The sequence below is a fragment of the Blastocatellia bacterium genome (assembly GCA_035573895.1).
In the GTDB taxonomy this organism is placed as follows: domain Bacteria; phylum Acidobacteriota; class Blastocatellia; order HR10; family HR10; genus DATLZR01.
Genome location: DATLZR010000019.1, coordinates 1 through 54,211 on the forward strand (window position 1 = coordinate 1; position 54,211 = coordinate 54,211).

The 54,211-nt window shown below is 60.3% G+C and carries 45 protein-coding genes, 1 tRNA gene and 1 other RNA gene; 32 read left to right on the forward strand and 15 right to left on the reverse strand.

Going from position 1 to position 54,211, the window contains the following annotated elements:
* Positions 1-929, forward strand: a 929-nt coding sequence (locus tag VNM72_02230; GenBank protein HXF04216.1) for a peptidase, incomplete at its 5' end; no start/stop codon positions are given.
* Positions 930-1,404: 475 nt separating this feature from the next.
* Here the strand turns inward: VNM72_02230 and nrdR are convergent.
* Positions 1,405-1,890 carry a transcriptional regulator NrdR gene (gene nrdR, locus VNM72_02235; GenBank protein HXF04217.1) on the reverse strand — a complete coding sequence of 162 codons (486 nt, stop codon included), beginning with the start codon at positions 1,888-1,890 and terminating at the stop codon, positions 1,405-1,407.
* A 28-nt stretch (positions 1,891-1,918) separates the two neighbouring features.
* Entirely contained in the window at positions 1,919-3,010 is a 1,092-nt protein-coding gene (locus VNM72_02240) for a lysylphosphatidylglycerol synthase transmembrane domain-containing protein (GenBank protein ID HXF04218.1), read from the reverse strand.
* 177 nt (positions 3,011-3,187) lie between these two features.
* Here VNM72_02240 and VNM72_02245 point away from each other — a divergent pair, with 177 nt between their 5' ends.
* The 8 genes from VNM72_02245 (at position 3,188) to galT (ending at position 10,741) form a co-directional block, all read left to right on the forward strand.
* Positions 3,188-3,442 (forward strand): HU family DNA-binding protein, encoded by a 255-nt coding sequence (locus VNM72_02245; protein HXF04219.1) that lies wholly within the window; start codon positions 3,188-3,190, stop codon positions 3,440-3,442.
* Between the two features lie 40 nt (positions 3,443-3,482).
* Positions 3,483-3,914 carry a MerR family transcriptional regulator gene (locus tag VNM72_02250; GenBank protein ID HXF04220.1) on the forward strand — a complete coding sequence of 144 codons (432 nt, stop codon included), beginning with the start codon at positions 3,483-3,485 and terminating at the stop codon, positions 3,912-3,914.
* An 8-nt stretch (positions 3,915-3,922) separates the two neighbouring features.
* Positions 3,923-4,000, forward strand: a tRNA-Pro gene (locus tag VNM72_02255).
* Between the two features lie 1,260 nt (positions 4,001-5,260).
* The gene (locus VNM72_02260) at positions 5,261-5,575 is read left to right on the forward strand and encodes a hypothetical protein (GenBank protein ID HXF04221.1); all 315 of its coding nucleotides are present in this window, start codon (positions 5,261-5,263) and stop codon (positions 5,573-5,575) included.
* A 359-nt stretch (positions 5,576-5,934) separates the two neighbouring features.
* The gene (locus tag VNM72_02265; GenBank protein HXF04222.1) at positions 5,935-6,363 is read left to right on the forward strand and encodes a hypothetical protein; all 429 of its coding nucleotides are present in this window, start codon (positions 5,935-5,937) and stop codon (positions 6,361-6,363) included.
* A 233-nt stretch (positions 6,364-6,596) separates the two neighbouring features.
* Complete coding sequence (locus tag VNM72_02270; protein HXF04223.1) at positions 6,597-7,385, forward strand: Uma2 family endonuclease; 789 nt, start codon at positions 6,597-6,599, stop codon at positions 7,383-7,385.
* A gap of 206 nt (positions 7,386-7,591) precedes the next feature.
* Complete coding sequence (locus tag VNM72_02275) at positions 7,592-9,637, forward strand: glycoside hydrolase family 57 protein (GenBank protein HXF04224.1); 2,046 nt, start codon at positions 7,592-7,594, stop codon at positions 9,635-9,637.
* Between the two features lie 36 nt (positions 9,638-9,673).
* Positions 9,674-10,741 carry a galactose-1-phosphate uridylyltransferase gene (gene galT, locus VNM72_02280; protein ID HXF04225.1) on the forward strand — a complete coding sequence of 356 codons (1,068 nt, stop codon included), beginning with the start codon at positions 9,674-9,676 and terminating at the stop codon, positions 10,739-10,741.
* Between the two features lie 32 nt (positions 10,742-10,773).
* On the opposite strand, the gene VNM72_02285 is transcribed toward galT, so the two are convergent.
* Positions 10,774-12,570: a proprotein convertase P-domain-containing protein gene (locus tag VNM72_02285; protein HXF04226.1), complete on the reverse strand. Its 1,797-nt coding sequence runs from the start codon at positions 12,568-12,570 to the stop codon at positions 10,774-10,776.
* Between the two features lie 75 nt (positions 12,571-12,645).
* The gene (locus VNM72_02290) at positions 12,646-13,131 is read right to left on the reverse strand and encodes a VanZ family protein (protein HXF04227.1); all 486 of its coding nucleotides are present in this window, start codon (positions 13,129-13,131) and stop codon (positions 12,646-12,648) included.
* Positions 13,132-13,900: 769 nt separating this feature from the next.
* Between VNM72_02290 and VNM72_02295 the strand changes: the two genes are divergently transcribed.
* From VNM72_02295 to VNM72_02310, 4 genes are all read left to right on the forward strand, one after another.
* The gene (locus VNM72_02295; GenBank protein ID HXF04228.1) at positions 13,901-14,752 is read left to right on the forward strand and encodes a deoxyribonuclease IV; all 852 of its coding nucleotides are present in this window, start codon (positions 13,901-13,903) and stop codon (positions 14,750-14,752) included.
* Positions 14,753-14,967: 215 nt separating this feature from the next.
* Positions 14,968-16,752: a TolC family protein gene (locus tag VNM72_02300; protein ID HXF04229.1), complete on the forward strand. Its 1,785-nt coding sequence runs from the start codon at positions 14,968-14,970 to the stop codon at positions 16,750-16,752.
* A gap of 240 nt (positions 16,753-16,992) precedes the next feature.
* Positions 16,993-17,217, forward strand: coding sequence for a hypothetical protein (locus VNM72_02305; protein ID HXF04230.1), 225 nt, complete (start codon positions 16,993-16,995; stop codon positions 17,215-17,217).
* 57 nt (positions 17,218-17,274) lie between these two features.
* Positions 17,275-17,517, forward strand: a complete 243-nt coding sequence (locus VNM72_02310; GenBank protein HXF04231.1) for a hypothetical protein — start codon at positions 17,275-17,277, stop codon at positions 17,515-17,517.
* A gap of 369 nt (positions 17,518-17,886) precedes the next feature.
* Here VNM72_02310 and VNM72_02315 read toward each other — a convergent pair whose 3' ends face one another.
* From VNM72_02315 to VNM72_02325, 3 genes are all read right to left on the reverse strand, one after another.
* Positions 17,887-20,757 carry a ComEC/Rec2 family competence protein gene (locus tag VNM72_02315; protein ID HXF04232.1) on the reverse strand — a complete coding sequence of 957 codons (2,871 nt, stop codon included), beginning with the start codon at positions 20,755-20,757 and terminating at the stop codon, positions 17,887-17,889.
* Between the two features lie 621 nt (positions 20,758-21,378).
* Positions 21,379-22,242, reverse strand: a complete 864-nt coding sequence (locus tag VNM72_02320; protein HXF04233.1) for a DUF72 domain-containing protein — start codon at positions 22,240-22,242, stop codon at positions 21,379-21,381.
* On the reverse strand, positions 22,239-23,033 hold the full coding sequence (locus tag VNM72_02325; protein HXF04234.1) for an enoyl-ACP reductase: 795 nt from the start codon (positions 23,031-23,033) through the stop codon (positions 22,239-22,241). Before VNM72_02325 ends, VNM72_02320 begins: the two co-directional genes overlap by 4 nt.
* Before the next feature lie 161 nt (positions 23,034-23,194).
* Here VNM72_02325 and VNM72_02330 point away from each other — a divergent pair, with 161 nt between their 5' ends.
* From VNM72_02330 to pyk, 15 genes are all read left to right on the forward strand, one after another.
* Complete coding sequence (locus VNM72_02330; protein ID HXF04235.1) at positions 23,195-23,428, forward strand: zinc ribbon domain-containing protein; 234 nt, start codon at positions 23,195-23,197, stop codon at positions 23,426-23,428.
* 38 nt (positions 23,429-23,466) lie between these two features.
* Entirely contained in the window at positions 23,467-25,017 is a 1,551-nt protein-coding gene (locus VNM72_02335) for an acyl-CoA carboxylase subunit beta (GenBank protein HXF04236.1), read from the forward strand.
* A 92-nt stretch (positions 25,018-25,109) separates the two neighbouring features.
* On the forward strand, positions 25,110-25,616 hold the full coding sequence (locus VNM72_02340; GenBank protein HXF04237.1) for a hypothetical protein: 507 nt from the start codon (positions 25,110-25,112) through the stop codon (positions 25,614-25,616).
* A 151-nt stretch (positions 25,617-25,767) separates the two neighbouring features.
* Positions 25,768-26,745 carry an ABC transporter ATP-binding protein gene (locus tag VNM72_02345; GenBank protein ID HXF04238.1) on the forward strand — a complete coding sequence of 326 codons (978 nt, stop codon included), beginning with the start codon at positions 25,768-25,770 and terminating at the stop codon, positions 26,743-26,745.
* Between the two features lie 46 nt (positions 26,746-26,791).
* The gene (locus tag VNM72_02350) at positions 26,792-27,601 is read left to right on the forward strand and encodes an ABC transporter permease subunit (GenBank protein HXF04239.1); all 810 of its coding nucleotides are present in this window, start codon (positions 26,792-26,794) and stop codon (positions 27,599-27,601) included.
* Positions 27,602-28,110: 509 nt separating this feature from the next.
* Positions 28,111-29,004, forward strand: coding sequence for a farnesyl diphosphate synthase (locus VNM72_02355; protein ID HXF04240.1), 894 nt, complete (start codon positions 28,111-28,113; stop codon positions 29,002-29,004).
* A 129-nt stretch (positions 29,005-29,133) separates the two neighbouring features.
* The gene (locus VNM72_02360) at positions 29,134-29,823 is read left to right on the forward strand and encodes a PASTA domain-containing protein (GenBank protein HXF04241.1); all 690 of its coding nucleotides are present in this window, start codon (positions 29,134-29,136) and stop codon (positions 29,821-29,823) included.
* A complete protein-coding gene (gene rpe, locus VNM72_02365) occupies positions 29,820-30,497 on the forward strand; it encodes a ribulose-phosphate 3-epimerase (GenBank protein ID HXF04242.1) in 678 nt (225 codons plus the stop codon). Before VNM72_02360 ends, rpe begins: the two co-directional genes overlap by 4 nt.
* 19 nt (positions 30,498-30,516) lie before the next feature.
* A complete protein-coding gene (gene bamD, locus VNM72_02370) occupies positions 30,517-31,683 on the forward strand; it encodes an outer membrane protein assembly factor BamD (protein HXF04243.1) in 1,167 nt (388 codons plus the stop codon).
* A gap of 187 nt (positions 31,684-31,870) precedes the next feature.
* The gene (locus VNM72_02375; GenBank protein ID HXF04244.1) at positions 31,871-34,582 is read left to right on the forward strand and encodes a valine--tRNA ligase; all 2,712 of its coding nucleotides are present in this window, start codon (positions 31,871-31,873) and stop codon (positions 34,580-34,582) included.
* Between the two features lie 40 nt (positions 34,583-34,622).
* Positions 34,623-35,480: a carboxylating nicotinate-nucleotide diphosphorylase gene (gene nadC, locus VNM72_02380; protein HXF04245.1), complete on the forward strand. Its 858-nt coding sequence runs from the start codon at positions 34,623-34,625 to the stop codon at positions 35,478-35,480.
* 213 nt (positions 35,481-35,693) lie between these two features.
* Positions 35,694-36,128 (forward strand): hypothetical protein, encoded by a 435-nt coding sequence (locus VNM72_02385; protein HXF04246.1) that lies wholly within the window; start codon positions 35,694-35,696, stop codon positions 36,126-36,128.
* Between the two features lie 393 nt (positions 36,129-36,521).
* Positions 36,522-38,240: a GTPase HflX gene (gene hflX, locus VNM72_02390; GenBank protein ID HXF04247.1), complete on the forward strand. Its 1,719-nt coding sequence runs from the start codon at positions 36,522-36,524 to the stop codon at positions 38,238-38,240.
* Positions 38,237-40,672: an HDIG domain-containing protein gene (locus tag VNM72_02395; protein HXF04248.1), complete on the forward strand. Its 2,436-nt coding sequence runs from the start codon at positions 38,237-38,239 to the stop codon at positions 40,670-40,672. The genes hflX and VNM72_02395 overlap by 4 nt, the downstream gene beginning before the upstream one ends.
* Before the next feature lie 42 nt (positions 40,673-40,714).
* A complete protein-coding gene (gene pyk, locus VNM72_02400) occupies positions 40,715-42,136 on the forward strand; it encodes a pyruvate kinase (GenBank protein HXF04249.1) in 1,422 nt (473 codons plus the stop codon).
* A 422-nt stretch (positions 42,137-42,558) separates the two neighbouring features.
* On the opposite strand, the gene argF is transcribed toward pyk, so the two are convergent.
* From argF to ssrA, 8 genes are all read right to left on the reverse strand, one after another.
* Positions 42,559-43,503 carry an ornithine carbamoyltransferase gene (gene argF / locus VNM72_02405; GenBank protein ID HXF04250.1) on the reverse strand — a complete coding sequence of 315 codons (945 nt, stop codon included), beginning with the start codon at positions 43,501-43,503 and terminating at the stop codon, positions 42,559-42,561.
* Positions 43,504-43,516: 13 nt separating this feature from the next.
* Positions 43,517-44,458: a carbamate kinase gene (arcC, locus tag VNM72_02410; GenBank protein HXF04251.1), complete on the reverse strand. Its 942-nt coding sequence runs from the start codon at positions 44,456-44,458 to the stop codon at positions 43,517-43,519.
* The gene (locus tag VNM72_02415) at positions 44,458-45,786 is read right to left on the reverse strand and encodes a cyclic 2,3-diphosphoglycerate synthase (GenBank protein ID HXF04252.1); all 1,329 of its coding nucleotides are present in this window, start codon (positions 45,784-45,786) and stop codon (positions 44,458-44,460) included. The genes arcC and VNM72_02415 overlap by 1 nt, the downstream gene beginning before the upstream one ends.
* Positions 45,787-46,214: 428 nt before the next feature.
* Complete coding sequence (prmC, locus tag VNM72_02420) at positions 46,215-47,075, reverse strand: peptide chain release factor N(5)-glutamine methyltransferase (GenBank protein ID HXF04253.1); 861 nt, start codon at positions 47,073-47,075, stop codon at positions 46,215-46,217.
* 17 nt (positions 47,076-47,092) lie between these two features.
* Positions 47,093-47,596 carry a hypothetical protein gene (locus tag VNM72_02425; protein ID HXF04254.1) on the reverse strand — a complete coding sequence of 168 codons (504 nt, stop codon included), beginning with the start codon at positions 47,594-47,596 and terminating at the stop codon, positions 47,093-47,095.
* 164 nt (positions 47,597-47,760) lie between these two features.
* Entirely contained in the window at positions 47,761-48,510 is a 750-nt protein-coding gene (gene rph / locus VNM72_02430; GenBank protein ID HXF04255.1) for a ribonuclease PH, read from the reverse strand.
* A complete protein-coding gene (locus VNM72_02435) occupies positions 48,510-48,974 on the reverse strand; it encodes a hypothetical protein (protein HXF04256.1) in 465 nt (154 codons plus the stop codon). The genes rph and VNM72_02435 overlap by 1 nt, the downstream gene beginning before the upstream one ends.
* 22 nt (positions 48,975-48,996) lie before the next feature.
* Positions 48,997-49,350, reverse strand: a transfer-messenger RNA (tmRNA) gene (gene ssrA / locus VNM72_02440).
* 285 nt (positions 49,351-49,635) lie between these two features.
* Here ssrA and bshC point away from each other — a divergent pair.
* The 4 genes from bshC (at position 49,636) to VNM72_02460 (ending at position 53,968) form a co-directional block, all read left to right on the forward strand.
* The gene (bshC, locus tag VNM72_02445; protein ID HXF04257.1) at positions 49,636-51,321 is read left to right on the forward strand and encodes a bacillithiol biosynthesis cysteine-adding enzyme BshC; all 1,686 of its coding nucleotides are present in this window, start codon (positions 49,636-49,638) and stop codon (positions 51,319-51,321) included.
* A gap of 18 nt (positions 51,322-51,339) precedes the next feature.
* Complete coding sequence (locus VNM72_02450) at positions 51,340-51,801, forward strand: M67 family metallopeptidase (protein HXF04258.1); 462 nt, start codon at positions 51,340-51,342, stop codon at positions 51,799-51,801.
* 309 nt (positions 51,802-52,110) lie between these two features.
* Entirely contained in the window at positions 52,111-52,920 is an 810-nt protein-coding gene (cdaA, locus tag VNM72_02455; protein HXF04259.1) for a diadenylate cyclase CdaA, read from the forward strand.
* Positions 52,921-52,990: 70 nt separating this feature from the next.
* Positions 52,991-53,968: a CdaR family protein gene (locus VNM72_02460; protein HXF04260.1), complete on the forward strand. Its 978-nt coding sequence runs from the start codon at positions 52,991-52,993 to the stop codon at positions 53,966-53,968.
* Positions 53,969-54,211 lie beyond the last annotated feature (243 nt).

Genomic DNA, 54,211 nt, shown 5'->3' on the forward strand with positions numbered 1-54,211 from the left:
ACCCGCCGGGAACGATTTATATCCCTGCCACGCCGGCGACACCGGCGAAGCTGGAAAAGCTGGCGCGGGATCTTGGATTGAATTTTGACGCGACGACCGTGCGTCCCTCGGGCGATGCTTTCCGCTTGCGACCGGTACGCATTGGATTGTGGGATCGCTACGGGGGCTCAATGCCCTCGGGCTGGGTGCGCTGGCTCCTCGAACAGTTCGAGTTCCCCTTCACGGTCGTTTATCCGCCGACGCTCGACGCCGGGAATCTGGCGGAGAAATTTGACGTGCTGATCTTCGTCACTGGCGCGATTCCCGCCCGCGATTCCCGTGGAGGTGAAGGGTTCGGCAGCATGCCTGATCCACAAACCATCCCCGAAGAATATCGGGATCGTCTGGGGATGGTGACAGTGGCACAAACGGTCCCTCAGCTTCGCCGATTCCTCTCCGAGGGCGGCACGATTCTCGTCATCGGCAGCTCGACCAGTCTGGGATATCACCTCGGTCTTCCCATCGCTAATGCTCTGGTCGAACGACTGGCTGACGGAACCGAACGGCCCCTGCCGCGAGAGAAGTTTTATATCCCCGGATCGCTGCTCCAGGTTCGCGTGGACACATCTAATCCGCTGGCCTACGGTATGAGCGAACGCCTCGACGTCTTCTTCGACAATAGCCCTGTGTTTCGGTTGAAACCGGAAGCGGCTCTCGGTGGGGTGAAACCCGTCGCCTGGTTTGATACGGGGAGCCCGCTGCGCAGCGGCTGGGCGCTCGGCCAGAAATATCTTCAGGACGGCGTGGCCGTGATTGATGCAACGGTGGGCAAAGGCAAGCTCTTCCTCTTCGGCCCGGAGATCACGTTCCGGGGGCAGCCACACGCGAGTTTCAAATTCTTGTTCAACGGCATTTACTATGGCCGTTCGGAGCGGGTCGCGCTCCCCTGACGCTGTCTTCAGGCTTGCCGATCGGCCGCAGGGAAATGGTCAGAATGCGCTTCGGGGAAATCGGTCATCGGAGCGAAAAAATGGGGCCACAGCCCTCGAAGGGGTGGCCCCAGTAGCCCGGCATTACGCGCCTGGAGGAGCCGCCGACGGCACGATTGGCCTCGAAGGGCGAAATGAAAGGGGCTCATGCCCTTTCAGGGCTTAAGGTCGAGGGCGTTCTCCCGTTCTTAAAGGTCGCCCCAGGCTCTTATATCCTGCCCCCTTCACGTTTTCCCTTCGACGTTCACTTGCGCCGAACGATCACTCGGAGATCACGTTACTCTGGCGAAATTCCATTTCGAGAAGCGGGGAGCGGGCCGACGGCAAGTGGGAGAGACCCTGCGGCGTCAAGACTTCCAGCATGAGTGGATCCCGACAGCCCGTTTGTGTGGGCCGGACGGGCGAGGAGTTTTGGTTCATTCCCGTGGAGGGGGTGTTAGCGTCCGGTGCGACGGGTGGATTTCGGCTCCTTCTTTTTCACCAGCCGTTTCAATTCCTGCATGAATTCCGAGACATCCTGAAATTCGAGGTAAACCGAGGCGAACCGCACATAGGCCACTTTGTCGAGTTCTTTTAATCGGCGCATGATCAGCTCGCCGATCTTTTGCGTTGGGCGTTCTCGGTCGGGCGAGCTGCGCACGTAGGCATCAACGGCGTCAACAATCCCCTCGATCTTGGCCATGGGGATAGGACGTTTCTCACAGGCTTTCATGATGCCGGCCAGGACCTTTTGCCGATCAAAGGGCTCCCGCCGTCCGTCCTTCTTGATGACCATGTAGGGGACCTCGTCAATCCGTTCGTAGCTGGTGAAGCGACGACCGCACTTGAGGCATTCTCGTCGCCGACGGATCGAATCCCCTTCCCGCGATTCGCGGGAATCCACCACCTTATCCTCGAAGTATCCACAGAAGGGGCATTTCATAAGCTTCACTCCACCGTACTACACTCGGCTAAACGCAGGGGGTGACATCCTGATGAGCCGGTTGATCGGCCCTCTTTGCCATCCTCACTGTTCTCCTTGACTCCGGGACGTGGAATTCGCTCTCGACCAGGCGACGGAGTTTCCCCAGCGAGAGTCTATCGCGGATGAGGAAGTAGGGCCCAAAGAGCACGGCCGTTCCAAAACTGACGATATGAAGCATGATGGCCACGCTCGCCGCCAGATTCTTTTCCACTCCGACCAGCATGAGCCCGGCCATCGTCGTGGTATGAAAGGCTCCGGCGGAGCCGCCGGGCGTCGGCACCAGTGATCCGATCATGGCAAATCCCAGGACGAACAGGATGGACCCGAGCGATAGGTTCAGGCCAAACGCCAGACCCACGCAAAAGAAGCTGATCACGACCAATCCCCAGACAAGCAACGTGTAACCGAGCGTCACGGCCAGCCCCCGGAGGTCGTGCAAGACATACAATCCTTCGGCCAGATGGCCGAGAAGGTGGAGAAGGATGACGCGAAGGGATGTCGGCAGCCACCCCACGTGCTCTTCGACAAAGGTGAGAACTCCAGGGGCGTGACGACGAAACATCGAGAGACCCCACACTCCTCCCAGCGCAACCAACAACAGGATCGAGCCCGTGGTTTTCAAAGCTTGCCAGGAGTGGAAGTCCGCTGTTTGGGGTTCTGACCAGGCCGTCAGATCCAGGGCGAAGATCACACCAACGGTCACCATATCATAGAGGCGTTCGACCAGAAGCGTGGCGACGCTGGCACTTGGGCGAATGTGCTCACGCAGACTGAGGATCACGGGACGTACGGCTTCGCCGACGCGACCCACGAGAAAGATGGCAGAATATCCGACGACATTAGCGGCGAAGAGATTTCTCACCGAGGCCGTTCCGATGGGAGCCAGAAATACCCGCCACCGGAGGGATCTCACCAGGTAGGTGAGAGCGATCGGGCACATCGCCACCAGAATCAGACCGACATTCATCTGGCCAAAACTGTCCCGCACGGCCTGCCACTCCAGCCGATGGAGAAACCATGCGCTGAGGACGAGGGCGATGGCCAGCCAGATCAAGAATTTCACCGTCGTCCGACTCATCGGTCACGATCCTGCTCCCGGCACATTATCGGCTCCCCCCGTGATGTATGGTTGCGTCAGGGGTGCGCGGACGCTAAGGCTAGCCGAAGGCAAAGCCTAAGGTCAAGACAGACACCCTTGTTGACAGTCCTGAGGGAAATGCGTAAGATAGGACGCCGAAGACGGGGATGAAGGAGCATGACCAAGGCCGATCTAGCACGCGCTGTTTATCATCGTCATGGGGGACTGTCGGCCCGTGAGGCAACGGCAACGGTGGATTTGATCCTGGACATCATCAAACGACGGCTCGCCGACGGTCATAAGGTATGTCTCGGTCGGCTGGGAGTTATGGAGGTAGTTGAACGCCGGTCGCGTCGGGGTCGTCGCCCCGCGCCTGGCAAAAAACCGATGACGCGAATCTTGCTTTATCGCCCGGCGCGGGCGCTGCGCTGATGCCTCGTGCCGGGGATCGTTTCATCGGGAGACGACGACCATGCAGCAACCGCTTACGGCCATACCGGATAAGCTGTATTTCAAAATCGGCGAGGTCTGCCAGATCACGGGAATTCAACCCCATGTGCTCCGCTACTGGGAGACGGAGTTCCCTCAACTCGCTCCCGAGAAGAACCGCTCGGGACAGCGTGTGTACAAGCGTCGTGACATCGAAATCGTCCTCAAGATCAAGAAACTGCTCTACGAGGAGAAGTTCACCATCGCCGGAGCCAAACGCCGTCTGGCCGCTGAAACCCGCTTCAAAGTCGTCTCGTCCGATACGTCCAACGACACCCTCGATGCATCCGCTCCGTCTGAGATCGAGCCTCCCTCTCGAAGCCTCGAAGCCCTGAGCCAGATTCGACGCGGCCTGGAAGAGTTGTTGGCAATGCTGCGGGACAATGATATAATCACGTCCCGAACGAAGAGATGACGAAGGGTCGGGACGTGGCGCAGCCTGGTTAGCGCGCTTGCTTGGGGTGCAAGAGGTCGCTGGTTCAAATCCAGTCGTCCCGACCACTCTCCCGTAAATTGCCACGGATACACACAGAGGAGCACGATTCGAGGAATTCCCGGCGAGAGAATCGTCTGATCTGACGGAAGTTAGCGCCCACCCCCGGGTTTTGCCCTCCTGCCCCGTCTCTTTTGCCCGTTGCCTTGGCCATTTTGCACAAAAATCTTCCCACCCGCTCAACCCTCACGCCACCTGATCACTTTCCACTTCACCGGGATTTCCTGCCACTCCGTGGTCCGTGTTCATCCGTGGTGAGATTTTTCATAGCCCCTCCCCATGAGCAATTCCCGGGACCAACCAGGATGTCTCACACGAGAGCGAAGTCAGCTCAGAGCGTCGAAGGCACACCTTGCCTTCCCCAAAAGGCACGTGATAGCATTCGACCGGTTTCAAGGCGGTGAGGGATCACCCCCTGTGCGGTAACAGGTGGTGAGAGGGAGAGCGTTTCGGTAATGAATCAGGGGCCAGGTGGGTCACTGTTTCGCTCCGCCGGCAGAGCACGGCTTCGCCTCAGGGCGCTCGGCCCACCCGTCCCTAATCTCACAGTGGTCCCCGGCATGGGTCAAACTGAGGGGACGTCCACTTCCGGCATGCTTCTCACAGGCCAAGCCAAGCAGGCTAAGATGGCTGCGCTCATAGAGATTTTCGGGAGAGTTATTCATGGAGTACGGGCTTCTACCCTGAAATCGTGAAAATCAGAATCGCCCACGGATGAAACGTGAGGGAATTTTTCAAAGAAGGCTCTATGGCGATTCCGGTTCTCGTCGAAGGCAAGCGAAGGTGGAGGCGGTCAACCGCCTGGAGGCAGCACCGGCGCAGTTGCTTCCTGAAACCCCTGCTACTATGAGGAATGTCAGGGCATCATGGCCCACAGCAGCTATGGCCGTACTTTATTGGGGTGGGAGTACCGTGAAGACCAAAGTGCACAAGGTGCGATACCTGGCCTGGCGCACAGAAGCAGGTGTCATTGCTGAACGGCATGCTCGAAGCCACGCCCGGCATCAGGTACTTCGATCTGGTAGACGCATAAGCTATGTGCATCATCGGTGGAAAGGAGTGATGGCTGCCAAGCACGCCAAAACCGACAGAAAGAAGAAAGGCATCGCCGGTAGATTCGTGGATCTCCCGTGCGGTGGCTGACCTACGCTCGTTTTCGCCGATCGTGTATTTGGCGGGTTCAGGCGAAGTCAGGAGTTAACGGGTTCTTGAGGCCGAGCGCGATGGCCCATAACGCTGCTAGATTCGCAAGAAAGAGGAGGATAATTATGCAATTTGTCGTGATCGCCCACCATACACCGAACTTGTGTCCAACCTCAAACGCCAAGATCCGGGGACTGCTCAAAGAGAGTGCGAAAGAGATTCCCCACCTGGCCCAACGGCTTGGGATCACAATCATCAGCTTGAACGTCTGCGGACCTGAGCACCAGGTCCTTGCCGTGATCGAGTCGCCAGATGTTGAAAGAGTCCACCAGTTTATCATGGGGGCGCGCCTCGTTCAGTGGAATACTATCAATGTCCATGCAACCTGGAGCCTGGAGGAAACACTGGCAAGGGCTGATGCCTTGCCGCCCATCTTTTGAGCTTCTTGGGCGAAAAGTTCGTGGGAACACAAAGCAAAAGCGGCGCTCCCGAAATTTCCTGCTGCGGAGTTCACAGGGTGGAAACAGGTGCTCGACGCGCTTCGTGCAACGTCATCAGGGTGTATCTCAATGGCCCGAGGTTGACGAAGAAATGGAAAAGTACCAAGGGATGTCCATCGGGCGGAGATCTTCGCAACAGGTTGGCGTGCTTCGCGCGCTCTTTTTCACAAGCGTCGCCCATGTGCTCATGCACGAGAAACGAAAATGCATTTGCCAGCGGATGGAAGGTGCCGACTGATGAGTGATCCGTTGGAACCTTTCATCCGCTGGGAGATTATTTTTCACGGGAGACAATCGGCATGAACTGGAAACTGATCGTTTCGCTGAGCGGGTTAGGCGTTCTCATGGGAGGCGCGTCCGTGTTGGGTTTAACGAGGGGATCCGAAGGTGTACTGTGGCTGGTCTTCGCGGCGCTTGCTACGGTAGTGATCGTCAGGAAGGCGCAGACGCGCCCGTTGCTCCACGGGTTCTTCGTGGGATTGATTGGAGGCGGCCTCGCTCCGGTCGTGCAGTTTCTCTTCTTCTCGACTTACCTGGCCAGTAATCCCGAGGTCGCCGAGCAATTCTCCCGCGTGCCAAGCGGCCTGGGCGCGCGATATTTTGTCCTCGTTCTCGCGCCCGTCATCGGATTGGTGAGTGGAGTAGCGCTCGGTCTGATTTGTTGGTTGGGCGCACGGCTGGTGGTGAGACGGAAAGGTCCTGCCGCAGGGGATGCGATAAGCGGTTGACTCATATGGTCATGCGAAACTTGAGTTCCCTGTGAACTCTCACCGATCAGACCTGGAGTTGGTCTCCTGGCCCTGCTGCCCGGCGTGCGCGTTCGGTTCGGTCGGTGGGTCGAGATGCTGGCACAGCCGAGACGGTTTCTGCTTCACGCTCGGCCATGCGTCAGTTCGGGTGGCTTGTCTTGGGGGAAGAGAGGGAGTAAGATAGGCGCTGTTACGGGCAGAAGCTAGCGAGTATGGCTGAAATGACTGCACCAGAAATGCCGATGGCCGAGATCGAATGGCCTCCGACGGAAGATGAGCTTCCCTGCGACGATGGGATCCCGATGGAGACGCAACGCCACGTGCTGCAACTGGACTTGTTGATGGATCCGCTGCTTCTGTATTGGGCCGAGCGGCAGGACGTTTTCGTGGGGGGCAATATGTTCATGTATTTCAGTTTGGAGCAGGTGCGGCGGCAGGATTTTCGGGGGCCCGACTTTTTCATCGTTTTGGGGGTGCCCAAGAGAGAGCGCAAAAGCTGGGTGGTGTGGCAGGAAGGGAAGGGACCGGATGTGGTGATCGAGCTTCTGTCCGAGAGTACGGCGGCCCGGGACAAAGGGGAGAAGAAGCAGATTTACCAGGATCGTCTGCGGGTGCCGGAGTATTTCTGGTACGATCCGTTCAGTGGCGAGTGGGCGGGGTTTGCCCTGCGAGAAGGGGTCTATGAGCCGATTGAACCGGATGCACAGGATCGGCTGATCAGCCAGCAGGTGAAGCTGGCGCTGGTGCGGTGGGAGGGAACATACAAAGATGTTCCGGCACGATGGCTGCGCTGGGCGACGTTAGAGGGAGAACTGCTGCCCACACCCCAAGAGCTGGCAGCGCAGCAACAACAGCGGGCCGAAGAGGCCGAGCAGCAAGCCGCGGAGGCACGTCGGCAGGCCGAAGAGGCACGTCGGCAGGCCGAAGAAGCGGCGCGGCGTGCTGCCGAACTCGAAGCCCTGCTCCGTCGCTACCGTGAGCGCTTTGGCGAACTCTCCTGAAAGGATACAGTTCCCCTGGTTGCATCAGGTAGACCGGGAACCCGGTTCTTCAAAATCAGTCCTGGAAACACAATCACCCTGGGAAACGAAAGGATCTCCTGATCTCGTCTTCCGGGCCTCATTTCAGGCGCCGTCCTCAAGTGATTGCGGAATCGGGCCATTGGTGTTACTTTTTAGCCGTGGATAGCTCGATGAGGTAATGACCCATGAAGCTCCTTTTCCTCTGGCACCTCCACCAACCGATGTACAAGGATTATGCCTCTGGGCGATATTGGCTTCCCTGGGCGTACCTGCACACGACGAAGGACTATTTTGAGATGGCGCGAATTGTCGCATCCTTTCCCCGGTTGAGGGTGACGTTCAACCTTGTTCCCAGTCTGCTTGAAAGTATTACCGATTATGCCGCGGGGCGAGCGCTCGACTCCTTCCTGGAGCTTTTTTTGAAGCCGCCGGAGAGGATGGAGGGGGGAGAGAAGGAATTTCTCATCGAGAACTTTTTTCATCTCAATCTCCAGCGCATTCACTCGCACGCACGATATCGTGAGCTGTATGTGAAGAAGATGGAACATCGGCCGTGGAGCGATGACGATGTGCGCGATCTTCAGGTGCTCTTTCATCTCGCCTGGATGGGCGAGAGCATGCGGCGAGAGGATTCGGAGATTCGGCGGATGGTCGAGAAAGGCCGAGGCTATACCGAAGGGGATAAACAGCAGCTCTACGACAAAATGGTGTGGATCTTCCGCTCGACGATTCCCCTCTTCCGGTCTCTCTGGGATGATGGACGCATCGAGATTTCCACCACGCCGTACTATCATCCGATCCTGCCTTTGTTATGCGATGCCCGCATTGCCCGCGCCTCCGATCCGGAGATTAAGCTCGGTGACGTAACGTTCCGTCATCCCGAAGATGCCCGAGAGCAGACTCGTCAAGCCCTGGATGCGTGCGAGATGATTCTGGGGCGACGGCCCGTGGGCGTTTGGCCAGCCGAAGGAGCGGTGAGCGATACGGCGCTGGCGATCCTCGGTGAGTGTGGCATTTCCTGGACCGCCAGCGACAGTGGCGTGCTGGAGCGCAGCTTGCCTCCGGATGTCCCCCGATCCGGGGCCCATTTCCGGCCCTATCTTTACCGGGATCGGGAGCGAACCCTGACGCTGTTTTTCCGCGATCACGGTCTGTCTGATCTCATCGGCTTTGTCTACTCTCATTGGCGGGAGGAAGAAGCAGTTGAGGATTTCATCAGCCGATTGCGGGTCATTGAGCAAACACATCCTCAGGCGGTGGTCTCCATCATCCTCGACGGGGAAAATCCCTGGGAGCACTATCGGGCTAACGGCTATGATTTTCTCACGGCGCTCTATCGGCGCATCGAACGAGAGTCGTGGATCGAGACGCTCACCTTCAGTCAAGCCATGCAGAAAGTCTCCCTGCGAGGACAGCTCACCCGTATTCATCCGGGATCCTGGATCGGAGCGAACTTCAACACCTGGATCGGCGATTCGGAGAAAAATACCGCCTGGCTCTACCTGGAACGCGCCCGCCGCGTGCTGGACGAAGCGGCTCAGCATGGGGCCAGGGATATGGAGCTGGCGCGGCGGTCGCTGTGGGCGGCGGAGGGCAGCGACTGGTTCTGGTGGTTCGGCGAGCCCCATCACAGTCCTCACGACCCGGTTTTCGACTGGCTCTTCCGCACTCATCTCCGCAACATCTACAGTGGAGTCGGCGTGGATGCTCCATCCTATCTGGAAGCTCCGGTGGGCATCCACATGGGAGCCCTGGTGCGCACGCCGGTAGCTTTCCTGCGGCCAATCCTTGACGGACGCGACTCCCATTACTTCGAGTGGCAGCCGGCGGGACTGCTCAATCTTCAATCCCGCGGTCCGATGGCCCCCGCGCAGTCGTTCCTGACCTGGCTCTACTTCGGATGTGATGAGGAGAATCTTTTCCTCAGGGTTGATTTTCGGGAGAAAGCCAGTAAAGTTTTGGCCGATTCGACGCTGAGAGTGGAAATTTATTCGGCGCGGGGAGGGAAGACGCTGGAGGTTGGCGCACAGACACGATCGGAACAAGCGGCAGTGAAGGACATCGTGGAGCTGAAGATCGGTCTGGCCGAGGTCGGTCTCGCCTTCGGCGAGAGTTTCGATCTCGTGCTGATCCTGCGCCGCGATGGGGAACTGGAACGCTACCCCCCTGGCGGAGTGGTGAAACTCACTATGCCCGAGCGAGATTTCGAGAGTGAGAATTGGTGTGTGTGAGCCAGAGGAGTCATTCGGGGAAGGAAGGAATAAGTCATGCGTGAACTGCGATTCGATCCGCTACGAGACCGATGGGTCATCATTGTGCCGGACCGGGCGCGACGACCGAGCGACTATCTGATCGAAACGGGAGCCGGAGAATCCGGCGATACGCACGCGGCGGCCTGTCCCTTCTGCGAGGGGAACGAGGCCAAGACGCCCTCGGAGATTCAAGCCATCCGACCGGCGGGCACGCCACCGAACACGCCGGGCTGGCGCGTCCGCGTCGTCCCCAATAAGTTTCCCGCTCTGCGCATCGAGGATCAGGCAGTGCGCTATGGCGTCGGCATCTTCGATGTCGTCAGTGGAGCGGGCGCCCATGAAGTGATCATCGAGACCCCCGATCACACCAAGAGCTTGGCCGATCTCCCCGTCGAGTGGATCACCGACGTGCTCTGGTGTTATCGAGAGCGGATCCGCGACCTTTATCGTGATTCCCGGCTGCGCTATATCCTCGTCTTCAAAAACCATAAGCGGGAAGCCGGTGCTTCCCTCGTTCACACTCACTCGCAGCTCATCGCCACGCCAATGGTGCCGCCCACCGTCAAGCAAGAGCTGAAAATCTGCCGGGAACATTTCGTCACCAAGGAACGATGCTTCATCTGTGATCTCATTCGTCAGGAGCGAAGTCAGGGCGAACGCATCGTCTATCAGAGCGACGACTTCCTCGTCTGGGCACCGTTTGCTTCGTCGTTCCCCTTCGAGACGTGGGTCCTGCCCGTGCACCACGGGCATGATTTCTCCCGCTTGAGCGATGAGGAACTTCGGGCGCTCGCCCCGGTCGTGAAAGTCAGCCTGCTCTCGCTCAAGAATCTCTTGAATGATCCCCCCTACAATTTCGTCCTCCACACGAGCCCGCCTCCCTTCAAGCGACCGGGACATGCCGATTACTGGAGTTCCATCGAGTTTGATTATCACTGGCACATCGAGATTGTTCCCCGTCTGACCCGCATCGCCGGATTTGAGTGGGGAGCGGGGCTTTTCATCAATCCCACCCCGCCCGAAGCCGCCGCCGACTATCTCCGGCGAGAAATCAGCGAGAACATGAAGACAAATAACTTCTGAACCCGGTCCGGTGCGCGTCCAGTCGCCCGGGCTCAGGTGTGGGTGAGGATGATCTGCCAGAAGATCAGATCGCCCTCCACCAGGTTGAACTGCCGATCCCGTACCTCCAATCGCCAGGTCCCCAGCGAATCCTTCCCGTTGAAGACCGACAGCGGGGATTGGGGACGGAATCGTCCTGTGTGGGGAGCCGATCCCGAACCGATGGGCTGGGCCGCGCTATCGTCGAGAATCGTATCGGTATAGTTCACGCCGGAGCCAGCACCGGACAGGAGCACGACGCGTGTGCCGTCCGGCCCGACGAGCGCCACTTCCAGATCGGATACGCGGTTGTGATCAATCGTCAGTTGCACATCGAGATCGGTGATGGTGAAGCTGTCGCTGATCGTCAGCGTGGATGTGGTGACCGGGGAAGGCCCGACGGCCTCGTTGATATGAAGCGGAACGTTGGTGCTCTCATACGGTGTGCGCGACGTGCCGGGCGAGGTCGTCGTAATGGTTATGTCCCAGGACAGGAGCCGACCGGGAATGACGTTATTGGGTGGAAACGATGTGTCCCTCACTTCCAGCGTCCAGGTACCAGCCGCATTGGCCAGGCTATCGAACGTCGCCAGGCTTCCTTGAGGCTTGAATCGCCCCGTGTACGGAGCCGATCCTCCGGTGATGACTGTGGCAGCTTCATCGTCGAAGATCGTGTCGGTGAAGTGAGCCCCTCCCCCAACGCCAGTCACCAGCGGCACCCGCGTACCGTCCGGGGCAACGAGAGTCATCTGAAGTTCGGACACATTGGGGTGATTGATGGTGACGCGAACATCGAGATCGGCGATGGGAAGCGCTTCCGAAACGACCAGCCGCGATGTGATCGTCGGATTAAAGGCCGGAGGCGAAGATTGAAATTCAAGGATGTCTTTAGGGACATCGGTGCTCGCAAACAGCGTCTTGCGCGTAGGCGGTGCTTCGCTCGTCAGGACGAGTCGCCAGGAGATGAGCGCTCCGGTGTTGCCCGACCGACTATCGCGGATGATGAGCGTCCAGACACCGAAGGAGCTTTCCCCGTCGAAGGCCGATAGCGACTGTTCGGGCTGAAACCGCCCGGTGAAGGGGGCCGATCCCGCCGCGATCGGGACCGTTGCTTCGTCGTCGAGAATCGTGTTGGTGAAGTTATTCCCGAAGCCACCGACGCCGCCAAAAAGTCGCACGACTGTGTTCGCGGGAGAAACGAGAAAGACCGCCAGGTCAGCATCCGCCGTGTGGGTGATGGTCAGCTCAACATCGAGGTCGAAGATCGTCACATTGGAAGGGATCACCAGGTTGGATCCGACGAGGCTCGCGTCGGGGATGACTTTGGGGACGTCCCCGCTCGTGAACGTCGTGGTAATCAGTTGAAGAATGCGAAGCGTGAACGATTCCTGAAACGTCCCCTCGTTACTGACCAGGAACAAGCGAAAGCTGATCGTTGTTCCCCGGGGCACCGCCGGGTTCACGCTGAAGACAAACGGCGAGGTGTTGGCCGCCGACGTCCCGGCGGGAATATCGGGATAACTGGCCACGCTGGTGATGACCGACACGCCCGGCGTGAACACCGAGAGCACGCCGGAGATGCGCGTCGCGCTCGTCGTTCCGTTATTTTTCACCGTGATGGTGAGGGCAATGGTCTCGCCGGGATCAATGATGCGATCCCCATTGCCGCCGCTTCTGTCGTCAATTGATGTGGCTTGAATGACAAGCTGGGGAAGAGCCCGCGCCTGAAGCGGAACACCAACGGAGAGAGTCAACAGCACGATCATCATCCCCTTCGCTGTCACACGATGCACCTGCGGTTGTCGTCTCATAGCCGCTCTCCTCGGGACATCCTCGTCCCTGAATGATAAAGAGTGGATCCACCATAGGTGAAAGATCGCGTGCCGTCAATGGTTGCCGTCCACGGTCTTACCCGCAGACGCGGGTGATGGCCGAACGCCGGTGCTCCGGCTGAATCGGCGTCGGACAAAGAGAGTGAGGAAGCCCAGCGCCATCGCTGCGCCCACTGCGTCAAGAACGACGTCGCTGTAGGTGCCGCTGCGCGTTGCCGTCCACGTTTGCCGGTATTCGTCCACTATGGCCCAGGGCACAACGATAGCGAGCGGGCGAGTCACCCACCGCCAGTCCCACGCGTGGGAGGCTCCCCACCGGAAGGCGCGAAACCAAAGAGCGGCGAAAATACCGTACTCAACAAGATGGCCCAACTTTCGCACCAGACCGTGAAGCCGGAGGATCGTCTCGGGCGATGCTTCGGGAAACATCCACTGCAAAAGCGGCACGATGAAACGCGAGGTGTGCGGCATCCCCAGCATGTCGCCGGAAAATCCCAGGATCATCACCCCCCAGATTATCGGGGGCACCCACCGCGTCATCCCCTCCCGAGAAAGTGGGCGATTCACACCGATTCTCCCTCGAAAATCCCTCGCCCACAGATGAAAGGTCCCCACAGCATCGGCGGGAAGATCATTGTTTGTGACATCCGTGAGCACATGCCGATTTCTCAAACAATAGCCCGCGAGACACCCGAAATGACGCGGAAAAGTTCTCTTCGCTTCCGGGTGGTCCTCCCTCGCTCCGCGAAAAGCTCCTCCGAAGACGGCTTGTTCCTTACATCGTGCCAGGCGTCAGCGCATGAGCACACTCAGCGATTACTTCCTCCCTTGAAAATAATCTCCCAACGGATGAAAGGTTCCAACGAATCGCTCCTCAGTTGGCCTTTTTCATCCGTCGGCAAACGCAACTTCATCCTTCGTGGCATGCATGAGCGCACGGGCGATCTCTGTGCGAAGGTTCTTAGTGTCGCAAACGGAGACGAAAAATGCAAAGGTCTTTCCCTTTTTTGGGGTCTCCCGTAAAATGTCGGCTGTGAGGAGAGCGATGATGGACGTACTGACAATCATCCTTTTCATTGCCGTCTACATTATCCTGACGCGCTATATTTTCCCGCGCCTGGGAGTGCCAACGTGAGCTGCACCTGCGCGCCGCCGCGGATCGGCAGGCACGGATTCGCAGAAACAGGACAACAACCGATGTCGGTGATGTGGCGTGGGCTTTTGAGCCTGCGCATAATCGGAGATGGGAGGATTCGCCCTTCAGTTTCATTTCGGAGAGGAAGGGGGCTCTCTGTACACTGTCCCCGCCATGATTCGCCTGGGAGTACATGCATCCATTTCGGGCCATCTGGCCAACGCCATTGACGAGGCTGCCCGATTGGGCTGCACGACAGTGCAAATCTTCTCGGGCAACCCGCGGGGGTGGGCAGCCGATGCATTGAGCAAGGACGAAGTCCGCGCTTTTCTCGTTGCCCGAGAGCGAGGGGGAATCACGCCGCTTGTGATCCATTGCGGTTATCTCATCAACCTGGCGTCGCCCAATCCCCTCATTCGTCAAAGATCGGTCATGGCGTTTCGCCGGGAGCTAGAGCGCGCCATCGAGTTGCGGGCCGACTACCTCGTCGTCCATCCGGGAAGCGCCAAAGATCAACCCGCCGAGAGGGGCATTCACCATTGTCGTGACGCAATTCGGCGAGCCGTTCGAGGATTGCGCCTCACCCGCCTGACCATCCTCATCGAAAACACCGCCGGTCAAGGCGGACAGATCGGGCGGACGCTTGAGCAACTGGCCGACCTTCTGGAGGGGCTCGATGATCTGCCGGTGGGCCTTTGCCTCGATACGGCTCATGCCTATGCTGCCGGATACGACCTTTCGACGGAAGCCGGAGTCGGGGAGTTCCTGTCGCGTGTTGACTCGGCGGTCGGCATGGACCGCATTGCCGTCATTCATGCCAATGACACCTGCATTCCACTCGGCGGTCGGCGCGATCGCCACTGGCACATCGGCCAGGGTCAGATCGGCCTCACGGGCTTCCGGGTGCTCGTCAATCACCCGATACTCGGCCATTGTCCCTTCATTCTCGAAACGCCGAAGAAGACCCCCGACGACGATCCCGCCAATCTCGCCCAACTGAAAAAACTGGTTGCCTCGATTCGGTAACCTGTGCTAGCCTAACGGGCGTTCGGTGCTGTTGACGATGCGAGACCAAACGAGGACGAGCGAGCAGGTCACCGGAGAGCAATGAGCGTTCGAGCGGAAACGGTTTCGCGCGGGCTACTGATCATCCCCCGTCAGAAACCCCTGTCCGATGAAACCATCGGTCAGACCCTTTCGTATCTGACCGAGGATTTTTCAGGAAGGAAGGAGAGTGAGGTATGAGACATAAGACAAATATGCAACGACGATATGTCGCCGCGATCTTCGGAGCGTCGCTTTTATTCTCCACCGTGAGCACCATCAGCGCTCAGAATCAGCAACCTCCCCCGACGCCGACTCCCGCTTCATCGCCGCAAAAGACCGAGTTCGGGCGGATCAAACCGTTGACTGTGCCCCGCGTCGGGGTCAATCCCGATCAATTGATGTATCTGTCACTGCACGACGCGATCCTCAAGGCGCTGGAGAACAACAATCAAATCCAGATCGAACGGACGACGGTTTTGGGCAATGAGATGAGCCTCAAAGCGGCCACCGGGGCTTACGACATCACCGTGGGAGCCGACCTCAATGCCCAGACGGCCACGCGCCCGACGACCAGCTCCTTCACCACCGGTGCGGGCACGCCGTCGTTCACCAATCGGTCGCTCACCTATAACTTCAGCGCCCAGCAGTTGTTGCGGACCGGGGGCACCTGGCAATTTCAAATTCAGAATCTGCGCCAGACGACCGATCAAGTTTTCGTCCAGCGATTCCTCGGCATTGAAACCCGCGATTCGGCGGTGGCGTTCAATCCGTCGTTCACCTCCTCGATCAGCTTCAACCTGCGGCAGCCGCTCTTTCGCAATTTCCGCATTGATCAAACGCGGCGGCAGATTCAAATCTCCCAGCGGGCGCTGGACCTTTCCGACAGTGCGTTTCGCCAGCGGGTGATCGAGATCATCACCCAGGTGCAAAACGCCTACTGGGATCTGGTCTTCGCCATTCGCAATGTCGAGATCGCTCAGGAGTCGCTGCTGCTGGCCAAGACCAACCTGGAGAACAACCGCAAGCAAGTGCAGGCCGGAACCCTGGCTCCCATCGAACTGGCTCAATCGGAAGCCGAAGTTCAGCGTCGGACGCAAGAACTGACGCAGGCCATCGGCAATGTCACCGTCGCCGAGAATACGCTGAAGAATCTCATCCTGGGTGATCCGAATTCCTCAGAATGGACGGCCAATATCGTTCCCACCGAAAACATCGAGTTTCTTCCCCCGGCGATTGACCTGGAGAGCGCGTTGAAGCTGGCGCTGGCCAATCGTCCGGAACTCGAACAGCTCCGCTTCCGCAAGGAGCAGAATCGGATTGATCTGAAATATTTCGCCAACCAGAAACTGCCGCAGATTGATCTGGTGGCCAGCTACAGCAGTGCAGGTCTGGCGGGAACGCCCACGAAAATCACCACCATTAAAGTTGACGAGGAAGGCAATCCCGTCCGCGACGAAGAAGGGAACCTCGTCCTCGAACAACGACCGCGCGATGTGCCGCCGCAATTCATCGGAGGCGCGGGCAAGGCGCTCCGCACCGCCTTCTCCAACGATTTCCGCACCTACAGCTTCGGTCTCTCGTTTAGCTTCCCCATTCGCAATCGCGTGGCCGAGGGGCAATACGGGGCGGCCCTGGCGCAGAGTCGCAGCCTCGATTTCCAGGAGCGGCAATTGATCCAGTCCATCAGCGTGGAAGTCCGAAATGCTCTTCAGCAGGTGGAAGTTGCCCGTCAGAACATCGAAGCCGCTCGCGCCGAACGCATTTCCCGCGAACGTCAACTGGAAGGCGAGCAGAAGAAATTCGAGGCCGGCCTCTCGACGACCTTCTTCGTCCTGCAATTTCAAAATTTCCTTTCCCAGGCACGGGCCCTGGAACTCCAGGCCCTGGTCAACTACAACAAGGCGATTGCCAATCTCCAGCGCGTCATCTCCACCACCCTCGATGTGCACAATATCCAGGTGTCATCGCGGGGGAAGTAGGAATCGGGATGATTCTGGCATAGCCAGCACGGATTCACCCGATAAAACTAAAACGGCAAGAGGCGGCGGGATAATTGCTCCATGAGCCCCCGCCCTCTGCCTCTCATCGAGCGCGGGGGACTTAGGCCGCGCCCCTCACCGGGAACCGCGCAGGAAATATTTCTTGACATCAACATCCCCAATCGGTATACTGGCGAGCGATTTTGCTTCAAATCCTATAGCAGGGCGGAGAAACGAGTTATGAGAAAGGGACTGGTTGTTGTAATGATGGCTGCATCAGTGTCAGGGTGGCTTATCGGTCTGGCCGCGCCGGCCGTGCTCTTCATTGTGCTGACCTTTCTCGGCTTCGGGACAGGCGGCATTGGACTCACGGCGTTGCTTGGAGTCCTCTTAGCTGCCCTTGGTTTCGGTGGCCCCGCGGATGTTGTCGGTCTTACTCCGGCGCTCTTTGTCTTTGGGCTGTAATGATAACTGTGGCAGACTCTGGCTTTTGATCAACGATATTCTCTTGCGGAGGAGTCTATGAGGAAGGTGTTCGTAACGCTAGGACTTGTCGTTGGACCCGCCGTTTTCGCCGCTTCACTGGGCGTTATGCCTCACCTTATTTTTCTGCTGGCGCTCTTTTTAGTAGCCTCGGTGATTGATCCAACGTTTTCGTTGGTGGGGATTGGGTTTATCGCGTTGATCCCGATCGCCCTTTTTGCCCTCCTTTCGTTCCTGGGAGGCGATGTCCGGGTTGACGATCCGCTCAACTTCTTCCTGTAAGAGTAACCGTGCCGCCGTGGTGTCACACGGCGTAAAGGGGGAGCAACTCTACCGGCGGGATCGGTGGCAGGCATGAGACAGGGGGCAAGCGTTGACTGCGGCTCCGGTAGGTGGGGTGCTCCCCTAGGTTGTAGTATTCAGGCTTAGGCTTAGCCCCCTCGGACAAGCGCGTTCCACGTGCGATAATCCTCTGCATTTTGCCGCTTTTCTCCAGGAAGGCGGAATAATTCTCGCCAAATCACCCGCATTCTTTGGGACTAAGAACCAGTGTTGACTTTATGATCCAGAGTTCGCACAGGAAGGCTCATGTGTGCTCGCGGAGGCAGAAAGTCTCTCAGTGGGTCGGCGAGGGAAGAGGTTTGTGCAGGGTTACAGTTGGCTGTGGGTACGCATGTGGAGAATCTGGCCATCGGTCTCGAATGTGATCATGCCGTCGCGGCCTGTTTGCAGGAGGCAGACTCCCCGGGCGCGATAGCGTTGCACCACATCGGGATGGGGATGGTGGAACGGACTCCGCTCTGGAGCCGTGATGATCGCCCATGCCGGCCGGACGCGGGTGAGGAAGGGCTCGGTGCTGCTTGTGCGACTGCCGTGGTGCGGGACCTTCAGCACCTGACTGTGGAGATCGAAGCCGGTCTCAAGCAGTGCGTGTTCCTCGGCCCGCTCGATATCTCCCGCCAGGAGAATTGACATCCGCCCATAGCTTATGCGCAGGACGAGCGACCGGTCGTTACTCCATCGAAGCGGTGGCGCATCCTGGCGCGGCGGCCAGAGGACGACAAACTGCACGCCCGCTATCTGAAAGCGGTCTCCCATGCCCAGGACCTGGACGGGAATCCGTCGAGAATCGAGTACTCTCATGAACCGGTCAACCCGCGCGTCAGCCACAGGGGGCTGAGCGATTAAAACTCTTCCCACGCCGAAGTTTTTCACCACGGCGAAGAGGCCGTCGAGGTGATCTGCATCCGCATGCGTCAGAACCAGATAGGCGATCCGCTTGATGCCCCGTGACCAGAGAGCTGGTGAGACGGCTACTTCGCCGACCGACCGGCTGTCATCGGTGAAATCGGGCTCCATTTCCCCTGTGTTACCCCGAGCGGTGATCGTCTCGCTGGGGCCAGGTCTCGGTTTTCGTGCAATCTCCTCCCATCGGAACTCCCCGCCTCCATCAACGAGCATTATCGTTCCATCCGGCAGCTCTAAAAGAGTACAATCCCCATGCCCTACATCGAGAAAATGGAGGCGGAGCCATCCCTTTTGATAGCGGTGGCTGACGGGATACGTGGCGATCAACAAAAAGCTCACGACCCAGGCCACTGCAACGAGATGCGGCAGAAGCCGCCGTCGGCTGCGGCGCGATCCCACAGGCAGGATGGCTTTCTCCTTCGCATGCTGCCGGGGATGAAACGTCACCGGTTGCCAGCGACTCAGTCGAACAGCCCAATAGACGAGCGTCGCAAAATAGACGACATAGATCACGACCCCGGGACCGGAATACTCGGGCACGCGAAAGCTCGCCCCGCGAAAACTTAACGGGAAGTCGAAGCTTCGCATCATCGCGTCGGTCAGCCGATCAGTGACACGTCCAACCAGATAAGCCAGTGGGAGGTCCATCACCGATAGCCCCAGCGCCAGAATGGCCGATGATCCGATCAGGGTCACAAAAAGGGCGATGACAACGTTGAGGACAATTCCCGCCAAAACGACGCGATGGAAATAGATGGCCATGAGCGGCAGAAGCGCCATCTGAGTAACGCCGGAGACGAGCAGGGAAAGAACGCAGAAGCGCACGAGAGGCTGAACTCCCGGCAGGCGACCGAGCCAGCGAGCTGCGTCAGCTTTGTCCAGGCGAAATCGAATCGGCGATGCCTGCTGGTCACGCTGAAATCGGCGCTCATCCCAGAAGAGCGTTTCCGCCAGGAATCGCACAGCAGGCGGGCAGGACGGCGGTTCCGGCGTCTCAACCGTAGGTCGCCACTCGCCGATGGCCCGAAGATGACCAACGAGGGGTAGACTGAGCAGGACGATGCTGAGCACGGCGAGAAAGGTCAGCTGAAAAGAAGGCGAAGTCAGCTCCTGTGGATTATGACTGAGCAGTAGAAGCGCCGCCAATCCCACCGTGTTGACCGGCTGAGCCTGGCGAAAGACAAACGGGGCCGCGAGCATCACCGTCATCATCACCGTCGCCCGCGTGACCGGAGCCTGTCCTCCAACGGCGACGGTGTACGTCCAGAGGAGAAAAATCGTCGGCAGCGCCCGCAGCGCCCACCGCCGCGTGTAGTGCGAGATCAGCCAGAGGATCGCTCCGGCAATGGCCGCGATATGGGCTCCCGAAATCACCAGCAGATGAAAGGTCCCGCCGGCGCGGAACCGTTCGGCAGTCTCTTCGTCGAGGAAATAGCGATTCCCCAGCAAAAGGGCTTTGAGAATGCCGGCCGTGCGGGCAGAGAACAGTTGGTCAATCCGCCTCTCAGCAGCCTCTCGGAGATCATAAACGACGGTCCGAAACGACAGCGACTCGTTTCTTTCCAGCAGGGTGATAAGCAACGGACTTTTCACCACCCCGGCGAGATCGTAACCGCGCACCTCCAGATACTCGCCGTAGTCGGACACACCGGGATTGCGATAGCTCCGGGGACGATTCAGTCGCGTGAGGATTCGCAGCCGGGCACCATAGCCGAGACCTGCTTCCTGAAGCCGATCGAATTCCCGTTGTGCCTCCTCATTGCTCAGCATCACCATGAGCCGAAGGCGACCGCTGGCGGGATGCGTCTGTCGTCGCGTCGTGATCCTCTCGACGCTGACATCGAGGTAGGCGCGAAGGGGAGCCCTTTCGGAAGGACTCACGAGCCGCCCGATGACTTCGACCGGATCATCCGGGCTGATCACCCCGGTATCGAGAAGGCGACGCAGACGATGCTCGGCAACATGATGAGCATGGACCCGAGCCGAGAGGGCGCCAAGCACACCATAGCCGACCAGCAACACGGCGAAGAACACAACCGATGCGACAGACCTCTCCGAGGCCGCTGCATCCGAAGCCGCATTCCGTTCGAGGCGACAAAGATACCAGTGGACGACCGCACAGAAGCTTCCGCAGGCGAGCGTAAGAGCAAGGAGCAGGGGGGCCGAGACGGTCGGTCCGAGAAACCGCCCCAGATAAACTCCTCCGGCAAACGCCACACCCATAAAGAGCAGCGGCTGAAACGTCGGGTGAAGAGGAAGGACTCGGTCACGCATGGTCCTTTTATACCGTTTCAAAAAACGTGATATGTTGTTGGGGCGTCCCTCGGGCCCCGTGTTCTTCCACCCGCGTCGTGGGCGGGGGACATATTTCTTCGCGCGCGACCTGGGATTGCCCACTCCCGCCGGTCTCGCGGGTGAGGGTGTGACCCTTGCTCTCGAAGATGATATGATGACTCTCCGTCACGGTCAGGCATTCTCATCGCAGTCTCTTTCCCGGCCCCCACACTCTGCAATCCGGTGGCTCACTTATTGGCATCGTTTCTGCTTCAGAACATGCTCATGAAGGTCGAGGTCATCCTTCATCCTGGCGAAAGCGGCAACGGAGGGTATCCCGCCGATCTTTCCACCGCGTCTCAATCTGTGCCGCGAGGTTTACGGGAGGGCGAGAGCCGACACGGGCACCCCACCCGGCTCTGGGCCACGGAGGCCGTTGAACAAGTCGCTCCGGGTTGCTGGCAAGCGGGATCCTGCTGGAGGAAGGCCGGAGGTGTGCCCGCCAGACCAACTCCCACCGCCAGCTCGTTCGTCAACATGGACGCGATAGACAAGCACCTGTCGCACATCAAACGTCCGGAGGTCCCATACACGGTAAATGTGGATCGTCCTGTGATGCCCTTAACAGGACTTTCTCCACACTTCCTCAAACAGGCGAATCGAGCCGATGGCAAATCCCGCGTAGTGGTTGTTGAAATAGACGTAGATCTCAATCCCCCGCGCGGCGAGTCGGTTGATGGCCGGTACCCACCGCTGCATGTCTGGCGTTCGATCCAGGACGAGTTCGTCCCACTCCTTTTCCTTCCTTCCCTCTTTGATGAGTCGGGCGACGAGCGCATCCATCTGCTTATGATGGCCGAGGAAGCGAATGAGGGTGAAGTCGGTGGTGACGACGTCTTTCTTCTGCATCAGCTCGTCGAGAGGCGGCATGGTGTAATAGCTGATGAGCGTCAGCGCGATGTCGTATGTGCGAAGGAGGGAGAGGAGGTCTTCGGTCACCCAGCCGGGATTTCTCACCTCAACAGCATAGCGAAACTCACGGGGGAGCGTGGGCAGGAAAGTCCGCAGCCGACGGAGGAAGTCCTCGCCGGTCCGATACTCGTGCTCATCTTTTCCTTTGGCGACGTAGGGGAATTGAAAGACGAGCGGGCCCAGCCTGTCGCCGAGCCGCTCCATCGTCCGAAGAAACTGCGTCATCTCCCGGTCGCAATCCAGGAGATATTTCTTATGGGTGATCGTTTGAGGCACTTTAGCAGCGAACCGGAAGCCCTCCGGCGTGCGCTGCCGCCATCCGTCCACCAGCGCCGGTGAGGGCGGGTGATGCCAGGTGGCATCAATTTCCACCGTATCGAAGTGGCGGGCGTAATAGCTGAGGAAATCAGCCGGTTTGAGTTCTGGGGGATAAAAAACGCCGTACCAGTCGGGCGATGACCAGCTTGAGGTGCCGACGTGAACCGTCGGAGGGAAAGGACTCGCACGAGTCATGATGCCGTATCCGGTGCCGAGTCGGGCACCGTCATCCCCATGATGTGGTATCCACCGTCAACGAAGATGATCTCTCCGGTGATGCCGCGCGAGAGATGGCTGACGAGGAAGAGGGCGACATCAGCGACTTCGCTCGGATCGGTATTTTTGCGCAACGGAGCCGTTTGGCTGACGTGTCTGAGCATCTTCGTGAAGCCGGGAACTCCGCTGGCCGCCAGCGTGCGAATGGGGCCCGGCGAGATGGCGTTGACGCGAATGCCCCTGGGACCCAATTCGTAGGCCAGATATTTCACCGCCGACTCCAGCGCCGCCTTGGCTGCTCCCATGATGTTGTAGCCGGGCATGACGCGCTCGCTTCCCAGATAGGTGAGCGTGACGATGCTGCCGTGACCCTCCATCAAGGGGGCCGCCCGCCGCGCCAGTGCAATGAGCGAGTAGACGCTCACGTCATGAGCAATGCGGTAGCCCTCGCGGGAAGTGTTGATGAAGTCGTTCTCCAGGTCCTCGCGGGGCGCAAACGCCACCGAGTGGACGAGAAAATCGAGTTGCTGAAACTCCTGAGCCACCGCCTGGAAGACGGCCTCGATCTGAGCGTCATCCGAGACATCACAGGGGAGAAGAAGAGGATTATCCAAAGTGGCGGCCAGCTCGCGCACGTTCTCGCCCAGTCTCTCATTCTGATAGGTGAGAGCCAGGCGTGCTCCGGCCTGAGCCACTCGCTGGGTGATCGCCCAGGCGATACTTCGCTTGTTGGCGATTCCAAAGACGATTCCTTTTTTCCCTTCCAGCATGGCCACAACGATAATCAATCGCCGGGCGAGCGTCAAGCATCTCCCCGCGCAGGCGATGCCACCGGGATGCCCCTCCGCACCGAGACTGGCAAAGAACCGTCTTGTCCAGACCGAACCCGTCTGATAGATTTATCCCCCGACGACGTCGAGAGAGAACGAGCATGCCGATCTACGAATATCAGTGCGAAGTCTGTCAGGAGAAATTCGAGAAGATCGTCTTCAACGCCGAGGCCGCCGTCGTCTGTCCCCGGTGTCACAGTCAGCGATGCGAGCGGCTTCTTTCGACTTTCGCTTTCAGTCTGGGCGGTCGTTTCACTCCGAGCGCGATGGCCGGCGGATGTTCGGCCTGCCGCGGCGGCGGTTGCGCCTGTCACCACTCGTCATCGGGACGATGAGGCGGCCGAGCGGGGAAACCTTCCTCGTGGAGTGAAAGATGGCCATTGAGGAAAAACTTCGGGTGTTGAGCGAGCGTGAACGCCTGGCGGAAGCCGGTGGGGGAGCCGAGCGCGTCGCCCGTCAACATGCCGAGGGAAAATTGACGGCGCGCGAGCGCATCGAGCTACTGCTCGATGAAGGCACGTTCGAGGAGTTCGATAAGTTCAAAACTCACCGGTGCACGGATTTCGGCATGCAAAATGAACGCTATCTCGGCGACGGAGTCATCGCCGGATGGGGCAAAATTGATGGGCGCACGGTGTTCGTCTTCGCTCAGGATTTCACCGTCTTCGGCGGATCGCTCTCCGAGAGCAATGCCGAGAAGATCTGCAAGATCATGGACCTGGCAATGAAGGTGGGCGCTCCGATCATCGGCTTGAACGATTCCGGTGGAGCGCGCATTCAAGAAGGCGTGGCATCACTGGCCGGCTACGCCGACATCTTCCTGCGCAATGTGCTCGCCTCCGGCGTCGTTCCTCAGATCTCCGCCATCATGGGACCGTGTGCGGGAGGAGCCGTCTACAGTCCGGCGCTCACCGATTTCATCATCATGACCAAAAAGAGCAGCTACATGTTCATCACCGGACCCGACGTCATCCGCGCCGTCACCCATGAGGATGTGACCAAGGAAGACCTCGGTGGAGCCATGACGCATAACACGCGCAGCGGCGTCGCCCATTTTGCTGCCGAGGATGATGAGGATTGTCTCCACCTCATTCGAGAGCTGCTCTCCTTCATGCCGTCGAATAATCTCGATGATCCGCCCCGGCGGGTCTGTCATGATCCGATTGATCGGGTGGAGGAGCGATTGAACACGATCGTTCCGTCGGAGCCTCATCTCCCCTACGACATTCGGGACGTCATTCATCTGGTCGTGGATGATGGGTATTTCCTCGAAGTCCAGGAGCACTTCGCCCAGAACATCGTCATCGGGTTTGCCCGTCTCAATGGCCGGCCCGTGGGGATCGTGGCCAATCAGCCGGCGGTGCTGGCGGGCGTCCTCGATATTGATGCCTCGGTGAAAGCCGCCCGCTTCGTGCGTTTCTGCGATTGTTTCAATATCCCGCTGGTGACATTTGAGGACGTACCGGGATTTCTTCCCGGCGTGGATCAAGAACATCGAGGGGTGATTCGACACGGGGCCAAACTCCTCTATGCGTTCGCTGAGGCGACGGTGCCGAAGGTCACGGTCATCACCCGGAAGTCCTACGGGGGAGCCTATTGCGTCATGGGGTCCAAGCACATTCGCACCGATGTCAATTACGCGTGGCCGACCGCCGAGATCGCCGTCATGGGCCCTGAAGGAGCCGTCAATATCCTCTATCGTCGTGATCTTCAACGGGCAGCCAATCCCGAGGAACTGCGTCAGGCTCTGATTCGCGAGTACGAGGAGAAGTTCGCCTCGCCCTACGTGGCGGCGGAACGGGGATTCATTGACGAAGTGATCGAGCCGAAATGGACCCGACTGAAACTCATTCGGGCGCTGGAGATGCTCGACACCAAGCGGGATACGAATCCGCCAAAAAAACATGGCAATATTCCGCTCTAGGAAACGACCGGGATTGTTGGTTTCTCCCCCTGGCCCGCGCCGAGGGCGGAACCGGCTTCCCGCTCGGAGAGCGACACCGGAGAGCATTCTTCATGATGGAACCGACGCGGTGGAGCGATCTTCTCAGGCAGTGGGTGCCGGGATATGCGGGGTATGCTGACCGGCAGCACCGCCGCGCATGTGAGACAGCCTATCGTCAGTACCTGGCCGATCAGGTGAGCGCCCTGCAGCCCCCGCTCGATCGTGTGATTCGTGCGCTCGCCGATCAGGGAAAAGTCATCGAGGTCCTCCCGCTCGAACGAACGCGCCAGCGATTGGCCGATATCGAGCAGAAAATCCGCACAACCGACTACGCCTCGTCGGCCTTCTTTGAAGGAACCGTTCTCGAAGAGACTGCCCTGGACCGCCTCTACCAATACGATCTCGTGCTCATCGAGCAGGTCCGCGACCTTCACCGACAGATCGAGCAGTTCGAGCGAGGTCACCCGTCGCAGGAGGACCTGGTGGCCGGCGAGACCCTCGAAGCCGCCGCCGTTGCCCTGAGCGCTGAATTCGAGCAGCGAACCGATCTCATCCGCACATGGACCTGGAGCGAGTGAAACCTGACGGTGCCCCGGGCGCCCGGAAGGCTCACGACAGCTTCCCGGCAGGCCATCTCCCCGACGACAGGGCAGGAGTTCCATTGCGACTTCTTCCCGGCATGAGAATGTCGTTTGCTTTGAGGGTACGTCATCGGATATGACCGCGGCGATGATTGCCACTCAGCGTCTGACGAAAATCTACAATGGAACGGTCGCGCTTGATGGTCTCACTCTGACGATTCATTCCGGCGAAATCTTCGGTGTCCTGGGACCGAATGGGGCAGGGAAGACCACAACCGTGCGGTTGCTCGCCTGTTTGATCGCGCCGACATCGGGTGAGGCTACCATCGCGGGATACCGGCTCGGACGCGACGATCACATCATCCGTCGTCTCATCGGCATCGTCACCGAGTCACCCGGCCTCTACGAGCGGTTGAGCACCTGGAAGAATCTGGACATCTACGCCCGACTCTATGGCGTGAAGAACGCCGCCGCTCAAGTGGAAAAATATCTCCGCCTGCTCGATCTCTGGGACCGACGGCATGAGCCGGTGGGAACCTTCTCCAAAGGGATGAAGCAGAAAGTGGCCCTGGCCCGGGCACTGGTGCATGAGCCGCGGATCTTGCTTCTGGATGAGCCGACCTCCGGGCTCGATCCCAAGACGACAAAGACCGTCCGGGATTTCATCGCGCAGCTTCGGGACGAGGGGCGAACGATTCTCCTCTGCACCCACAATCTGGACGAGGCCGAACGGCTCTGCGACCGCATCCTGGTGCTCAAAACCCGCGCCGTGGCCGTGGATACGCCGGAAGCGCTCCGCCGTCGGCTCTTCGGTCGTCGGGTGGTCGTCACGCTCCGGGCCATTGATGAGCCAATCCTTCGAGCACTTCGTTCGCTTCCGGTCGTCAGAGACATTCGCCAGGAAAATCACCGGCTGGTCATCGAGGTGAATGATCCGGAGAACGATAATCCGCTCCTCATTCGCGCTCTCGTCGAGGCCGGAGCCGACATTCAGTTCGTCACCGAAGAGGAGCACTCGCTCGAAGATGTCTATTTGAAATTGATCGAGGAGGGGGCGGCTGGCGGGGGTGCTTCGCCCGTGACGGCCCGCCCGCACTCGCCACCGAGGCAACACGGAGTTTCGTAAGGGAGCCGGGGGATTGGTGAACGCTCACAGCAAGGGACGTCTTCCTATGTCGCATCCGATTCTCGTCATTCTGGAAAAGGAATGGGCCGATTTGGTGCGCCATCGGCTGTTGCTCGTCTCGATGATCGTGCCTGCCCTTATCCTGCTCGTCCTTCCGTTCGTGGTGGCCGTAGTGATCCCCGTTGTGGTGGGAGCGGAAGCATTTTCCGATCACGGCATCCAGCAGATGATGGAATTGTTGCGTCAGGTGTCACCGGAGATGCGCTCGCTGCCCCCGCTGGTGCAATTTCAAATCTACCTGTTCCGCCAGTTCCTCTTGCTACTGGCGCTCGTGCCGGTGATGGGGGGATTGGCGATTTCAACCTTCAGCATCATCGGCGAGAAGCAGGCGCGAAGTCTGGAACCGCTTCTGGCCACGCCGATCACGACGACGGAATTGCTCATCGGCAAATGTCTCGGCGCCGGACTGCCGGCCATCGCGCTCACCTGGCTCATGGGAGGGCTCTACGCCGCGGGAATGTGGGCGATGTGTCCGCCCGAGGTTCTGTATCACGTCATGGATGGGATGGGCTTGACGGTGATCTTCCTGATCTCACCGCTTGTGGCGATGCTCGGCTTGAACCTCGGCGTCGTCGTCTCGTCGCGGTCGAATGATCCCCGCACGGCGCAGCAAATCGGCGTGGTGGTCATCCTCCCCCTCATCGCTCTGTTCATCAGCCAGTTGCGCGGCCTCTATCTGCTCACGCTCCCGCATGTTCTCGTGGGTGCTGTACTGCTGCTCGTCATCAATGCGATTATCCTCACCATCGGCGTCAAGCTCTTTGAGCGGGAAACGATCCTCACCCGCTGGAAATAAGTCCCTTCCGCCCGGAGGCGCAAAATTTCCCCTCGCAAAAGCACGCGGGTCGGAGACGACCGTAAATATCCCCTCACGGCAACGATGGTGATGCGTCGCGGATAGAGATACGGGGTGATTCGGTCAGGACGTACGCTGTAGAGGGCATGAGTGGTCTGATGTGATTGCGCAAACCGTGGTGTCGGAAAATTTCTCGTCCGATATTTTGCCTTGCGGCGTTTGTCCGAACGCGAGGGGCGGCCCACGGAGAATGGGATAGGGCGAACTTTCCAGTCTGCGAAAAACACAGGACGTCCCGCAGAATTCGAAGCAGCGCAAACGGGCGACCCGTTGAGGAGGAGAGCGGCGGCACGGTCCCATTCGTACATCTGAGCGGTTGAGCTATGTGCGCAACTCCTTCTGGCTTTCTCTCCTCCTCATGCGCACTTCGTCTCTGTGGCGGGCGTGTTGCCGCCCTTCCCCGGAGTACTCGGAGGCGGTACAATCGGCAGCGAGGGAGAAAGGGACTCATGAGCAAAGCCTTTCGTCTGGACGAGTATCTGGCGGTGCAAAGAGAGTTGATTGATCGGGCGCTGGATGAGCTGACGCCGGAGGAGACAACACCGCCCGAGGCGATCCATCGGGCCATGCGCTACAGCCTCTTTGCCGGAGGCAAACGGATCAGGCCGATTCTCACACTGGCGACCGGCGAGATGTTCGGCGCGGGCCGTGACGAACTGCTTCCCGTTGCCTCGGCCATCGAGATGATTCACACCTACTCGCTCATTCACGACGATCTCCCGGCGCTCGACAACGACGATTGGCGGCGCGGTCGCCCGACCTGTCACAAGGTTTTCGGCGAAGCTCTGGCCATTCTGGCCGGTGATGCCCTGTTGACGCTGGCCTTCAGGACGCTGGCCGAAGCTCCACTCCGCCATCCCGAGCATTACGCGCGTGTGATCTCGGAGATCGCCCAAGCGGCCGGCACCGTCGAGGGCATGATTGGCGGGCAGGTCCTGGACCTGCTCACCGAAGGGCAGCCATACGATGCGCAAACGCTGGCGACGATTCACCGGTCGAAGACAGGTGCCCTCATCACGGCAGCCGTGCGCGTCGGCGGCATCATCGGCGGCGCCTCTGACGAAGCACTCGCCCGGCTCACCCGCTACGGGCAGTGCATCGGGCTGGCCTTTCAAATCGCCGACGATCTGCTCGATGTGACGGCCAGTCCTGCCGAGATGGGGAAAGCAACGGGCAAAGATGCTGCCCGGCAAAAAGCCACCTATCCTCGCCTGTTCGGTGTGGAAGCATCACGGGCAAAAGCGGAAGAACTCGTCGCCCAGGCCATCGAGGCCGTTCGCCCCCTGGCGGGCTCTCAGGTTCTCGTGGAAATCGCCCGCTTTATTGTGGCCCGGCGAATGTAGCGCGGACTTTCCAGTCGGCGAGAACGCTCAGGCTTGAAAGCCTGCGCTACAGGTGGCACTACTTCCTCCGACTGATCTGGCGATGGTTCTTGCTTCACTCCGGCAGGGGAAACGTGATAGACTTCGGGCGTGACCGGGGTGAAGGGTGAAAAACTGAGGATTCGCCAGGCTCCGGCGGGACGCATTGTTCGCTCGGTCAAACAGGTGGTGTTTGTCCTGAGCCTGGGCGGGCTCTTTGTTCTGAGTACGTCGGTGGCCATTTATCTGGCGATGCGCCAGCCTCAGGTGAAGACTCCTCAACTCATCGGTATGTCGCTGCCTCAGGCGCAAGAAATGGCCCGGCGGCTCGGTCTGGAACTTCAGGTGAAAAATCGTCGCTATGATGACCGTTATCCTCCCGATGCTGTGGTGGATCAATGGCCCCCACCGGGAATGACGATCAAGCGAGGTCAGGCCATGCGGGTGGTCCTCAGTCAGGGAAAGCGACCTGGACCGGCGGAAGCTGTCGTCGCGCCTGTGGAGGCGAAACCGCTGCCGGAACCTGCGGCGGAGACGGCACCTCCGGCTCCGGTTGTTAGGCCGGCTCCTGCTGCTCCGGCGGAACCGGCAGTGGTGACGGAGACGAAGCCGACCCCCGAGAAAGTTGAGAAGGCTGAAGAAAAGCGAGAACCGGTGATGACCGGTCCTCCGCCGACACCGCCTGCGGCCAAGCAACCCGAAACGAGTCCCGAGAAGCCATCGGCCCCGCCCGGAGAGCCCGCGTCGCCCGCCAGGCGTCCGGGCAAACACGGAGAGAGAAAGCCGGGATCGCACGGATGATTGAACTGGCCCCATCCATTTTGTCGGCGGATTTCGCCCGCCTGGGCGAGCAAGTCGCCCTCGTCGAGCGAGCCGGTGCCCATCTCATCCACGTGGATGTGATGGATGGGCGGTTTGTCCCCAATCTCACCGTGGGACCGCTCATCGTCGAAGCTGTTCGCCGCGTGACGCACCTGCCCATTGATGTTCATCTGATGATCGTCGAGCCCGAACGATACCTCGATGCATTCGCTCGTGCCGGTGCTCAGTTGATCTCGGTCCATCTGGAAGCCAGCCCCCACCTGCACCGCACGCTCAGCCGAATCCGCGAGCTGGGATGTCGGGCGGGGATCGCCATCAATCCGGCGACATCACTGGCGCTGCTTGATGATGCTCTGGATCAGGCCGATTACGTTCTGGTGATGTCGGTCAATCCCGGATTTGGCGGACAGCAGTTTATCCCGACGGCGCTCGATAAAGTGCGGCGCCTGGCCCAAATGATTGACGCGCGCGGGCTTCCGACGCGCATCGAGATTGACGGGGGAATCGGCCTGGAAAACTTCGCCGATGTGGTGGCGGCGGGGGCCCGAATGATCGTGGCCGGTTCAGCGATTTTTGGGGCCCCCGACCCTGCCGCTGTCGTGGGGAAGATGCTAGAATTAGCTCGCAGCTTTGAGGCCCATGCCCGGAGCTGACGCATCAAGGAGGCGGATTATGAGACGGACGACGCTGGTTGTGATTCTCGTTGCTCTCGGCATCACTGTCGCCGGGTGCGGCCGCGGCAAGCGTGTGGTTCTCGAAGAAGCGCGACCGGGACGCGACCGTGAGCTGCTGGAACAGGGGATGACCGAGTTCGAGAAAGGAAAATATGCCGTCGGTCGGTTCCTCCTGCAGACGCTCATCAACACCTATCCCGACAGCCCGTTCGTTCCCATCGCCAAGCTCGCCATCGGCGATTCCTTTTATCTGGAGGGAACATCGGAGGCCCTCGCTCAGGCGGAGGTGGAATATCTCGATTTCGCCAACTTCTTCCCCAATCATCCGCTGGCCGATGATGCACTGCTTCAGGTCGCGCACATCAAGATGCGGCGCATTCAGCCGCCGGATCGGGATCAAAAACCGACGCGCGAGGCCGAACGCCGACTTCTCAACGTCTTGCAGCGATACCCCAACACCGACCTCAAGGACACCATTGAACGGGACCTCAAAGCCGTCCGAGAAATTCTCAGCGATCATGAGATGTACGTCGCCCGTCAGTACATGATCCGTCAACGCCTCAAAGGAGCGAAGGGACGCCTGCTGACCGTCGTGCAAAAGTATCCGACCTATACTAAATACGACGAGGCCCTCTATCGGCTGGGCATGGTTTTGTTCGAGGAAGAGGAACCCGAAGAAGCGGCGAAATATTTCGCCTGGCTCGTGCGCGAATATCCCACCAGCGAATACCGCAAGAGTGCCGCCGAAATGCTGGAGAAGATCGGCAAACCCATCCCCGAAAGCGCGGCTTCGGACATCGCTCAAACCGATGGCGAGACGAAAAAGGATAAGGGGCTTCTGGGAACGCTCTTCACGCCGTTGAAGACGCTCTTCGGCGTGGTGGATCTGAATGTGCCCAAAGAAGGTGTCCTCGTCAAGCGCGGCGAGACCGCCGAGCAGCTCATCGTCTCGGCAACGGCCTACTCCAAGCCGTCCACAGTCGTCACCCCGACGGCCACGACGGTCACCGTCGGTCCGGCCAGCCGAACCACACCGACAGGTGCCGCTCAGGGTAAACAGGAGATCACCATCGGAGCGCAGGGAGAAACGTCCGGTTCATCGGCGAAGACGCCCGCACCCGCCGACAAGGACAAAAAGAAGCCTGAGGAAAAGAAGAAGCAGTGAGCAGGACGTTTCGGTGTCAGGGGTGGATGATCGTTTCATGGCGGGTGGGGAGGAGCCGACGCGTTTCCCCTGACCTTTTGCCGGCGGTAACCTTCTCTGACCCGCACCTACTGACTCTGGGCGTGTCGGAGATTCCCCATCCGGGTGAAGAAGTGCTTTCGCTCAGTTCGTCCAGGAGGAAGACATCGTGACCCTGGAGATGGCAAAGGCTTACAATCCCCACGAGGTCGAAGACCGCTGGTATCCCTTCTGGGAGAGCCGGGGATATTTTCGGCCCGAGGTGCATCCCGAGGGAAAACCCTTTGCCGTTGTGCTGCCGCCGCCGAATGTGACTGGACGGCTTCACATCGGTCACGCCCTCAATCACACGCTGCAAGATGTGCTCGTGCGCTGGCGGCGGATGCAGGGATATGCGGTGCTGTGGGTTCCCGGAACGGATCACGCGGGCATCGCCACGCAAGTTGTTGTGGAACGTCATCTGGCGGCTCAGGGACTCACCCGTCAGGACCTCGGTCGGGAGGAATTCGAGCGTCGCGTCTGGCAGTGGCGGGCCGAAAGCGGCGGGACGATTCAACAGCAGATGCGGCGCGAGGGGATCTCGGTGGATTGGTCGCGCGAGGCCTTTACCCTCGATGAGCCGCGCTCGCGAGCCGTTCGGGAAGCCTTCGTCCGTCTCTATGAGGCCGGCCTCATCTATCGCGGAGATTACATCATCAACTGGTGTCCCCGCTGTCAAACCGCCTTGTCCGATCTCGAAGCGCCGAAGAAAGAGGTTCGGGGAAAGCTCTACTATATCGCTTACCCGGTCAAAAGCCGGGGATCCTCTTCGACGACTTCAGAGCACGAGGCCCCGTCATCGCTGGTTGTTGCCACGACCCGACCGGAGACGATGCTCGGCGATACGGCCGTTGCCGTTCATCCGCAGGATGCGCGCTATCGCCATCTCATCGGCGCGACGGCCCTCCTGCCTCTGGTCGGTCGAGAGCTGCCCATCATTGCCGATGAGCGCGTGGATGCCGAGTTTGGCACCGGCGTGGTGAAGGTGACGCCGGCTCACGATCCCGTTGACTATGAGATTGGTCGGACGCACGGCCTGTCGCTGGTCGTCGCCATTGATCGCAACGGGCGCATGACGGAAGCGGCGGGGCGATTCGCCGGACTCGACCGATACGAGGCGCGTCACCGCCTTGTGGAAGCGCTCGCCGAAGCCGGTCAGCTCGTTCGCGTCGAGGACTACACGCACAGCGTCGGCCACTGCCAGCGATGCGATACGGTGATCGAGCCGCTCGTCTCCACCCAGTGGTTCGTTCACGTCAAGCCGCTGGCCGAGCAGGCCATCGCCGCGGTCGCCGAGGGGCGAACCCGCATCCTGCCGGAAAACTGGACGAAGACCTACTTTGACTGGCTGGAGAATATTCGCGATTGGTGCATCAGCCGTCAGCTCTGGTGGGGGCATCGCATTCCCGCCTGGTATTGCCGGGCCAACCATATCACCGTGGCCCGCGAAACGCCCCCTGCCTGCACGCAGTGCGGGGATACGCAGCTTGTTCAGGACGAGGATGTCCTCGACACCTGGTTCAGTTCGGCGCTCTGGCCGCTGTCCACTCTCGGCTGGCCGGATGACACGCCCGAGCTGCGTCGCTTCTATCCTACAGCGGTCCTTGTGACGGCCTTCGATATTCTCTTCTTCTGGGTGGCACGGATGATGATGATGGGGCTGGCCTTTATGAAAGATCACCCCTCGCGGACTGAGGCGATTGATCCCGACGCGGTTCCTTTTCGCCTGGTCCTCATTCACGGGCTCGTGCGCGATCCCTACGGGCAAAAGATGTCCAAAACGCGAGGCAACACGGTTGATCCGCTGGAGATGTTCGAGCGCTACGGGACGGATGCCGTTCGCTATACGCTGGTGGCCGCGGCTCGACCCGGCAACGATGTGACACCTCAGTATTCCAAGCTGGAGACCTATCGCAACTTCTGCAACAAGATCTGGAACGCTGCCCGGTTCGCGCTCCTCAACTGCACGCCGGAGGATGTCGCCGGAGCCCGGGAAGGGACGACGGAGGAGCTTCCTCTGGTGGACCGGTGGGTGCGAAGCAAGTTGACGCGGACGATTGCGGAGGTCACTCAGGCGTTGGAGGAGTTTCGCTTTCACGAAGCGGCGCTCGCACTTTATCACTTCTTCTGGCACGATTTCTGCGACTGGTACATCGAGTTGACGAAGGCGACGGTGACGGCTCCGGAGGACTCCGCCGAGCGTCGCGCCGCCCGTGCACGGTTGGTCAGTGTGCTGGAGACTTCGTTGCGGCTCCTGCATCCGTTCATGCCCTTCATCACCGAAGAGGTGTGGCAACGGCTGCCGCACGAAGGTGAGACGATTTGCCTGGCCCCCTATCCTGTGGCCGACCGATCGGCGCTCGATCCCGAGGCGGAACGGCAGATGGGCTTGATCATTGATCTCATCAAGAAGATTCGCAATGTGCGGGCGGTCATGAACATTGATCACGCCGCCTGGTTGGATCTGCTGGTGCGAGCGTCAAGCGACGACGCCCACGACCTCGTGGTGGCGCATCGGGATCATATCCGGCGCCTCGCCCGCGTGAATCGGATTGAATTCGTCCCCACGTTTGATGGCCTGCGGCATGTCGCTCGTGACGTCGCCGGGGACGTGGAGCTGGCTATTCCCCTGGAGGGGATCATTGATTTTGAGAGGGAGCGAGAGCGATTGCAGCGGGCGCTGGAGAAAGCGGAGAAAGAACTGAACCAACTCCAGCAGCGTCTGAACAACCCCGATTTCCTCGCCCGGGCACCGGAAGACGTCGTCGCCGAGACGCGCGAGCGCCACGAAGAGCTGACCGAACGCCGAGAGAAATTGGTCGCCATCCTTCGCAGCCTGTAAGACCCGCTCCGTGCAAGCGAAGCCATTCAGACTCCCATCAATGGATATGAGGCTCACCCAATCCGACATAATCCGGTTGGTGGAAAGTTTCCTGGCCGAAGATCTCGGTCGGGGCGATGTCACGACTGAAGCCGTCGTTCTGCCCGGCGTGACCGCTCGCGGGCGCTTCATCGCCCGCCAGGATTTTGTCCTGGCGGGACTGGAGCTGGCCGATGCCGTTTTCGCCGTTCTCGATTCCGAGGTGGAAATCGAGGCTTTCGTCAGCGATGGCGACCGCGTCAAACGCGGCGATGTCTTCGCCCGCGTTGAAGGTCCCGCCGACGTGCTCCTGACGGCCGAACGCACGGCATTGAACATCCTGCAGCATCTCTCCGGTATCGCCACGCTCACGCGCGCGTATGTGGACGCGATTGCCGGGACATCGGCGACCATCGTGGATACGCGCAAGACGCATCCCGGCCTGCGCGCCCTGGAGAAATATGCCGTCGTCGTCGGCGGCGGACGCAACCATCGCTTCGGCCTGGACGATGGGATTCTCATCAAAGACAACCATATCTCGCTGGCCGGCGGCGTCAAAATCGCTATCGAACGTGCCCGTCGCTACGGCGGCTATCTCCTGAAGATCGAGGTCGAAGTCTCCACTCTGGACGATCTCAAGGAGGCTCTCGACGCCCGTCCCGATGCCATTCTGCTCGATAATATGACGCCGGAAATGGTTCGGGAAGCTGTGGGTCTGGCGCGTCAGGTAGCTCCCGAGATCGTGCTCGAAGCCTCCGGGGGGATCACGCTGGAGAACGTTCGACAATATGCCGAGGCGGGCGTGGATTTCATCTCCATCGGAGCCCTCACGCATTCGGCCCCGGCGGCCGACATCAGTCTCAAAATCGGGACAATCTGACACCGTCGGAAACACGTCCGACAAAAGCCGCACGCGTCAGCCCCTCTCTCGCCGGACGTGAGAGGGAGATTGTTCCCCGGTTGATCGCCCCGGACGTAAGTTCCGGTGGTCTCTTGAGCGTGTGAGCCATGACTTTTAAGGCCCCGCTTGACAACGCACCGAAAATCCTTAATCGTTGGGAGCGAAGTTTAACAGCTATCAAGGAGAATGGCGATGAAGATACGATCTACCGTCATCTTGCTCAGCCTCACTCTTGCTGCGATTCTCATCTCGAATGTCCGGAGCAGTTCGACTGCTCCCTTGCAGGAAGAAGGCGCGCAATCGTCCGATGTCATCAATCAAGTGCTCTTCGAGCCCAAAGAGCTTCGGCCCGGACAGAGTCTGGACTCACCCATCATTGATGTCAGCGGATTCCAGGCCGTCTCGGTCAACGTTCGCATTTTGAACTCGGATCCGAACATCCAGCGGCAGATCTTCTTCGGGCCTTTCCCGGGAGAAAGTTTTGCTCTCGCGCGCACGGATTCTTTCCTGTTGACCAACACGCTGTTCACCGTCACGCCGGTCTTCGGACCCCGCATGTTTGTGCGAGTGCTCAATCGCGGGAACTCGACGACGACGGTTCAGGGCTTCGTCTACGGGGCGAAGTAACAAAGTCCCGGCGATGCTCCGCTGGTGAAACCCGACGGTCTGCCGGCGGCATCGGAGCAGAGGGCGGAAGGTGGGCGAGGGGTGAGACTCTGCGGCTCGCGCTCTCGGAGACCGTTCGTCTGCCCTTTCGGGCGATGAAATTCATCCCTCGTGTTGACCGACGTAAACCACAGAGGAAGGAGGCCCTGCCTTTCCTCGGCTCCGGGACGGGTGTGCGGGCATATCACTGGTGGCGCATGTCGGCAAGCCCTGTGGTACAATATCGCCGGATGCGGCGAACCGGGGAACAAGTGCCGAGAGCAGCGTGCGGAGCCTTCATGCTCCCTGTGCCGATGTCGGGTCGGGGCAGAAGTGTCGCTGCTGCGGTCGCGCCGTCCACCGGATCGCTCTCCGATGCCAGATCGGGGATCGGACCGGGGAACCGAGAATCCCATCTGGGATCGTACACCGGACAGTGGAGGTGATGGGCGTATCAGTACCGTCTACGGTCATACGCAGGGGTTGAAACCGAGCCAGTTACGACGCCTTGAAAAACTATACCACCGGCGCATCCCACCGGAGCAGATCATCACGCATGAGCTGGCGCGTCAGCTCACGGAACTTTCCCGTGAAATGAATCGGCAGATCGGTCTTTTGATTGACCGCAAAGGTCACATCGTCTCGGTCGTCGTGGGCACGGCTCATCAAATTGTGTTACCGGAGTGGCAGCGCGTGCGCAGCGACCGGAGCCGATTCTGTGGAGTGCGCTGCGTTCACACGCACCTGAACGGTGAAGGGCTGACCGAGGATGATTTGACAGATCTGGCGTTGCTCCGGCTCGACCTGATGGCCGCTATTGAGGTTTTGCCGACCGGGCTTCCGGGCGTCGTGCGGGCGGCTCATCTGATGCCGATGCGACCGGGCAACGGAGATCTGACGGTGGCCCATCGCGGGTGCTCCTTCCTCGAGCCGGCTCCGCCCAGTCAGTTGAGGATCAACTTCCTGGAGCTGATTCAGTCGCTGGAGGAAGAGCTGGCGCGAAATCGGCTGCTGGTTTCGCCCCAGGAAGCGGGTGATCGAGCCATCCTCGTCGGCGTCACGACGGGATCGCTCTCCGACGCGGAGGAATCGCTGGAGGAACTGCGCGAGCTGGCCCGCTCGGCCGGCGTCGTCGTGCTCGACACCATCTTGCAGCGGCGAAAGGAATACGATCCCAAGTTCCTGCTGGGGAAAGGAAAACTCCAGGAGTTGATCATTCGGGCTCTCCAGGTGGCCGCCGACATGATCATTTTCGATCAGGATTTGACGCCGAGTCAGGTTCGGGCCATCAATGCGGCCACGGACTTGAAAGTCATTGATCGCACGCAACTCATCCTGGACATCTTCGCGCAACGAGCCCGCTCGCGGGAGGGGAAAATTCAGGTGGAGCTGGCGCAGCTTCGCTATCTCTTGCCGCGTCTGACCGAGACCGATAGCGGATTGTCACGACTGACCGGCGGCATCGGCGGGCGCGGTCCCGGTGAAACCAAGCTGGAGATGGATCGGCGGCGCATCCGCGATCGGATCGCTCATCTCGAAGCCGAGATCGAGGATGTACGCTGCAGCCGAGAGCAACAGCGCCGACAGCGGCGACGCCATCAGCTTCCGATCGTGTCCATCGTCGGCTATACCAATGCCGGAAAATCCACGCTTCTCAACACGCTCACGCGAGCCAACGTGCTGGCCGAGGAGCGCCTGTTCGCTACGCTCGATCCGACGAGTCGTCGCTTCCGGCTGTCACCGGATCGGGAGATCATCCTCTGCGATACGGTGGGGTTCATTCGGAATTTGCCGCCCGATCTTATCAGGGCCTTTCGCGCCACGCTCGAAGAAATTGCCGACTCCACTCTGATCCTGCACCTGGCCGATGCGAGCAATCCTCAGGTCGAGAAACATCTGGCGACTGTGGAGAGGACGCTTCACGAACTGGGATTCGGGCAGATTCCTCGGCTGCTCGTCTTCAACAAACAGGATATCGCGGATCCGGACACGGTCGCTTATCTCTCGCGGCGGTATCACGCCCTGGCGATCTCGGCCCTGCAACCGGAGACGCTCGGGCCGCTCGTGCGGCGCATCGAGGAGATGCTCTCATGAGGCGGGAGTGGAAGAGGATTCGTGAGGCGCTGGGGAACTGGAGCGAGCGGCTGAACCGACCTCCGGTACGGCGCTTGGGACTCGTTCTGGGCGCGTCGGCTCTGGTTCTTCTCACGACGCTCATCGTCTCGCGGTTTCCGCTTCAACGCGTTCCCCACTATGCGCTGGGCGAGATGGTGCGGGCGGATATCATCACTCCCGTCGAGTTGATCGTCATTGATCATGAGCGCACCGAGCGGTTGCGCGCCGAAGAAGCCAAGCGTGTGCCCCCCGTCTTTCGCTATTTCCCGGATCGGGCGCGGGAGGCCCGTTCGCTCCTGGCCGAGTATTTCACCGCCACGCGGTCACAACTTCTCGCCCAGCTCGAAGCGACATTTCAACATCCCACGCTCAGCCGGGAGGAGCGCAGCCGCTTCCGCCATCGGCTTCGCGCCCTGATCGCTGAGCTTCGCCTCAAAGGGACGCCCTTTCCGCTCACCGATGAGGTGGTCGAGCGCTGGGTGCGGGGAGACAGCGGCGAGGATGTTCTGCGCCGATTGGACGAGGCGCTGGACACCGTCATGAAACGGTATATTCGTTCCGATGATCCGCTGCCGGAGCTGGTGGAGAATCTCAGCGGAAACGTCACGGTGGTGCCTGCTTCCGTGGAGCGCGCCGAGACGTTCCTCCCCTCACAAACCGTGCGTGCGAGTGATCTTCTGCCGCTCGGCGAGGCGCGACGGGCGGTGGCTCGCGTGCTCAGCGAAGCCGATGAGCGGCAGTACGGACACCTGCTGCGGTCGCTTGTGCGCGTCAACTGCGTGCTGGCAGACGATCTCACGGCGCGCGCTCGACGCGAGGCCACCGAACATATTGTCGCCACCCGTCGCTATGCTCCCCGTCAGGTGATTGCCCAGCGGGGCGAGACGGTGACCCCAACCGTACAGGAGGCTCTGGACGCTCTCCGCCGTCATTTCGCCAGCGAGCGAAGCGGGCGGCGCCTGGCCGGATTGATGATCATTGTGGCCGCTCTCTACTATGCCCTCTGGCGATTCGCCGAGCGGGTTCGCGTCTACTACCTCACCTCGGTGAAGATCTTCCTCCTGGCGGCCCTGACGGTTGTGCTCCAGGCTCTCATCAATCGAATCGGGATGGCCGTTGCCAGCGGCGTCGCCTACCGCTTCGGCGATTATGATTCACCGGAAGCCTATCAGTACGCCATCCCCTACGCCACTGCTGCACTCGTTGTGGCGTTGCTCCTGGAGTCGCGGATTGCGCTCACGGTGGGAGTCCTCTCGGCCATTCTCGTGGGATTGATGACGGGGAGTCTCGGCCTGCTCGCCTATGCGTTGCTCGGCAGCATGGCGGCGATTTACGGCGTCGGGCGCTATGAGCGACGGGCCACCATCACCCGCGCCGGATGGATCATCGGTGTGGCCAACATGATCGTCACGCTCGTCCCTCCCCTGATGGAAGCACGACCCATCGTTTTCGGACCGGCCCTGTTCAGCGCCCTCTGTGGAGCGGGCGGGGGACTGCTGACGGCCACGCTGGCCGCCTTCGCCTTGCCTCCCACCGAATCGCTGTTCGGCATTGTGACCGATGTCAAACTGCTGGAGCTGTCCAACGTCGAACTCCCCTTGCTCAAACGGCTGGCGCTGGAAGCTCCGGGAACCTATCAACATTCGCTCATCGTCGCCACGCTCGCCGAGGCGGCGGCCAAAGCTGTCGGTGCCAATGCCCTGCTCGTCCGCATCGGCTCGTATTACCATGACATCGGCAAGCTCAATGATCCCCGCATGTATGTGGAGAACCAACGACCGGGAATGAATCCCCATGATCTTCTTTCTCCCGAGGAGAGCGTCGAGCGCATCGTCAGGCACGTGCAGGAGGGCATCCGCATGGCGGAGGAAGCGCACCTGCCCCGGCAGATCATTGATCTCATCCCGCAGCATCATGGGACGCGACGGCTGCATTACTTCTACAACAAGGCGCTTCATCGTGCGGAAACGACCGGTCAGGTGGTGGATGAACAGCGATTCCGCTATCCGGGACCGAAACCGCAAACGATTGAGGCCGCCATCGTCATGATGTGCGATAGCGCTGAGGCTGCTGCTCGGTCACTGCGACAGCGGACGCCGGAAAATATCAGGCGCATCGTCCGCAAGATCATTGACGACATCGTCACTGACGGGCAGCTCGACGAATGCAATCTGCGGATGCGCGACCTTCGGATAATCCGGCAAACGATCCTGCAAACGCTGCTGACCATTTATCATGAGCGCGTGCCGTATCCCGGTTTTACCGAGGAAGATCTGGCCCGTATCGAGGTGAGCTATGAAGCCCTACCGGAGATTGAGACGATTTCCCAGCCCCCTCTTCCGCCCGATTTCGATCCCACCATTGACGAGAGCTGGCCGCCGCCGGCGACGAGACGGTCCGGGCGGACATGACCGTGCCCTCGTCCTCCATGTTCATCACCAGCGGAACTCGCGATGAGACGAGCCAAGATCATCTCCACCATTGGACCGGCTTCACGTTCGCCCGAGCGATTGCGGGCTCTCATTGAGGCGGGCACCGACGTCGTGCGGCTGAACATGTCGCACGGAACGTATGATGAACACGCCGCCGTTGTCTCGACGGTGCGTCGCCTGTCGGACGAACTGGGCAAGCCGGTAGCCGTTCTCCTCGATCTGGCCGGACCCAAATTGCGAACGGGGCGGCTCCGGGACGGTCGTCCCGTTGAGCTGACGACCGGCTCGCAGGTCATCCTGACATCCGCGGAGGTCGCCGGAGATGCAACGCGCCTCTCGACGAACTATCCTCGGCTTGTACAGGAAGTGCCCATCGGCGCGCGTATCTTGCTCGATGATGGACTCATCGAACTGCGGGTGGAAGAAAAAAGAGAAGGGGAGATCGCCTGCCGGGTCATTCATGGCGGGCTTCTCGGCGAGCGCAAGGGACTGAACCTTCCCGGAGTAACGCTCTCGCTTCCGGCGCTGACCGAAAAAGATCACGCTGATCTCGCCTTCGGTCTGCGGCTCGGCGTGGATTATATCGGTCTCTCCTTCGTTCGCTCAGCCGCCGATTGCCAGGCCGCGCGACGCCTCATCGAACAGGCGGGAGCCCAGACGCCCATCATCGCCAAGATCGAAAAGGCCGAGGCCGTCACAAACCTCAACGAGATCCTGGCCGCTGCCGATGGCGTCATGGTGGCACGAGGAGACCTCGGCGTCGAGACATCGGTCGAAAGCGTTCCCCTCATTCAGAAGGCCATCATCGCCGCCGCCAATCGCTCGGAGAAGGTCGTCATCACGGCGACCCAGATGCTTCAATCCATGATCGAGAATCCCCGTCCGACGCGAGCGGAAGCCTCCGATGTGGCCAATGCGATTCTGGACGGCAGTGACGCCGTGATGCTGTCAGAAGAAACGGCCGTCGGAGCCTTCCCCGTCGAAGCCGTTGCTATGATGGATCGCATTATTCGGTCCGCCGAGCAATCACCGCTCATGCGTCCGCGCCTGGCGGAGACCGTCAGCGGGGAACATTCCGGATCATCGGGTCGAGCGATTGCCGAAGCGGCTGCGTTTGCTGCCGAGGAGCTTAACGCCCGGCTGATCGTCGTCTTCACCGAAAGGGGACGGATGGCGCGGCATCTGGCGGCCCTGCGTCCAGTTCAGCGCATTCTGGCGCTCACGCAATCGCCGGCAACCGAACGCCAGCTCGCTCTCGTCTGGGGCGTCGAACCGCGCCGATTTGATTTTCTCCCGCGCTCGGATGAGTTGCTGGCAGCCTGCGACCGCCTGTTGCTCCGGGAAGGATGGGCTGCACCGGGCGAGATCGTCGTCTTGATCGCCGGTGGTATCACCGGGCTCGGCATCTCGAATATGATGAAGCTCCACCGCGTCGGCGAGTGAGCAGCAGAGCCGGTGCGTCCTCCCTTGCCCAACGGATGAAAGGGTCCATCCGTTGGCACTTTTCATCCGCGGGCAAACGCCTTGTCATGGTGGCGTGGGTGAGCACATCAACGATTCCTGCCCCCGGAGTGCGCGTCTCGGCCATGCTTGTTGACTCCGCCCCAGCTTCCCGCTCCCGGCTCTTTAGTGGCGAAGTCAACCCGTGAGCAGTTCCTGCGCGTGCCGATGCCATTCAAAGAGGGGCTCGGCATTTCGCTTCCCATCTCCACGAGCTTATAACGTGATGGTCCCCCCGGGTGCCTTACGGCGCACCGGGCCCATTCATTCTGTTGACGCGAGCGGGATTTCTGCCTCGCTTCATCTCCGGCCCAACCGACCGAGGACGAAGGCCGGGTGGGGCGCCGGGGAGCATTCTTCACGCCTTACGGCTCGCGCCGCTCGCCTCCCATGAGACGCAGCACGATAGCTTTTTGGATGTGGAGGCGATTCTCCGCTTGATCGAAGACGATGCTTTGCGGTCCGTCAATGACTTCGTCGGTCATCTCGGCGCCGCGCTCAGCAGGAAGACAATGCATGAAGAGCGCGTCCGGGCGGGCCTGCCGCATGAGGTCCATCGTCACCTGAAAGGGGCGGAGGCGTCGCTCGCGCTCGGCCCGCTGGTCAGGCGGGATGTGGTAGCTCATCCACGTATCCGTGTAGACGATGTCGGCCGAAGCGACCGCCGCGCGCGCCTCGTGCACGATCTCGATGACCGCTTGTGTCTCCCGAGCTATCGCCTGCGCGCGTGCGAGAACGGTCGCGTCCGGCTCATATTCCTGACCTTCGGGGCAGCCCACGCTCACGTGCATTCCGACGGCGGCGCCGCCAAGCAGCAGCGAATGGGTCACGTTGTTGTGTCCGTCGCCCACGTAGGCGAGTTTCACGCCCTGGAGTCGGCCTTTCTTCTCCCGAATGGTCATCAGGTCGCCGAGCACCTGGCAGGGGTGCTCGTGATCGGTCAGGCCGTTGATGACGGGCACGCTCGCGTGCGCGGCCAGCTCTTCCAGATCGGCTTGCCGAAACAGTCGCGCCATGATCCCGTCCACGTAGCGCGAGGCCGTGCGCGCGGTATCGGCGAAGCTCTCCTTTCCTTTCCCGAGCGGCGACGTGCTGAGATCGTAGTAGATCGCGTGCCCGCCCATCTGCAGCATGGCGACCTCGAACGACAGCCGCGTGCGCAACGACGGCTTCTCGAAGAGCATGAGCAGCACGCGCCCTTCGAGCGCACGAGCGACCTGGCTCGGATCGCGCTTGATCTGCAACCCGTGTTCGATGGTTCCTTCAATCCACTCGCGGGGCCAATCGGCCAGAGAGAGAAGGTGCTTCATCGCCTCATCCTCCTCATTCGGGATAAATGTGGGTGCCCGTATGGCCGCGAAAGGCCGCCAGCACGACTTCCGGTCGCGTGATGATGACCTCGCGTCCGCCGCGCTGGAGGAATGCGATGGCGGCTTCGATCTTCGGCCCCATGCTTCCGGGAGCGAAATGGCCTTCGGCCAGATAGCGTTGGGCTTCGGCGAGCGTCATTCGCTCGATGTCTCGCTCATGGGGCGTGCCGAAGTTGAGCTTGACCTTCTCGACGGCCGTGAGATCGAGCAGTCGGTCGGCTCGGAGCGTCGTCGCCAGTAGACTTGACGCCAGGTCCTTATCCACAACGGCTTCGATGCCGACGAGCGTCCCGTCCTCGGCGAGCGCGACGGGGATACCTCCGCCGCCGGCGACGATGACGATGACGCCACTCTCGAAAAGCCGAAGGATCACATCCTGCTCGATCAGACGAAGCGGCACCGGCGAGGGGACGACGCGCCGATACCCTCGATGCGCATCTTCCACGAGCGTGTATCCCTTGCGCTGCAACTCCTCGGCTTGCGCTGCCGTGTAGAACGGGCCGATGGGTTTGGTCGGCGAGTGGAGGCGGGGATCCTGCCGATCCACGACGACCTGCGTGAGGACGGTCGCCACCGGACGCTCGATGCCGCTCCGGCGGAGCAGATTGTGCAGGGTGCGTTGAATGAGATACCCCATCTCGCCCTGCGATTGAGCGACGCAGACATCGAGCGGCAGGTCGTAGGCTTTCCCCCGCGCCTCCTCGGCGCGGATGACGATGTTGCCGACCTGCGGGCCGTTACCGTGCGTGAGTGCGATCCGATGTCCGTCGCGGATCAACTCGACCACGCCGCCGAGCGATTCTTCCAGATTGGCGAGCTGCTCGGGGATCGTTCCGGCCTGGCCCGGTTTGATGAGGGCGTTGCCCCCCAGGGCGATGACGAGACGTTCGCTCATCAGGCGTTCACCGTTGTGAGGAAATCTCGAAGGACATCGCCGAGCGTCGGCGGACCGACTTCTTCCAGCTCATACGCGACGCGACAGGTGGGATGTCGAATCTGCAGGACGCGGCGCAGATCCACCGGCGTGGCCACGAGCACGACCTCGCACGGCGTGCCATTGATCGTCTCCTCCAGTTCGCGCATCTGCTCCGCGCCGTAGCCCATGGCCGGCAGTAGCGGTCCGATATGGGGATATTCGGCGAAGGTCTCGCGAATGCTCCCGACGGCGTAGGGACGGGGATCAACCAGCTCGCGCGCGCCGAACTGTCGCGCGGCGAGCACGCCGGCCCCATAGCTCATCTCGCCATGCGTCAGCGTCGGCCCGTCTTCGACGACGAGCACGCGCCGATCGCGAATCGCTTCGGGCGTATCCACGACGATCGGCAGGTTCGCCTCGATGACGAGCGCGTTCGGATTGAATGTGCGGATGTTGCGTCGCACAACGTCCACATCTTCGGGTCGCGCCGTATTGACCTTGCTGATGATGAGCACGTCGGCCCGCAGGAAGTTCACTTCGCCGGGAAAATACGCGCGTTCGTGTCCGGGCCGATGCGGATCCACGAGCACGATCTCCAGGTCGGGAACGAAGAAGGGGAGATCGTTGTTTCCTCCGTCCCAGATGAGAACATCGGCCTCTGCCTCCGCCTGACGCACGATGCGCGCGTAATCCACGCCGGCGTAGACGATCACGCCGTTGCGCAAATGCGGCTCGTATTCCTCCATCTCCTCGATGGTGCAGTTGTAGCGGCGAAGATCATCGAGCGTCTCGAACCGTTGCACGACCTGCTGGGAGAGATCGCCATAGGGCATGGGGTGACGCACGACGACGACGCGGCGCCCCATCTCGCGGAGCAGCCGGGCGATCTTGCGACTCGCCGGACTCTTGCCGCAGCCCGTGCGCACGGCGCAGACGGAGATGACGGGCCGGTTCGCCCGCAGCATGGTCGCCCGCGCGCCGAGCAACCGAAAGTCGGCGCCTCGCGCCAGCGCCCGCGCCGCCGCGTGCATGACGTGTTCGTGCGAAACATCGCTGTAGGAGAAAACGACCTGGTCAATCGCATGCTCCTCGATCAAGCGTTCCAGGTCCTCCTCCGGGTAAATGGGCACGCCGTCGGGATACAACTCGCCGGCCAGCTCCGGCGGATAGCGCCGCCCTTCGATGTTGGGAATCTGCGCCGCCGTGAAGGCGACCACCTCATACTGCGGGTTGTCCCGAAAAACGAGGTTGAAGTTGTGAAAATCTCGACCGGCCGCTCCCATGATCAGAACGCGCGTGCGCTTCATACGGTCGCTCTCCTCGGAAACCTCATCAAGCTTCTGAAGTGCTCCCTTGCCTTCACCCGGTTACTTCTCCGGCACCCGAAGACCGGCAGGGCTACTGCGCTTTTCCGGGACAAATCCGTAGCCAGATAAAAGCCACCGGTGAGGGGACGAGTCGGTGAATCCGGCCGCTTTCTTCATTCATCACCCACCTCCGTCTGCAAAAACGTCAACCGGCAGCTTCCCTGCCGGGTATTGTGCAAGATGCGTGCCGTACTGGGAGAGTTATACAACACCGAACCTGAATGTGAAAGATCAAATGCTTGGTCGGCGGCGGAGCGATCCCGAATGAAGGAGCACCAGCCGATTCCCGCAAGGGAGTCGAGTTCCCGTTGATTCTGCAAAAACCCTGCCTCCAGGACGGGCTGCGAAATCGTCTCGCTCTCCAAATCTCAGACGGATCGTTCGAGCACAAGCGTCCGTTCGATTCCCTGAAGATCTTTTACCACCTCAACCACCCGCCACACGGAGGCGTCAATGATCGCTTGAATCTGGCGATACTGGCCGTAGCCCATTTCGCAGATCAAAAAGCCCCCGGGAACAAGAAACCGAGGGCTTTCATGGAGCAGCCGTCGGTGAACCTCCAGCGGGTCTTCACCCGCGAACAAAGCAACGGCCGGTTCATACTCACGGACCTCGCGAGGCAGTGTGTCCGCCTCCTGCTCGGCGATGTAGGGGGGATTGGCGACGATGAAATCCGCCTGAATGGGCTGCTTCTGCTGTTGCAAGGCGGAGAACAGGTCGCTTTGCAGGAATTCGATGCGCTCGGCCACGCCATGCCGTTCGGCATTCCGTCGGGCTACAGCTAGGGCCGATTCGGAGATGTCCAGAGCCAGAAGATGAGCCGTTGGCAGATGAACGGCCAGGGCGATGGAAATGCAACCGGATCCCGTGCCGACATCAATGATGAGCGGCCGGGACGCGCGATTGCGCACGAGCACCTGCTCGACGATGAGTTCCGTTTCCGGTCGGGGGATGAGCACATCGGGCGTGACCAGGAAATCAAGACCGTAGAACTCTTGATGTCCGGTGATGTATTGCAGCGGTTCGCCTCGAGCCCGACGGGCCACAGCATCGCGGAACCGATGAAGTGTTTCTTCGGCCAGCACCTCTTCCGGTCGGGTCAGAATATAGATGCGATCCTTGCGCAGGATCTCGGCCAGAAGCGTCATCGCCGTCAAACGCGGTTCCGACACACCGGCGCGGGCGAGTTCCTCTGTGGCCGAGGCAACAGCCTGGCGAATCGTCACCATTGACGGCAGGGCGGGGATTACGGAGACAGGACCTTGAAACTGCGGGCCATGAGGTCCGTTCGGTTGCGGATCGAGCGCAGCACCTCGACCCGACCTTCAAACTGCAGGACGTAAAGAGTCGTCTCGTCGGTCTTGAGGTAGTAATAGCGGGCCAGCTTTCGCTTGCCCCGATGGGTGAACTCGAAGGTGAGGACCACGGAATCCGGATACGATCCGCCGAACGGCTCCAGCGAACCCCGAACGAATCCGGGACGGAAGCGAAAGGCCGTCTCTTCGTCGCGGGCCGCATAGTCGCGCGGAGTGACATGAGGCTCCACCTTGAACTGGCGGATGCGCAGCAATCCCTCTTCGCTGTTGTTGTAGATGATGTCAGTGACGGTATTGCCGGCTCCATCCTGATAGGTGACAGGCTCCCACTGATCGCGCAGCCGGAGGCTGTATCGTCCCTGCGGATCCTTGAACTCTCGTTCCTCCGGGCGCGGCTGTGGGGTTTGTGCCGCTGCCCACGCCAGCTCCAGCATCACGAACAAAAGGAAAGCGGAAGACCACATTGTTCCCTCTCTTTCTCTGCGCTCGCGCCGATCAGGCCTCGTGGCCCGGTTCCCCCTTTGGTCCGGCGGAGGTGCACATTCAGAAGCGCCGATTTCGCTTTCTCCGGGCCTGTGAGAAATCAGCGAGGCAAAGATCATGTGAGTTCTCCCAGCACGGCCTTCTGCGCGGCGAGGACTGTCGGGAGGCCTCGCCTGGCCAGTTCGAGCAATGTCATCAACTGCTCGGTCGTGAACGGTTGCTTCTCCGCCGTTCCCTGAATTTCGACGAAGCGACCGTCATCGGTGGCGACCACATTCATATCCACTTCCGCGCGACTATCTTCGGCGTAACACAGATCGAGCATGGGCGTCCCGTCAACAATGCCCACGCTGACGGCAGCCAGGTAATTTCTCACCGGCAGCGTGGGGAGGACTCCCTGAGCGATCAACCGTCGGAGAGCCAGCACCAGAGCCACGAAGGCCCCGGTGATCGAGGCGATGCGCGTGCCGCCGTCGGCCTGGATGACATCGCAATCCACTAAAAAGGTGCGCTCGCCGAGCTGATCCAAATCTACGACGGCGCGAAGGCTGCGTCCGATCAGACGCTGAATCTCCTGGGTGCGACCCGATAGGGCGCCACGGCTCGCCTCTCGCGGTGTGCGGGATTCCGTCGAACGCGGCAGCAGAGCGTACTCCGCTGTGATCCATCCCCGTCCCGTTCCTCGAAGAAACGGCGGGACGCGATCCTCCACGCTGACGGTGCAGATGACTTTGGTGTCTCCACAGGCGACGAGGACGGAGCCTTCGGCGAATTTAATGAAGTCGGGGGTGATCGTCAGTCGCCGTAGCTCATCGGGGCGTCGGCCATCGCAGCGGATGATGTCCTCTTGTTCCACCGATGACATCAATGTCCCTTGGGTTGCGAGGAAGAGACACTCTCACCCATCTCGGCGGCGAGTTGATCCACCTGTTGCTGCACTTCATTGAGGGAGGCCTCCAGACTCTCGGCCTCGAATGCCGCGACTTTCAATTGCTGCTCCATGTCGGCGATTTCGTTCTCCAGGCGCTGGCGCCAGGCATCCAGAGCAGCGATCTGTTGTTCTTCTTCGGGGGTGAGCGTGCTTCCCGGTGATTCCTTCAATCGGCGGGTGATGCGGGCGATCAGTTCCCGCGTCCGCGCTCGGATTTCTGCGCTCTCTCGCCGCTGTCCGTCCAGCGTGTGACGCATCTGATGAAGGCGACGAAGCAATCCCTCACGGGCGAGTCGAAGTTGCTCCAGTTCGTCGCGCAGTTCCAACAATCGTTGCCATTTCGAGAGCCGATCTTCCAGGTCGGCGGGTGGCGTCGCGAAAAGGTTCGTGTTGAACATAGTCTGCCACTCAGAAAAGAACTGGTGGAGGTGAGCGGAATCGAACCGCTGTCCGGAGGCCTTCAGCGCGAGGATCTACATACGTAGTCGCTTCTCAGCGTGTCGTCACTCGTGGAGGCGAAGCGACCCGCGCCACGAGCCACGCGATCGGCATCTGTGTCGCTGGCACTGGCCGACCGACAGCGCCAGCCAAGCCCGATGAGGTGACGTTCTGACCCTCACGCACGGGCGTTGTGAGGGAGAACGTGGCTGTCTTTAAGCAGCCATTTGATACTGCGTGTTGGCAGTTATTGTGTCCCGTGCCTGTTACGGGCCGGCACGGCCCCCGGTATGCACCTCGTCGCCTCCGTACCTCCGTCGAACCCATTGCACCCCCACTTCAGTCAGGAATTCTATCACCGCCCTTACTCGCCGGTCAACGCAGTTGTCCGTCACGCGCCGTGGCGAAGCTCACCCCTGTCAGGGGTCGTATCATCACCGGAGCGAGAGTCCGCTGTGCCCGCGGCCGAGGCCTCACTGCGCCGGGCGCGAAGGAGTTCGCAGGATCTCGGGCGGCAGCACTCGCTCCAGGAGAACTCTTCGAGAGAACGCACCCGTTGGTATGCAGGCAGATGGACCAATTGATTGAACCGATCGAGGACGGCTATAATTGCCCGTCATCATGACCGTGCCACGGAGCAATAGTGATCGCTTGTCCCCCGCATCGGTTGAGCATCGGGATGAGCGCTTGCGGGTCTCCTTCACGGACATTCCTCACACTCCTCGCTTGTTCGTTGACTTTGTCTGCAACTTCGCTCAGGTGAGCGAGTTTTATGGCCCGATGCAACGATCCGATCGTCCATTGAGCGCGTGGGCCGAAGACGTGGCGGGCCGGGCGCGCTGGCGACGTTTACTTGTGGATGTCCTGCGCGATCAGAACCGTCGCTTCGGAGGCGATGACGTCACGCAGGCCAACATTGACCGGCTGGCGGATTCCGGCTGCGTGGCCATCGTCACCGGTCAGCAAGCGGGACTCTTTACCGGTCCCCTGCTCACGCTCTACAAAGCCCTCACCGCCATTACCGTTGCGGCTGAGCTTCAGCGTCAGGGTATAGCGGCAGTGCCCGTTTTCTGGATCAACAGCGAGGATCACGATTTCGATGAGGTGAATCACTGTGGGGTCGTCGGGCGCGATGGTCAGTGGACGGAGATTCGTTATGCCGGAGCGGAGGAGGACCTCGGCAAGCCCGTCGCCGATCTCGTTCTGACAGGCGATATTGATCGGGCCATCGGCGAGTTGCTCGCCGCGCTCCCGAATTCGGAGTTCCTTCCTCAAATTGAAGCCGACCTGCGGTCGAGTTATCGGGCGGGGACTCGATTCGTCGAGGGATTCGCCCGGTTGCTGATGCGGATGCTCGGTGGTACCGGCTTGATTTTGTTCGATCCGTCGGATGCCCGGTTGAAACCGGCGCTCGTGCCGCTCTTTCGTCAGGTTCTCGCGCAATCCCGCCCTCTGGGAGCCGCTCTGCGGAAGCAAACGGAGATGCTTCAAAACCGGGGCTATCGCCCACCGATTCATCTGACCGAGGACAGCACGTTCCTTTTTTTCCGGGAGCAGGGGAAGCGGTATCCCCTGGTGTGGATGGGGGATCGAGTGGGGGTCAAGGGCGGGGCAACGACCTTCACCGAGCAGGAGGTGCTCGATCTCATCGCCGAAGAGCCCCATCGGTTCAGTCCGAACGTGGCCCTGCGTCCTCTGGTTCAAGACACGCTCCTGCCGACACTCGTTTACATCGGAGGGCCGACCGAGATCGCCTACTTCGCTCAGCTCACGCCACTCTATCCGGCTTGTGATGTGATCGAACCCGCGATCTGGCCGCGCGCGTCGCTCACACTCGTTGAATCGCGATATGCAGCGATGATGGCCAAATACGCCCTTCGACTCACCGACCTCTTTGCCGGAGCGGATGCCGCGCGTGCGGTCGTCGTAGAGCGATCTTTGAAACACGATCATCTCGATCTTTTCAATCGCGCCGAGGAGGTGGTGGCCGAGCAATTGGCTCACCTGCGGCAGATTCTCGTCGAGGTGGATCCGACGCTCGACCGACCGGCCCTCAAAGCCATCGAGAAAGTGCGCCATCAGATCGCGAGCCTCCGCCGTCATTACATTGATGCCCGCGCCCACCGTGATGCCATTCTCACCCAGCAGATTCAGCGGCTCACAACGATTCTCACTCCGGGCAGGAAATTGCAGGAGCGCGAGCTGAACGGATTTTACTTCTTCGCCCGCTACGGCTATAGCATCCTTGAGCGTATACGCCGGGAGATCGAGGTTCCCTCTCTCGATCATCGGCTCATTTTTCTCTAAACCATTTCACCGGAGGTGATGCCCCCGGCAGCGAAACACAGCCAGAACGCCATGTCGCCCCTTGTGCTTCCCTCTTTCATCGTCCGGGAGATCGAGTGCCATGCCCGGGAGACTGCTCCCGAGGAATGCTGTGGGTTGCTCGGAGGGAAGGGAAGAGTCGTGGAGAGTCTCTACCGGCTGCGCAACGTGGCCGAGACTCCGGAGACGCGTTACTGGGCCGATGTGAAGGATGTCTTCGCTGCTTTCCGCCTCATGCGCCAGCGAGGCCAAAAGTTGTTGGGAATTTATCACTCGCATCCCCGGGGGGAACCCCGCCCGTCCGAGACCGATATTCGTCAGGCGTACTACCCCGAGGCCGTCTATTTCATCATCACGCTGGAGCCGACTGTGTGCCTGCGGGCTTATCGGATTGTGGGGGGAGAGGTGGAGGATGTCTCCTACGATGTGGCGGATGACTTGCTCTGCGGTTCCACACGGTGACCGATCCCCGGGAAAGGACTGGAGAATGCGCGAACCAGGACAGTCTTCGCTCGCTCGGAATGACGAACAACGGGAAGAGCAGGTGTCGTGACATTGTCACGAGAGGTTGGGCGTCTCCCGACCAAGCGTCGAAGATGCTCTCCCGATGCAAGAGGTTGCGTTGATCCCTTCCGATGGGGCGCGCTCATCGTGAGCACCTGCTTTTCATCCTATCCGGGCAAGCAGGTGCATCGGAGTGGCAGTGCGAGGAGAACCCTCTGAACGGCGAGACTTCTTGCTTCGGTGGAAAATCGCAAGGATAATTAGGGCATGATGGATTCTTTTTGGAGGACAATTCAACATCTCACGGTCCGCGATGCGGTTGATATTTTTGTCGTAGCCTTGATGGTTTATGGGATACTCCGGTTGATCAAAAACACGCGGGCCATGCAGATGGTCTACGGGCTCATGGCGCTGGGGGTGCTTTATTTTCTTTCCTCCCGGATGCATCTGCGGGCGCTGGAATTCGTCCTCCGCAATGCACTGCTGTATATCGGCATCGCCGTCATCGTCATCTTTCAGACGGAGATTCGAGCCGGGCTCGTTCAGTTCGGAAGATATTTGCCTCGACCATTTGGAACGCGGGAGCCCCGGTTGAGCGAATACGAACGGATGTTCGAAGAGGTCCTGCTCGCCGTCACCACGCTGGCCGCGCAGAAGATGGGTGCTCTCATCGTCTTTGAGCGAACGATCGGGCTGCAAAATTTCATCGAGACGGGAGTTCGACTGGAGGCGCCGGTCTCCTACGATCTGCTCGTTTCCATCTTCCATCCTCGGGTGCCGCTTCATGATGGGGCCGTGATCATCCGGGGGAATCGCATTGTCGCGGCCAGTTGCTTCCTCCCCCTCACGCTCAATCCTCATCTCTCGAAGGAGTTCGGCACGCGACACCGAGCGGCGATTGGGGTCACCGAGGATACCGATGCCGTTGTCATCGTCGTTTCTGAAGAAACCGGGATTATTTCCTTTGTGGCGCAGGGGCGGTTATACCGGCACATGGACACGGCTCGATTGCGCCAGCTTCTCCGGCAATCGCTGGAGCCGGGAGGCGGGCGCGCGTCCTTCGCTCCAGCCTCCTGAAGGTTTTTCCACTTCTCTTCGCTCCGAGCGGGCGCCAGGCCCACGCCCGACACGGCCCGAGAGAGATACGATGGAAAGGAATGACGCACCAGGCAGAAGCCGATTTTTCATTCGCGTGATCATTGAACTCGTGCGCCGATTCCTGGTCACGGATCCGGTTCTGAAAGTCATCGCGCTCGTTATTGCCGTGCTCATCTGGTTTTCCGTCTCATCGGACCAGGAGCATCAGGACCTGACCATCTACAATGTTCCCCTCACGGTGACGGTCTCGTCCTCGGAGTTGATGGTCCTCTCTCAGGCCTATCGGGTGGTGGACGTGCGGGTGCGGGGACCGGTCGCGCTCGTTTCCGAGTTGAAAGCCGATGATCTATCGGTCTCGCTCGATGTCACTCGTTTGGGTCCGGGCACTCATACGGTATGGATCGAACCGGGCTTTGTGCGCGCGCCCGCCGGAGTGGATGTACTGCGGGTTGATCCTTCGACCGTCTCTATCACGCTGGACGCCGTGATCACGCGGGCGGTGCCGGTGAAACTTCGCCTCGATGAAGGATCGTTGCCCCCCAACTACGTTGTGGCCGGTTACGAGCTTCAGCCTCCCGCGGTGACCGTCACCGGCCCGCGATCTGTCGTGGAGAGTCTCGCGAGCCTCTCCACCCAAACGTTCAGGCCGGAAACAGTCAACTCCTCCATCAGCTCCGTCGTGCCGCTGGAGATCGCTTCATACTCTCACGTCACGGTTGAGCCGAAGGAAGTGAAAGCGACGATCTTCATCGAGGACGTCGTTGAGCGACGATTCGAGGCGCTTCCCCTCACTCGTCAGGCGGATGTCCTCTCGACTTCCGTGAGCACAGTGGATGTCATTCTTCGTGGTCCGCGGTCGGTCATCGCCGCTATTGACCGGCGACAGGTGAGCGTGTCGGTCAGCGGGCGAGGATTGAGTCCCGGCCTGCATGAGGTGACGCCGGAGGTCAATCTCCTGACAGATGTTGGCTCGCGTCTGCGGATTCTTCGCACGGAACCGGAGAAAGTTATCATCCGTGTTCGGTGATAGGAAGAGCCGTCATCCCGCCTCCCCTTTCGCTGCCTGCCTGTGCGCGGGAACCGTCACTGTGATTCTGGGAAATGGTAGATCCATCGTCGTCCCGGGTCTCCGGTTACTTCGGGCCTTTGTCTTGCCGGACGGTGTCGGGAATCCTTCGTGTCGCCGGTTCCAGGTCGGCAGGAGGGGCGGAAAAAATATCCGCGGCGGTGGGAGAGGGTGTCGGAGTCCCAAGATGAGTGGCGTCCCAGC

Coding starts and splice junctions, on each gene's coding strand:
- bamD (HXF04243.1), top strand. CDS start 30,517: ATGAGACGGACGACGCTGGTTGTGATTCTCGTTGCTCTCGGCATCACT.
- VNM72_02355 (HXF04240.1), top strand. CDS start 28,111: ATGAGCAAAGCCTTTCGTCTGGACGAGTATCTGGCGGTGCAAAGAGAG.
- VNM72_02345 (HXF04238.1), top strand. CDS start 25,768: ATGATTGCCACTCAGCGTCTGACGAAAATCTACAATGGAACGGTCGCG.
- VNM72_02330 (HXF04235.1), top strand. CDS start 23,195: ATGCCGATCTACGAATATCAGTGCGAAGTCTGTCAGGAGAAATTCGAG.
- hflX (HXF04247.1), top strand. CDS start 36,522: ATGCCAGATCGGGGATCGGACCGGGGAACCGAGAATCCCATCTGGGAT.
- VNM72_02425 (HXF04254.1), bottom strand. CDS start 47,596: ATGCTGGAGCTGGCGTGGGCAGCGGCACAAACCCCACAGCCGCGCCCG.
- VNM72_02290 (HXF04227.1), bottom strand. CDS start 13,131: ATGACGCGGTGGGTGCCCCCGATAATCTGGGGGGTGATGATCCTGGGA.
- VNM72_02305 (HXF04230.1), top strand. CDS start 16,993: ATGAGAAAGGGACTGGTTGTTGTAATGATGGCTGCATCAGTGTCAGGG.
- VNM72_02315 (HXF04232.1), bottom strand. CDS start 20,757: ATGCGTGACCGAGTCCTTCCTCTTCACCCGACGTTTCAGCCGCTGCTC.
- bshC (HXF04257.1), top strand. CDS start 49,636: ATGACCGTGCCACGGAGCAATAGTGATCGCTTGTCCCCCGCATCGGTT.
- prmC (HXF04253.1), bottom strand. CDS start 47,075: ATGGTGACGATTCGCCAGGCTGTTGCCTCGGCCACAGAGGAACTCGCC.
- VNM72_02460 (HXF04260.1), top strand. CDS start 52,991: ATGGAAAGGAATGACGCACCAGGCAGAAGCCGATTTTTCATTCGCGTG.
- VNM72_02340 (HXF04237.1), top strand. CDS start 25,110: ATGATGGAACCGACGCGGTGGAGCGATCTTCTCAGGCAGTGGGTGCCG.
- VNM72_02295 (HXF04228.1), top strand. CDS start 13,901: ATGATTCGCCTGGGAGTACATGCATCCATTTCGGGCCATCTGGCCAAC.
- VNM72_02395 (HXF04248.1), top strand. CDS start 38,237: ATGAGGCGGGAGTGGAAGAGGATTCGTGAGGCGCTGGGGAACTGGAGC.
- VNM72_02250 (HXF04220.1), top strand. CDS start 3,483: ATGCAGCAACCGCTTACGGCCATACCGGATAAGCTGTATTTCAAAATC.
- VNM72_02435 (HXF04256.1), bottom strand. CDS start 48,974: ATGTTCAACACGAACCTTTTCGCGACGCCACCCGCCGACCTGGAAGAT.
- nrdR (HXF04217.1), bottom strand. CDS start 1,890: ATGAAATGCCCCTTCTGTGGATACTTCGAGGATAAGGTGGTGGATTCC.
- VNM72_02275 (HXF04224.1), top strand. CDS start 7,592: ATGAAGCTCCTTTTCCTCTGGCACCTCCACCAACCGATGTACAAGGAT.
- argF (HXF04250.1), bottom strand. CDS start 43,503: ATGAAGCACCTTCTCTCTCTGGCCGATTGGCCCCGCGAGTGGATTGAA.
- VNM72_02350 (HXF04239.1), top strand. CDS start 26,792: ATGTCGCATCCGATTCTCGTCATTCTGGAAAAGGAATGGGCCGATTTG.
- cdaA (HXF04259.1), top strand. CDS start 52,111: ATGATGGATTCTTTTTGGAGGACAATTCAACATCTCACGGTCCGCGAT.
- VNM72_02450 (HXF04258.1), top strand. CDS start 51,340: ATGCCCCCGGCAGCGAAACACAGCCAGAACGCCATGTCGCCCCTTGTG.
- VNM72_02325 (HXF04234.1), bottom strand. CDS start 23,033: ATGCTGGAAGGGAAAAAAGGAATCGTCTTTGGAATCGCCAACAAGCGA.
- VNM72_02385 (HXF04246.1), top strand. CDS start 35,694: ATGAAGATACGATCTACCGTCATCTTGCTCAGCCTCACTCTTGCTGCG.
- VNM72_02270 (HXF04223.1), top strand. CDS start 6,597: ATGGCTGAAATGACTGCACCAGAAATGCCGATGGCCGAGATCGAATGG.
- pyk (HXF04249.1), top strand. CDS start 40,715: ATGAGACGAGCCAAGATCATCTCCACCATTGGACCGGCTTCACGTTCG.
- VNM72_02245 (HXF04219.1), top strand. CDS start 3,188: ATGACCAAGGCCGATCTAGCACGCGCTGTTTATCATCGTCATGGGGGA.
- VNM72_02265 (HXF04222.1), top strand. CDS start 5,935: ATGAACTGGAAACTGATCGTTTCGCTGAGCGGGTTAGGCGTTCTCATG.
- rpe (HXF04242.1), top strand. CDS start 29,820: ATGATTGAACTGGCCCCATCCATTTTGTCGGCGGATTTCGCCCGCCTG.
- VNM72_02320 (HXF04233.1), bottom strand. CDS start 22,242: ATGACTCGTGCGAGTCCTTTCCCTCCGACGGTTCACGTCGGCACCTCA.
- nadC (HXF04245.1), top strand. CDS start 34,623: ATGGATATGAGGCTCACCCAATCCGACATAATCCGGTTGGTGGAAAGT.
- VNM72_02285 (HXF04226.1), bottom strand. CDS start 12,570: ATGAGACGACAACCGCAGGTGCATCGTGTGACAGCGAAGGGGATGATG.
- arcC (HXF04251.1), bottom strand. CDS start 44,458: ATGAGCGAACGTCTCGTCATCGCCCTGGGGGGCAACGCCCTCATCAAA.
- VNM72_02310 (HXF04231.1), top strand. CDS start 17,275: ATGAGGAAGGTGTTCGTAACGCTAGGACTTGTCGTTGGACCCGCCGTT.
- VNM72_02335 (HXF04236.1), top strand. CDS start 23,467: ATGGCCATTGAGGAAAAACTTCGGGTGTTGAGCGAGCGTGAACGCCTG.
- VNM72_02300 (HXF04229.1), top strand. CDS start 14,968: ATGAGACATAAGACAAATATGCAACGACGATATGTCGCCGCGATCTTC.
- VNM72_02240 (HXF04218.1), bottom strand. CDS start 3,010: ATGAGTCGGACGACGGTGAAATTCTTGATCTGGCTGGCCATCGCCCTC.
- VNM72_02415 (HXF04252.1), bottom strand. CDS start 45,786: ATGAAGCGCACGCGCGTTCTGATCATGGGAGCGGCCGGTCGAGATTTT.
- VNM72_02260 (HXF04221.1), top strand. CDS start 5,261: ATGCAATTTGTCGTGATCGCCCACCATACACCGAACTTGTGTCCAACC.
- galT (HXF04225.1), top strand. CDS start 9,674: ATGCGTGAACTGCGATTCGATCCGCTACGAGACCGATGGGTCATCATT.
- rph (HXF04255.1), bottom strand. CDS start 48,510: ATGTCATCGGTGGAACAAGAGGACATCATCCGCTGCGATGGCCGACGC.